44 protein-coding genes and 11 pseudogenes (1 of these 55 cut by a window edge) are annotated in these 57,671 nt (G+C 59.0%); 21 read left to right on the top strand and 34 right to left on the bottom strand.

The window, feature by feature from the left end:
* Positions 1–590, bottom strand: partial view of a MurR/RpiR family transcriptional regulator gene (locus tag BLT09_RS20025; protein WP_164746656.1) — the 5' portion only. 199 nt of this gene lie to the left of the window's left edge; only the first 590 of its 789 coding nucleotides appear in the window; its start codon is at positions 588–590; its stop codon lies beyond the left edge, outside the window.
* Positions 591–1,318: 728 nt separating this feature from the next.
* On the opposite strand from BLT09_RS20025, the gene BLT09_RS20020 reads away from it, so the two are divergent.
* The 3 genes from BLT09_RS20020 (at position 1,319) to BLT09_RS34345 (ending at position 4,117) form a co-directional block, all read left to right on the top strand.
* The gene (locus BLT09_RS20020; RefSeq protein ID WP_126057760.1) at positions 1,319–2,182 is read left to right on the top strand and encodes a sulfotransferase domain-containing protein; all 864 of its coding nucleotides are present in this window, start codon (positions 1,319–1,321) and stop codon (positions 2,180–2,182) included.
* Between the two features lie 699 nt (positions 2,183–2,881).
* Positions 2,882–3,772, top strand: coding sequence for a DsbA family protein (locus BLT09_RS20015; RefSeq protein ID WP_236370657.1), 891 nt, complete (start codon positions 2,882–2,884; stop codon positions 3,770–3,772).
* 204 nt (positions 3,773–3,976) lie between these two features.
* Complete coding sequence (locus BLT09_RS34345; protein WP_164746818.1) at positions 3,977–4,117, top strand: hypothetical protein; 141 nt, start codon at positions 3,977–3,979, stop codon at positions 4,115–4,117.
* Positions 4,118–4,516: 399 nt separating this feature from the next.
* Here BLT09_RS34345 and BLT09_RS20010 read toward each other — a convergent pair whose 3' ends face one another.
* On the bottom strand, positions 4,517–5,710 hold the full coding sequence (locus BLT09_RS20010; RefSeq protein WP_236473684.1) for a TlpA disulfide reductase family protein: 1,194 nt from the start codon (positions 5,708–5,710) through the stop codon (positions 4,517–4,519).
* 785 nt (positions 5,711–6,495) lie between these two features.
* Here BLT09_RS20010 and BLT09_RS20000 point away from each other — a divergent pair.
* Complete coding sequence (locus BLT09_RS20000) at positions 6,496–6,747, top strand: integrase core domain-containing protein (protein ID WP_091595878.1); 252 nt, start codon at positions 6,496–6,498, stop codon at positions 6,745–6,747.
* Here BLT09_RS20000 and BLT09_RS36015 read toward each other — a convergent pair.
* From BLT09_RS36015 to BLT09_RS19965, 7 genes and pseudogenes are all read right to left on the bottom strand, one after another.
* A pseudogene (locus BLT09_RS36015) lies at positions 6,744–8,151 on the bottom strand (NAD-dependent succinate-semialdehyde dehydrogenase). The gene BLT09_RS20000 and the pseudogene BLT09_RS36015 overlap by 4 nt on opposite strands.
* A gap of 758 nt (positions 8,152–8,909) precedes the next feature.
* The gene (locus BLT09_RS19990) at positions 8,910–9,407 is read right to left on the bottom strand and encodes a Fic family protein (RefSeq protein ID WP_236473726.1); all 498 of its coding nucleotides are present in this window, start codon (positions 9,405–9,407) and stop codon (positions 8,910–8,912) included.
* A 277-nt stretch (positions 9,408–9,684) separates the two neighbouring features.
* Entirely contained in the window at positions 9,685–11,523 is a 1,839-nt protein-coding gene (locus BLT09_RS19985) for a type II toxin-antitoxin system HipA family toxin (protein ID WP_091595876.1), read from the bottom strand.
* A 266-nt stretch (positions 11,524–11,789) separates the two neighbouring features.
* Positions 11,790–12,467 (bottom strand): M16 family metallopeptidase, encoded by a 678-nt coding sequence (locus BLT09_RS19980; RefSeq protein ID WP_342028462.1) that lies wholly within the window; start codon positions 12,465–12,467, stop codon positions 11,790–11,792.
* A gap of 199 nt (positions 12,468–12,666) precedes the next feature.
* Positions 12,667–12,998, bottom strand: a pseudogene (locus BLT09_RS19975) (M16 family metallopeptidase); the annotation flags it as partial.
* A 60-nt stretch (positions 12,999–13,058) separates the two neighbouring features.
* Positions 13,059–14,313: pseudogene (locus tag BLT09_RS19970) on the bottom strand (IS256 family transposase).
* 108 nt (positions 14,314–14,421) lie between these two features.
* Positions 14,422–15,154, bottom strand: a pseudogene (locus BLT09_RS19965) (KUP/HAK/KT family potassium transporter); the annotation flags it as partial.
* A 40-nt stretch (positions 15,155–15,194) separates the two neighbouring features.
* Here BLT09_RS19965 and BLT09_RS19960 point away from each other — a divergent pair.
* The 7 genes from BLT09_RS19960 (at position 15,195) to BLT09_RS19940 (ending at position 20,576) form a co-directional block, all read left to right on the top strand.
* Complete coding sequence (locus BLT09_RS19960; RefSeq protein ID WP_091595874.1) at positions 15,195–16,199, top strand: magnesium transporter CorA family protein; 1,005 nt, start codon at positions 15,195–15,197, stop codon at positions 16,197–16,199.
* Positions 16,200–16,278: 79 nt separating this feature from the next.
* Positions 16,279–16,530: a DsbA family protein gene (locus BLT09_RS19955; protein ID WP_236473686.1), complete on the top strand. Its 252-nt coding sequence runs from the start codon at positions 16,279–16,281 to the stop codon at positions 16,528–16,530.
* Positions 16,531–16,666: 136 nt separating this feature from the next.
* Positions 16,667–17,197 (top strand): hypothetical protein, encoded by a 531-nt coding sequence (locus tag BLT09_RS35015; protein WP_236473727.1) that lies wholly within the window; start codon positions 16,667–16,669, stop codon positions 17,195–17,197.
* Positions 17,131–17,283 (top strand): omptin family outer membrane protease, encoded by a 153-nt coding sequence (locus tag BLT09_RS35850; protein WP_425284476.1) that lies wholly within the window; start codon positions 17,131–17,133, stop codon positions 17,281–17,283. Before BLT09_RS35015 ends, BLT09_RS35850 begins: the two co-directional genes overlap by 67 nt.
* Before the next feature lie 126 nt (positions 17,284–17,409).
* A complete protein-coding gene (locus tag BLT09_RS35845; protein WP_425284474.1) occupies positions 17,410–17,628 on the top strand; it encodes an omptin family outer membrane protease in 219 nt (72 codons plus the stop codon).
* A 1,303-nt stretch (positions 17,629–18,931) separates the two neighbouring features.
* Positions 18,932–19,270 carry a helix-turn-helix transcriptional regulator gene (locus BLT09_RS19945; RefSeq protein ID WP_029354813.1) on the top strand — a complete coding sequence of 113 codons (339 nt, stop codon included), beginning with the start codon at positions 18,932–18,934 and terminating at the stop codon, positions 19,268–19,270.
* Positions 19,260–20,576, top strand: a complete 1,317-nt coding sequence (locus tag BLT09_RS19940) for a type II toxin-antitoxin system HipA family toxin (RefSeq protein WP_091595870.1) — start codon at positions 19,260–19,262, stop codon at positions 20,574–20,576. The genes BLT09_RS19945 and BLT09_RS19940 overlap by 11 nt, the downstream gene beginning before the upstream one ends.
* A gap of 355 nt (positions 20,577–20,931) precedes the next feature.
* Here the strand turns inward: BLT09_RS19940 and BLT09_RS33790 are convergent, their stop codons facing one another.
* A complete protein-coding gene (locus BLT09_RS33790; RefSeq protein WP_126057761.1) occupies positions 20,932–21,522 on the bottom strand; it encodes a hypothetical protein in 591 nt (196 codons plus the stop codon).
* A gap of 272 nt (positions 21,523–21,794) precedes the next feature.
* Between BLT09_RS33790 and istA the strand changes: the two are divergent.
* The 3 genes and pseudogenes from istA (at position 21,795) to BLT09_RS35005 (ending at position 24,430) form a co-directional block, all read left to right on the top strand.
* Positions 21,795–23,365: pseudogene (istA, locus tag BLT09_RS19930) on the top strand (IS21 family transposase).
* Positions 23,298–23,613, top strand: a pseudogene (locus BLT09_RS19925) (ATP-binding protein); the annotation flags it as partial. The pseudogenes istA and BLT09_RS19925, both read left to right, overlap by 68 nt.
* 184 nt (positions 23,614–23,797) lie before the next feature.
* Positions 23,798–24,430, top strand: a complete 633-nt coding sequence (locus BLT09_RS35005) for a hypothetical protein (protein ID WP_164747218.1) — start codon at positions 23,798–23,800, stop codon at positions 24,428–24,430.
* Here BLT09_RS35005 and BLT09_RS35000 read toward each other — a convergent pair.
* The 4 genes and pseudogenes from BLT09_RS35000 to BLT09_RS19910 form a co-directional block, all read right to left on the bottom strand.
* Positions 24,393–24,804: pseudogene (locus tag BLT09_RS35000) on the bottom strand (site-specific integrase). The gene BLT09_RS35005 and the pseudogene BLT09_RS35000 overlap by 38 nt on opposite strands.
* A gap of 88 nt (positions 24,805–24,892) precedes the next feature.
* Positions 24,893–25,237, bottom strand: a complete 345-nt coding sequence (locus tag BLT09_RS34995) for a hypothetical protein (protein ID WP_236473687.1) — start codon at positions 25,235–25,237, stop codon at positions 24,893–24,895.
* 44 nt (positions 25,238–25,281) lie between these two features.
* On the bottom strand, positions 25,282–25,503 hold the full coding sequence (locus tag BLT09_RS33785) for a hypothetical protein (protein ID WP_127323343.1): 222 nt from the start codon (positions 25,501–25,503) through the stop codon (positions 25,282–25,284).
* 296 nt (positions 25,504–25,799) lie between these two features.
* A pseudogene (locus tag BLT09_RS19910) lies at positions 25,800–26,165 on the bottom strand (transposase); the annotation flags it as partial.
* Positions 26,166–26,772: 607 nt separating this feature from the next.
* On the opposite strand from BLT09_RS19910, the pseudogene BLT09_RS35840 reads away from it, so the two are divergent.
* Both BLT09_RS35840 and BLT09_RS19905 read left to right on the top strand, forming a co-directional pair.
* Positions 26,773–26,943: pseudogene (locus BLT09_RS35840) on the top strand (transcriptional regulator domain-containing protein); the annotation flags it as partial.
* 115 nt (positions 26,944–27,058) lie between these two features.
* Positions 27,059–27,574, top strand: a complete 516-nt coding sequence (locus BLT09_RS19905; RefSeq protein WP_236473688.1) for a DUF2285 domain-containing protein — start codon at positions 27,059–27,061, stop codon at positions 27,572–27,574.
* Positions 27,575–28,370: 796 nt separating this feature from the next.
* On the opposite strand, the gene BLT09_RS19900 is transcribed toward BLT09_RS19905, so the two are convergent.
* The 3 genes and pseudogenes from BLT09_RS19900 to BLT09_RS19890 form a co-directional block, all read right to left on the bottom strand.
* Positions 28,371–29,828: an NAD-dependent succinate-semialdehyde dehydrogenase gene (locus tag BLT09_RS19900; RefSeq protein ID WP_370463503.1), complete on the bottom strand. Its 1,458-nt coding sequence runs from the start codon at positions 29,826–29,828 to the stop codon at positions 28,371–28,373.
* A 202-nt stretch (positions 29,829–30,030) separates the two neighbouring features.
* Positions 30,031–31,380: pseudogene (locus tag BLT09_RS19895) on the bottom strand (M16 family metallopeptidase); the annotation flags it as partial.
* 138 nt (positions 31,381–31,518) lie between these two features.
* Positions 31,519–32,833 (bottom strand): annotated as a pseudogene (locus BLT09_RS19890) (M16 family metallopeptidase); the annotation flags it as partial.
* A 1,672-nt stretch (positions 32,834–34,505) separates the two neighbouring features.
* On the opposite strand from BLT09_RS19890, the gene BLT09_RS19880 reads away from it, so the two are divergent.
* Positions 34,506–34,718, top strand: coding sequence for a cold-shock protein (locus BLT09_RS19880; protein WP_008874821.1), 213 nt, complete (start codon positions 34,506–34,508; stop codon positions 34,716–34,718).
* 222 nt (positions 34,719–34,940) lie between these two features.
* Here BLT09_RS19880 and BLT09_RS19875 read toward each other — a convergent pair whose 3' ends face one another.
* The 6 genes from BLT09_RS19875 to BLT09_RS34340 form a co-directional block, all read right to left on the bottom strand.
* Positions 34,941–35,411, bottom strand: coding sequence for a Ros/MucR family transcriptional regulator (locus BLT09_RS19875; protein WP_091595855.1), 471 nt, complete (start codon positions 35,409–35,411; stop codon positions 34,941–34,943).
* 466 nt (positions 35,412–35,877) lie between these two features.
* A complete protein-coding gene (locus tag BLT09_RS19870; protein WP_101918715.1) occupies positions 35,878–36,411 on the bottom strand; it encodes a tetratricopeptide repeat protein in 534 nt (177 codons plus the stop codon).
* Positions 36,412–36,464: 53 nt separating this feature from the next.
* Positions 36,465–38,528, bottom strand: a complete 2,064-nt coding sequence (sctV, locus tag BLT09_RS19865; protein ID WP_029354834.1) for a type III secretion system export apparatus subunit SctV — start codon at positions 38,526–38,528, stop codon at positions 36,465–36,467.
* 232 nt (positions 38,529–38,760) lie between these two features.
* Positions 38,761–39,651 (bottom strand): SctD/MshK family protein, encoded by an 891-nt coding sequence (locus BLT09_RS19860; RefSeq protein WP_091595851.1) that lies wholly within the window; start codon positions 39,649–39,651, stop codon positions 38,761–38,763.
* Positions 39,652–39,767: 116 nt separating this feature from the next.
* On the bottom strand, positions 39,768–40,010 hold the full coding sequence (locus tag BLT09_RS34990; protein WP_224570034.1) for a nodulation protein NopA: 243 nt from the start codon (positions 40,008–40,010) through the stop codon (positions 39,768–39,770).
* 72 nt (positions 40,011–40,082) lie between these two features.
* Complete coding sequence (locus BLT09_RS34340) at positions 40,083–40,412, bottom strand: hypothetical protein (RefSeq protein ID WP_091595908.1); 330 nt, start codon at positions 40,410–40,412, stop codon at positions 40,083–40,085.
* Between the two features lie 1,349 nt (positions 40,413–41,761).
* Between BLT09_RS34340 and BLT09_RS19840 the strand changes: the two genes are divergently transcribed.
* Positions 41,762–43,876 (top strand): hypothetical protein, encoded by a 2,115-nt coding sequence (locus BLT09_RS19840; protein WP_029354840.1) that lies wholly within the window; start codon positions 41,762–41,764, stop codon positions 43,874–43,876.
* A 542-nt stretch (positions 43,877–44,418) separates the two neighbouring features.
* Here BLT09_RS19840 and BLT09_RS19835 read toward each other — a convergent pair.
* The 9 genes from BLT09_RS19835 to sctL form a co-directional block, all read right to left on the bottom strand.
* A complete protein-coding gene (locus BLT09_RS19835) occupies positions 44,419–45,219 on the bottom strand; it encodes an Effector protein NopP (protein WP_091595847.1) in 801 nt (266 codons plus the stop codon).
* Positions 45,220–45,575: 356 nt separating this feature from the next.
* Complete coding sequence (locus BLT09_RS19830; protein WP_029354843.1) at positions 45,576–46,613, bottom strand: EscU/YscU/HrcU family type III secretion system export apparatus switch protein; 1,038 nt, start codon at positions 46,611–46,613, stop codon at positions 45,576–45,578.
* The gene (gene sctT / locus BLT09_RS19825) at positions 46,610–47,428 is read right to left on the bottom strand and encodes a type III secretion system export apparatus subunit SctT (RefSeq protein WP_091595845.1); all 819 of its coding nucleotides are present in this window, start codon (positions 47,426–47,428) and stop codon (positions 46,610–46,612) included. Before sctT ends, BLT09_RS19830 begins: the two co-directional genes overlap by 4 nt.
* An 8-nt stretch (positions 47,429–47,436) precedes the next feature.
* A complete protein-coding gene (locus tag BLT09_RS19820) occupies positions 47,437–47,685 on the bottom strand; it encodes an EscS/YscS/HrcS family type III secretion system export apparatus protein (RefSeq protein WP_081714428.1) in 249 nt (82 codons plus the stop codon).
* Between the two features lie 29 nt (positions 47,686–47,714).
* Positions 47,715–48,380: a type III secretion system export apparatus subunit SctR gene (gene sctR / locus BLT09_RS19815; RefSeq protein WP_029354851.1), complete on the bottom strand. Its 666-nt coding sequence runs from the start codon at positions 48,378–48,380 to the stop codon at positions 47,715–47,717.
* Positions 48,373–49,401, bottom strand: coding sequence for a type III secretion system cytoplasmic ring protein SctQ (gene sctQ / locus BLT09_RS19810; RefSeq protein WP_187331393.1), 1,029 nt, complete (start codon positions 49,399–49,401; stop codon positions 48,373–48,375). The genes sctR and sctQ overlap by 8 nt, the downstream gene beginning before the upstream one ends.
* Positions 49,402–49,490: 89 nt before the next feature.
* On the bottom strand, positions 49,491–50,003 hold the full coding sequence (locus tag BLT09_RS19805; RefSeq protein WP_091595843.1) for a hypothetical protein: 513 nt from the start codon (positions 50,001–50,003) through the stop codon (positions 49,491–49,493).
* Positions 49,979–51,337: a type III secretion system ATPase SctN gene (gene sctN / locus BLT09_RS19800; protein WP_024505372.1), complete on the bottom strand. Its 1,359-nt coding sequence runs from the start codon at positions 51,335–51,337 to the stop codon at positions 49,979–49,981. The genes BLT09_RS19805 and sctN overlap by 25 nt, the downstream gene beginning before the upstream one ends.
* Positions 51,334–51,957, bottom strand: coding sequence for a type III secretion system stator protein SctL (gene sctL / locus BLT09_RS19795; RefSeq protein WP_091595841.1), 624 nt, complete (start codon positions 51,955–51,957; stop codon positions 51,334–51,336). Before sctL ends, sctN begins: the two co-directional genes overlap by 4 nt.
* A gap of 170 nt (positions 51,958–52,127) precedes the next feature.
* Here sctL and BLT09_RS35500 point away from each other — a divergent pair, with 170 nt between their 5' ends.
* Entirely contained in the window at positions 52,128–52,349 is a 222-nt protein-coding gene (locus BLT09_RS35500; RefSeq protein WP_029354860.1) for a hypothetical protein, read from the top strand.
* 244 nt (positions 52,350–52,593) lie between these two features.
* Here the strand turns inward: BLT09_RS35500 and sctJ are convergent, their stop codons facing one another.
* Together sctJ and BLT09_RS19780 are read right to left on the bottom strand one after the other, a co-directional pair.
* Positions 52,594–53,457, bottom strand: coding sequence for a type III secretion system inner membrane ring lipoprotein SctJ (gene sctJ, locus BLT09_RS19785; RefSeq protein ID WP_091595839.1), 864 nt, complete (start codon positions 53,455–53,457; stop codon positions 52,594–52,596).
* Positions 53,458–53,466: 9 nt separating this feature from the next.
* Positions 53,467–53,976: a nodulation protein NolB gene (locus BLT09_RS19780; protein ID WP_029354864.1), complete on the bottom strand. Its 510-nt coding sequence runs from the start codon at positions 53,974–53,976 to the stop codon at positions 53,467–53,469.
* Between the two features lie 186 nt (positions 53,977–54,162).
* Here BLT09_RS19780 and BLT09_RS19775 point away from each other — a divergent pair, with 186 nt between their 5' ends.
* Together BLT09_RS19775 and BLT09_RS19770 are read left to right on the top strand one after the other, a co-directional pair.
* Positions 54,163–54,861: a secretin N-terminal domain-containing protein gene (locus BLT09_RS19775; protein ID WP_091595837.1), complete on the top strand. Its 699-nt coding sequence runs from the start codon at positions 54,163–54,165 to the stop codon at positions 54,859–54,861.
* 301 nt (positions 54,862–55,162) lie between these two features.
* Positions 55,163–57,100, top strand: a complete 1,938-nt coding sequence (locus tag BLT09_RS19770; RefSeq protein WP_091595835.1) for an HrpF/NolX family T3SS translocon protein — start codon at positions 55,163–55,165, stop codon at positions 57,098–57,100.
* Positions 57,101–57,671: the final 571 nt, after the last annotated feature.

The following is a 57,671-nucleotide window of genomic DNA, read 5'->3' as shown; positions in this document are numbered from 1 at the left end:
AGAAAATCCTTGGTTTCCACAGTGTGGCCACGCGACGAAATGCCAATGGCGAGGCTCAACGAGCCAAGCCCTCGCGCGAGAGCGTGAGACACGGTGGCGGACCCCGAGCAATGTGCGGGGAAACCTAGGCAGATCAGTCGCATGGCCAGAATATCAGCGCAGACGGATGACGGCCCCGTGCCGAACAGTTCGACGCGTCGGGCCGCTCGGATGCGGTTGGCAAACCCACTAATTTGAAGGTCGTCAAAACCACGAGCGGACGCGGAAATTGAGTTTTGTAAAGCAGAACTGAGGATGGCGATCCGAGGAGCTGTGTCTACAGCTTCTGATGGCGCGCGTTCAGCCAGTTCGCCGCTCAACTTCCGCCGCTCAATTTCGCCGCTGAGCGCAATCTTAAACTCGCGAAATCCCGAGAGTCCCAAGGTTCGGCAAAATCTTACAATTGAAGCAGAACCGGTAGCGGTGTTGCGCGCAAGGTCGGCAATGGACAGCGCCAGAACAGCCTCGGGGTCTTGTGCAACATACAGAGCTATACGTGCGAGCGCATTCGGAGCCGTGTTAATTGCATCATAGATGATGTCTAGCAGCAATTTCTGTGTATGTCGGGGCTTCCGCATGTGTCTTAGTGTTCGTTCCAAGCTGGCAGTCGACCCGCGAAGGCCTAGCAAAGCCCTGCATATTCGAGTCTCGCTGACGGTTCACTGACGCAGATCATAGACAAGGTCGATATCGGATTCCGGCTGCCGCTCCGTTCGCGCCCATGTCTCGGCAGTCGGGGCAATGGACGCGAGGGCATGCGCTCGGCCGCTCGCGAGGCGGTCTTGCGAGTGGCCTCGTTTAACGACGTCTCCTGGCCCGATGCTGTCAATGGAGCTTACTTTACTGGCTGCGCATGCGCCGCGCAAACCGTGGTGTCCTCGTCGTCAGGGCAGTGGGGACGACTGCACGGCAACGCAAGCGGTGCCGTCTGGGAAAATATATTCATTAGTATATTGGCGACATAACCAATCTTACTTGCGTTCTTCTATGATTAGGTTCATCGTCCGATCGAAAACGGGGGCATGACAAGGTGACTACATCTCTAGGGAACGCCGACGTGGCGTTTGGTAAATAGCTCATCTCAGCAAGTTGGCCACGAGCTTGCCGATGCCACCCGTACTAGCGGTTCGTCTCGCGGCTAGCGCATGCGACGGGCTTTACTTCTCTGGTACGGCAACAGAGGGCGCGACTGCTTGGGGTCAAGCTGGTCAGGAACTTGTCCTGTCGCGCATTGGCTCCGGCTGTTTAAAAAAGCCGCTGCAACAGTGAGGAAACCACAATGTTTCACCCGCTTCCAGAAGAGCTGCGCGATATCGCGGGTCAACCCTTTCCACTTTATCCCTGCTCGAATGAATCTTGGTCAATCAAGCCGACGGCCGGCCGCTCAAGCTCGCGGGTTATGATATGTTCCATTCCGAAGGCGGGCACCCACCTATATGCCCGTCTGCTTGGACTGCTCGGGCTTGTACAGTCGGATGTGTTCTTTAATAAAGACTATCTTGGAGACTTCCGCTTTGTGGATGTCGAGCGAGCTCGCTTCACTCATTCCGAAAATATTCTATGGATACCGATCGAGATATCCTCGCGCTTTATTCAGCCCGGTCAGTTTGGCTATGGGCATCTACCGTGCGACATCGGCACTCGCCATTGTTTAGCGGATTTCAAGATCGTCTTTCTTTCGCGCGAAATGCGTGCGGCAATTGTGTCGCAGATGCGATATGTAGGTGACAGCGATTGGTGCCCGCCTGAGAGGGCTGAGATTACGTGGCGCAATGAGCCGGACGGACCTGACAAAATGCTGAAGTACTTCGATGAGATCGCGCCTTTCATTTTCAATGATCGCTGCCATCCAGTGGCACCGTGGGCGGATCAGGAGAATGTTCTTGGATTGAGCTATGAGCAGATCATAGGCGACCAAGGACGCGAAGTTCAGCTCGAGACCATTCGCAGAATTGTAGAGTTTTGCGAGATCGAGCGGCCGCCGCAGCCTGAGCTGATCTTAAACCAGCTAATCGGACAGCAGACCTTCACCCTGTCCAGCGGGCGAACTTCGTGGGAGGCTTGCTGGAATGCCGAGATCGAGGCGCGGTTTACCGCGCTGGGAGGGACGAGACTCAACGAGCGATTCGGATTTGGTTCGTAGATTTCAGGCTGTCGCAGAGCCCGGCGATGGCAGGTACGCTCGGAGCCGCTCGCCGGACGTTTATGCGAGCGATATTCTGGAAAGGCGCGCTGACCACTGCCCACCTGCCGCCCGCGCAATCACTTCCTGAAGTGCCGACATCGCGATTGGCGCGGGGCTTGCAAGGACCCTTGGTGCAACGTTCGACCGGAGCGCAGCGACGGGAGATGCCCGGGAGGGAGGAACCTGCCTCGATCCGGTTAGGAGACAAGAATTGTTGAATATAATCCCGCACACCGCAGCGCGAGTCCCGCGCGCCCTAAGCCCTCTTATCCCAGCTTTACGTGCAGGTGTTTGCTGCAGTCACGCTCAGCCATCGCACTCGGCCGCCTGAAGCCGCTCGGCGAACGGCGACCGCGGGGGCAGTTCGCACGCACACAGCGCCGCTCACGGATGGGTCGGCTGTTGGGCCCAGCCATCCCACCGCATCTCTTCGAATAGCACGAGCCCCTTGACCTCCCGTCATCCGCGAACAGCGGGTGAGGCATTAAAGCGGTGCCCCCTTTGACGTCAAAAGGCCAGCCGTTGCCGCCCTGCCGTTCACTGTTAATTGGAGCCTAACCATGCCTTACGCCAAAAGCCGGCCGTATCGCTCTTTCAGCCCTAGCCCTGCTTTTTTTCGGGCTGGCGACGCAATATGGTCCAGTTGCCAAAGACTACGTGCGCCAGCATGAAAACCATAGCCGGCTCGTCGCGTTTTGGCGGAAGCTCATTCCAGAGCGGCGCGACGCACTCTTAAACGACGCCGCTGCGCCAACTGCTGGCAACCCGAATGGCGACGTCCCTCTCGTCTTATTTTTGGACTACAACTGCCCGCGGTGCCGGGCGGAAGACCGTACAATCCAGCAAGCCCTCAAGCATGATCCCATGCTGAAGGTTGTCTACAAACATTGTCCGGGCAAGAGACCGGGTTCCAAATTTGCCGCACTGGCGGCGCTCGCCTCCAGCAAACAGGGAAAATATGAGGCGTTCCATCACGCCCTTATGGCTGCTCGCGGCCAGCTCAGCCAATTCGACATCTTGACTATCGCACGACACGTTGGCCTCGAGGTTGAGCAGCTCAAGCGGGACATGGAAGACCGCGCCATCGAAAACGTCCTCGAGCGCAATTGCGCGCTCGCCAAGGAGCTGTACATCAACGTCACGCCGGCGTTGGTTCTCGGCGACGAAGTGATTTCAGGTGTGCTCAAGATTCACACGCTGGAACGCTTCATCGCCAAAGAGCGGGAAGAAGCTAAGCGTCGTGCCGGATCACAACTTCGGCATTTTGACAGCGTGGCGGCCGGTGCGATCCCGTTCTTTGGCCACGAGTGCCGCTTCTCGCGCCGGGCCAAATCTCTTATATGGCCCGGCAACGCGGTGCTAGCGTGCAAAGTCCTGCATTCAGCTCGCTTTCCTCAACTTGGCCGAACGCGATCGCACAGCTCGGGATCTATTCAGCCGGTCCTGGTGTTTCCGTTCCGCCATCGGCGTCTTTCACCGAAGCCTCGCCAGAAGATAGGCGGGAGACGCGCCGACGCCTGCTTCAGATCGCGGCCGGCGCGACGATGATCGTCATGGGCTCTCGCCCCCCTGGGGTGATCGTACAAGTCCCGATTGTCAGAAGAATCTGTTGACGTGGACGCCTCGGCGCCAAGCTCGCGCCACCTGTCGACAGCGCGGCCCTTGGCGTGTTGGATAAAGCCGCAAAGCGGTTGCAAGAAATCCCGTTCGGATTGACGAAAATGACGGTGGCCGCACCCATGCACCTCGATCATGCCATTCAAGGCCGAGGCTCTGGTCGAGGTCACCTCATTGAGGATGACGGCGGCCGGAATTGCCTGGATCAAGCAGCCAACCGTGGTGCGCGACACCTCATTTATTGAATTGAGGGTGGCGCCGGTGTTCCGGCATTGAAGTCCTGATATCAATTGTGCGACAGGCTGCCTCATCGAACCGCTGGCGGAGGCAAGCGTGGGCTGCAGCACCAGATCACAGGCATGCCGCCAGCGAGGCCATCCCATGTGCTTAATGGCCATGCCGCCAAGATCGAATTCGCTACCCGCATGAAACCTTGGTGTGGTGGAGGTGTTGAGAGGCACCTGCGCCAGGCTGGCGAACGGTTAGAAGCGGGCAAAACCCGTAGCTCAGCTCATAGCCCGCCTAAACAAAGGCGGGCATCGTAGAAGGCCGCAGTCCTTCGGACTTAGGTCCAAAAGAGCGGCCCAGGTGATTTAGCAAGCCGGGCGGGGGTTTGCGCCGTTCGCATCAAGAGCTGTCCGCCCGGCCAATTCTGTCCCTCACATAAGCTGGCGGTCAGCCGCAAACGGTATACCAGCTGTCGAATCGGCCATTGTTTGGAGCCGCACACAGAGCGCCGTAACAAACCTTCTCACCCTTGAAGTAGGCCAGGAACTGCAGCAAATGCGATATTTCGTCCTGTTCATCTTGGTCCCGGATACGCTCCGGACCGCCCTGCGACTTCAGTGCCAGCTCGATCAACTCGATCGCCCGATCTTTGTTGCCGCTCTCGTGATAGTACAGGGCTGCCAAACGATAAGGCAGGAGCTTACGTTTGTCGCTTTCCGGGGGATTCAGTGCCAGGATGTGTTCGGACAGCTGTTTTCCCATCGCCAAGCGCTCAGCAGACGGAAAGTGCGAATGGTCAAGGTTCGGAAAGAAGAGCTCGTCTAACGCCGCAACCATCCAATTCTCGGAGTTTCTGTTGATCGCGTCGCGAACGAATTGGCGCATGACGGGCAAGCCGACCTGCATGTCCTTCATTTTGTGAAGCAACAGATTCACATGAGAACGGCGGAAACCGAGGTTGTCCGGCATCAAGGCGATGCCTTCTTCGATCGCCGAGAGCGCCGTCTTCCAATCCTTTTTCTCCACCGCCGCCCGATATCTGTCCTTGATCGGCTTCTTCAGCGCTTGTTCGCGCGCTATGGGTTCGCCTTCCGCGATCCGCTCCGCATCGGCGGATTTTGCCTGATCGCTGGTGCGCCAGCTGCCGTTAAGCACCTTCGGCAAGACCTCATCGAGTTCCGTCGGTTCACCAATAAAGGCGATGCAGCCGTCTCGGTCGACCACGAAACTGGTGGGAATCCAGAAAGAAAAGCTGGGCTCCAGCCAAAGCTTGTCCATTTCGCCTGTGGAGTCGAATGCGATCCGATAGTTCAGATTCGGGAACTTTTCCGTCAACCAAGCGTCCAACGTGCTTCGGGCCTCATCGGCCGTTGGAGCGCGTTCACTAGCCGCGACTCCTACGATCTCAACGCCGCTTTCCCTGTATTTCTCCTGCAGCTGCATCAGATGGGGCATCCCGTCCACACACGAACCGCACCAAGTTGCCCAAAATTCGACGATGTACACTTTGCCGGGCTCGAAGCTGGTGAGGGGCTCGCCACGCAGCCAGGTTTCCGCTTGAATCGAAGGAGCCGGGGACTCGATCTGCAACACCACGTTGTTCTCCAAAGCCGTTGTCAAAGGTTGTGAGATTTTCTGCACGAGCTTATTTCCCTCTCAGAGACGGCACACGGTTCAGGGGAGAGAACATCCTCGTCTGCTCCATTGCATACCGTCCTGCTGCAAGCGTTGCAAGGTCCATGCCAGCGGGCTCAGCGCGCAAGTGCATGAATATGCTTTGAAAACCCTCCGCAGTGCCCGGATGGCGGTTGGATTGAACCTGACAAGTTTCTGCCTTTGTCAGGTTTTGAACGCGCATTGCCCGTGTTTCGCGCCGCCAGAAAAGCGTGGCCCATCCGCACGATCCTGAAGCCCAAACCGTCGAACACGTGCGACACCGCCGCAATATGTCGTGCCATGCATCGATGCCAAGCGCCTCGGCGTTGAGCTCGCAGCACGCCAGAACATCATCGACGAGACGTTCAAGCTCGACCCGGGAACGGGAAAACGGCCCGAGGTTTGGCCTTGGTCGGGACGGCCGAACGGCAATATCGCCGAGAGGGAAAGACGCAGAAGAAGATCATCACACCCGGCGAGCCGAAAGTGTCGGCAAGCCATCGCAGAAGGCAGCAAACATGCAGGCCCAGACGTATCGCTGGGCGATCTGAGGGAGTGGCATACGTTGCGCGCCTGGTGCAGAAATTGCTCGCATCATGCCGAAGTAAGGTCGGCCGCGCTAATCCGCCGGTATGGCAAAGGCGCACTATTCAGCACGGTCGAGGGCACTTGGTTGCCCGGGAATTGAACCGGCTCATCACTGGTCAGTGATAATGCCAGCCAGTTCATCTCGAACGCCATCCTCTCCTGCGCGGATCAGAACCGGTCGAATGGCATTCCATGCGCATGGCAAGCATCGCTATCGCCTGTGGCGCGCCGACTGCAACACCGCGCGGCCGCACTCCCAAATCGCCTGGCAGACACCGGCCAAGTTCGCCACCACCTTCAATCCGCGACGGTCGCTCGCGCTGCGCTATGCGAAAGGCTCCGCGCCAGCCCCCGTCGCTTCATCCGCCCAGCAGCGCACAACCCACGCCGGAAACGAACCCAAAACTGGAGAAACTCGGGGCGACGTCATTTAGATTCCACCCATGCAGAGGTACTTCATTTCGAGGTAGTCTTCGAGCCCGTGGCGGGAACCCTCCCGCCCGATGCCGGACTGCTTCATGCCGCCAAAGGGCGCCGCTTCCGAAGACATACGCCCCGTATTGATGCCAATCATGCCATATTCCAATGCCTCGGCCACGCGCCAGACACGCCTCAGGTTCGAGGCATGGAAAGGTGGCGAGCCCGTAAATCGTGTCGTTTGCCTCACAGACAACCTGATCCGCATCGTGGAAGCGGATGATCGGCGCCAACGGCCCGAAAGTCTCCTCTTGCGCAACCGCCATGATGCTGGAGATCTCGGTGAAGGCTGTGGGTTGAAAACGTTCGGCCCCGCATCGAATTATCCCACCCTTAGCAACGGCATCTGCGATGTGGGACTCGATCTTGGCCAAAGCATGCATGTCGATGAGTGGTCAGACGTCCACTCCCGGAGCGAAGCCGTCGCCAACCGATAAGTGCCGGACTTTCTCCACGAACTTCTCGACGAACTCATCGTGAACGCTCGATTGGACGTAAAGCCGGTTCGATGAAAACGCAAGTCTGGCCGGCATTGCGGAACTTCGCCTGGATCGCCCCGTCAACGGCAGCGTCAATATCCGCGTCGTCGAAGACGATGAAGGGCGCATTGCCGCCGAGCTCGAGGCTGACCTTCTTGATCTAGTCCGAGCACTGGCGCATGAGCAGTCGGCCAACCTCGGTGGAGCCTGTAAAGCTGATGTTTCGGACCTTGGCATTGGAGCAGAGTTCGCGGCCCCACGCGATCACCTTCGGACGCATAGACCAGGTTGACAACGCCGTCAGGAAAGCCGGCTTGCTGCGCGAGGGCAAACATTGCACCTGCCACGAGCGGCGTCTGTTCAGCAGGTTTGAGCACGATCGCGCAGCCCGCCGCCAGGGCCGGCGAGATCTTGCGCGCCACCATCGACGCTGGGAAATTCCATGGCGTAATCGTGCCGACGACACCGATCTGCTGATTGATCACCATCATCCGACGGTCTGTAGACGGTGCGGAGATCGTCTCGCCATAGATGCGATTGGCTTCTTCGGCGTACCATTGCAGATACGCGGCCGCATGCGAAACCTCCGACTTGGCTTCGGCAAACGGCTTGCCCATTTCCGCAGTCAGAATCGCGGCGAGATCGCCTGCATGGCGATGATCAGCTGATGCCATCGCCAAAGAAGGTCGCTGCGCTCTCGGGCGGTCAGCGCCGCCCATCCAGGCTGCGCGACATAGGCCTCGTCTACCGCAGCCCGTGTCTCCTCCACGCCCATGTCGGACGTCCTGCCAGCACTTCGCCGCTCGACGGGTTGAGGACCACAAATGACCGCTCGCGAACTGACGTGCCAAGTGCCGGCAGGCGATGGACGGCGCCAAACAGGTCCGGGGATTTCAGTGGCGGATCATCGGCAGGCACAGGGGCAAACCGGGTTCCTCTCAAAGGCAGCTGATATGTATAATCGGCAGAGCCTCGGCGTGTACTCCGCACCTGCGGGTCCTTATAGGGCCTCGGCCATACGGCTGGTAGACCATCCACTCAACTTGAAAGGGAGAATTCTTGAACGCTTCTGGTCGATGGCTTGCGGTTCTCATCAGGTGCAAACTGAACAATGGACATCGGCTTCCCGACCGCGCGTACCGGCCATCGGTCCGAATAGCAGCAGTGCAGCCAAATGCCTTTTTTGAGCATCATCGGATTGAAATTGCTTTCAAAAGTCCTCGATCTTGCCGCCCCCCATCGCGAGCGCCACAAACGGGCGTGGAAAATCAAAAGGGACCACAATCGAGAATCAGCACGGTGATGCCTTCTTTGCGACCGTAGGCACGCAGATCATCTGCCAGCTGGGCTCGGGACCGTGCAGGTCGCGCCCCAAAAAACGAGAAGGGGGGTCGTTGTGGTGGAAGAGGTCGGGGATTTTCGAAAGAGCGTCGTTTACGGCGGGTCGTCCCTGTAGAGCATTCCCCTCGAATGCGACCGCCTTCAAAGGAGGACTTGCCATCGACGCCACGCTGATAACCGCTGCTGGCAAGCTGGAACTCAATACCGGTTAATTGCACTGAGGGCGGCGGCAACCACCCCTCGAAAACTTTTTGCCCGGGGGCTTAAGCTCGGAAAGAGTGTTCCTTATCATATTGTGTTCAAAGTAAATGGACGTGGTGCGTTTCGTGGGTTGAATCACATAAAGTAGTCTGTGTTAACGTCTGCCAAACCACGTTCCCTTGCCGGTTCCATGTTGGGGCTAGATGGTTTATTTCGACCAGGGTTGCCACATGTTTTTTGACGGTGTTCCGGTTTGCACCGGTCAGGTTGACGATCTCGCCAATGGTCATTCGCCCGCGCTCCTTGAGGGCTTCAACTAGTTGAAGGGAGAATTCCGGAAGCGTACCGAGCACGAGACGCTCGCGCTCGATTTTCTTCTCAAGCCGCTGCTTTTGCTGCTGAAGAGCGCGCAGGAAATAAACAGCCCAGCGCTGCCAATTAGGCCTCGGACTGCGGATCGTTTTTTGAGTTTGCCGAAGCGCCAGATAGTAGCCCTCCTTGCTGTTCTCGATCACGCTTTCGAGCGAAGAGTAAGGCACATAAGCATAGCCACTGCGCATCAGCAGAAGCGTCGTCAGAACGCGATAGCCTTCCATTGCCGTCCTGGAATGGATGGATCTCCAAAAAGACCACCGTGAACATTGCCACGACGAGCAGAGATCTCGACCGCATCGACTGCGCCAGCCGACGCCCGGAGGGATTGTGCAGACGATCGAGCGGTTACGTCGCCGGCGCTAGAAAATAGGCCCTCCACTGAGCATCTATCATTAGCCTGAACTTTCGAGCCCTTGCCAAGCTTTGTCGGGGCGGTCTCGCCCATCACGGCTGGGAAGTGCGGTCCATGGAAACCGGCGTATCAGTTAGATCGATCATCTATGCAAACCCTTCGATGCGTTCGTGGACAATCGCGCGCATTTGCTCCGCCATCTTCGCGCCTTGAGAGCCGTCTGATAGAGGCGGCGGCAATTCGAGGTGGTTGAGCGCGCGTGAGAGGGCTGCAACAAGATCGTCGATGCTGGTATCCGCATCGGCTGCCTTGAGGCCAGCCGTGCTCGCGAAAGCCTTGAAGTCGGCGCGCCGCAGACGATCGTCCTTGCCGTTCAGCTTGAGGGCCATCCGGTCTTTTTCGAGGCGTGGAAACACGCGAGTCGTGACCGCGTCGTAGAGCGGAGCCATGCGAACTGAGCTGAATTGCGTGCTGCCGGGCTCTGCGATTTCCAGCAGTGCCATGTTCTTCAGGTGCATGTCGCCATCGGCGATCAGCCAGGCGAATAAGGATCGCTTCAGGACAAGCAGGACGTCTTCTTCGGGAGAGGTCGATAGCGGCCTTAGTGCCCGCGCGATGCGCTCCATCGTGCCGTCGTATTTTGCTTCGGTGGGCACGCCAAGTACCGAGCAGAAGTCCTCAAGCGCGAGCAGGTGTTTGTCCTCGAGGCTCGTTCTGATATCGAACCGCTCCACGAGTAGCGCCGGAGGCATCCCGTCAGGCATCGGGACGAGCGCTGTCGCGGGCGTCTTGAAACCGGCCGCGCTGCCCAAAGCGAGCGACTGCCATTCGATAACTGGCAGGGCCTCAAATCCGCCCGTACCCGCAGGTTTGAGAATGTGGGTAAAAGGCCGGCCGATACTGGGAGAGAGGGTGCCATCCGCACTGAGGAACATAGGCGCTTTGATCTGAACACCCGAAAGGCGAGGCGTATCAGTACGCTCGAATATCTGCGCGAGATTGCGTTCGAAACTCTGCTCCAGGTCGCCGCGACCCGGCCCTGCATACTGGCCAGTGAAGACAGTGTTTCTAGTGAAGCCATTGAGCCGGGTTAACAGGATGTCGGGCGGCAGGGCGGAGAGATCGCTCGCACGCTCGACGATGGTGATGTTGGACATGTAGCGTTTGCCCGAGCGTAGCGTCGCGCGCTCGTCGCGGTCGTTCAACACTGACTCAAGCCAGCCTTCAGGCAGCAGCGACAGAATGAAAGGAGGGAGCTTGCCCGGCGTGGTCTGGCGAACAAGTGGCGGGCCCTGATCGTCTGCATTCCAGCGCCACTCAAAACCATCATGTGTGAGATTTCCGAGCGGAGCGCCGTGCCACGCCACGATCAGATCGAGCGCGGCTCCGTTGCGTGCCGGTTCTGTGGTCAGTGGAGGGCGGAGGAAAAAGCGCTCGGCGTGCTCGCCCTCGCGATACCACTGGTTCGCGCGGGCAAGCGCCCATGTCGCGTCGGCAGCGCCCTGGGCGCTGCCGTATTGTTCTATGAGGCGGTTCGCGATTGCCTCGCGCATCGTCTCGCCGATGGATGCCGCGTGTTCGCTGCGCAGGCGGAAAGCTTCGAGGAAGCGCTGGCGCATCGAGGAGACGTCGATCCGGAATTCTCCCATTCCATCATCGACAATCGCTTGAGCGACTGATGGGTGGTCGGGAGCTGCGTTCTGAATGATTTCCAGCAAGCGCAAGCGCCTGCGCTGTATTCGTCGCCCGCTCAGGAACAGGCGGCCATCCCGGGTCGGGCCGAGAAGCACAGCGCTCGCCGCCGAGAGGTAAGCGTTCGGATACAGGTATTTGGCGATGCGGACGGCGTGCTTGAGTATCGTGGCCTCGATATCCTCCCCGGCATCGACATAGATGCCGCGCATTAGCTGGACGAGCTTGCCCGTTTCAGCCTGATAGTGGCTGCGGGTTTTATCGATGTTTTCCCCAACGAGGTGAAGGGCCATTTTCTAACTTTCCCGTATCTGAGATACGGGAAAGCTAGCATAATCCGCTTCATATTCAAGAGTTTCTAACTTTCCCGTATTTGGCATACGGAATGTTAGAATACTTTCTCGGAACGACGGCGTTCTCGGGTCGGGAATCGAACCACGGGAGAGAACCTGGTCTGCGAGGGCGAGCAGGCAGAACTCAAGGCGTTCATTCTGCCACACCATAGTCGGATCAGCCACACGTAGGTCGGCGAGTCCTTCAGCTATTGTAGAGCGTGGGATTATTCGCTGTCACGGGCCAACGCCCATAATCGCGGGCTCGGCCGAAAGCAGCTTCTTCGCCGCCGCCCTGCCTGCTCGAGGATCACCTGCTCGATGAGGGCCGGGCGGCGCTGGATGTAGTCTATGCCGAGTTTGTCGAGCTGCAACCCGACAAGCGTGGCGGAAATCGGCCTGGAGGAACCCAGATTGTCGATAGCATAGGCGCCGATCAGATACTTCTTGCTCGCTTCGAGTTCGGCCGCTGTTGGGCCTGTGTCCACCAGCTCCTTGATTAGTTGTCTTATCAGGTCGAGCGTCTCGGCCGCCCTGTCGGCGCGCGTCGACGTCGTCACGACAAGCATGTTGGGCTGGTAGTCTTCCAAGCTGGACGAGACACCGTAGGCAAGGCCGCGCTTTTCGCGCACTTCCTGGAACAGACGTGAGGTAAATCGTGAGCCTCCGACTATATCGTTCATCAGCTGTCCCGCGTAGAATTCCGGGTCGTTGCGTCCCATGGCGGGAAAAGCCAGCTGGAGCGAAGTCTGGGGGAGGGCGTTGCGACCTGCGTCCGCTCGCCGCTTCGGGGTGACATCAGGTACGGGGGCGAGCGCCTGTTTCTGAGGCAAATCGCCGAACAGCTGGTCGAGCCTTGCTCTCAGGGCTTTGGCATCTATGTCGCCTACGACCGCCACATGCAGCCCGTCGCGGGCGAAAGCGGCTTTGTGGAAGGCGCTTAGATCGGCGGGCGTTACGCTGGTCAGGCTCCCTTGGGCGGTCTCGAATACGGATGCGTGCCGTAGAGTCCGCGCCGCCAGGCCAGCTCGGGGATCGCGTGAGGTTCGCGCTCATCGGCAATGATTTCGGAGAGAAGCTGGGCGCGTATGCGGTCGAAAACTGCTGGTATAGCCGGCTGCGGGTCCCGCCGCCGAGGATGTCGGCCAGCAGTCGAGCGCCTCGGCCTCGCCGGGTGCGGCCGTATGATAGGACGGCACCATCCATTGCGTGGAAAAGCGCGGCACCGAATTGCGCACGCCGGTCAGCGTCACCGTGCGCTTGGCGTTTTGCTCCGGCTCGACTGGGCGGATGCGGGTTAGACCAGGAGCCGTCGGCACGGTTCCCTACGTCTTATCGGCCAGCGCCTTGACCGTTTCCGGCTCGACATCGCCGGCCACCACCAGGACGGCGTTGCTGGGCGTGTAATATTTGTCATAGAAGGCTCTGGAGTCGGTGCCGTAGCGGATCGTGTTGGAATTTGGCGGAGCAGCCTCCGGCAAATTGAGGTTATCGGTTCATGCGGCGAGGTCAATCTGCTGATCGAGTGGCTTGGCGGGGAGCGTGTGCCATCCGTCGATTTTTCGCATCGAGATTTCGCCGGACGCAATCAACGCCCAGAACAACATTGCCGCGGTTTCGGCCGAAGGCAGCACGGTCTGGGTCTTGATGCGCCGCTTGAACTCTTCATGCAGACGCTCAATCGCGTTTGTAGTTCTGGTGCGCTTTTCCACTGGCTCGGCGGCAGGCGCGTGAAGGCGAAGAGGCGCTCACCGGCCTCCTCCAGGCTGTCGGCCACCGCCCGGCACTTGAGCCGCCATTTGCGCAGGAACGCCTTGCGGCGGCTCTCGATCTCCTCCGGCGTGGCCGCGTAGATCATGTCGGTGTAATCGGCGCTGATCTCCTTGTGCAGGCGCTCGGGAGCGTGGGCGAGCAGGTTGCGGTGCTTGTGAACCGTGCATCTTTGAACCGGCACCCCGTCCCACAGCCCAGCGATCGCCCCGTCCAAGCCGGGTGCGCCGTCGACGATGAGGAACTCAGGGCGGCGGAGGCCGCGTGCGACGAGATCGTCGAGGATCGCCCGCCAGGCCTCGGTCGTCTCGCCGCCCATGTTCTTGACCGCGAGCAGGATCTTGTGGCCGTCCGCGCGCACGCCGATGACAACGAGCAGCGGGATCGAGGTCGCCTTGCGGTCGAGCCTGACACGAACCACCGTCCCGTCGAGGATCAGGCGCACGATCGGGCTCGTCGGCCAGCGAGCGACCCTTCCAGGCGTCCCAGTCCGTCTTCACCTTGCGCCAGGTGCGGCTGACGACGTCCTTGCCGATCGCGCCGCCGAACAAGGCGGCAAGCGCACGACGGACGCGTCGCGTGTTCGTGCCCGCCAGGTAGCTCGACGCGATCAGTGCGTCGGCGGCCTTCGTGCGCCGCTGATAGGCGCGCAGAGCCTTGCTCCTCCATTCCACCGTCTTGTCCTCGTCGACATCGAGGCGCGCCCGCGGAACCGTGATCTCAGTGGTGCCGAAGATCCCCGTCAGCGTGCGCGTCCGGCTGCCGTGGCGGTGGCCGGCGACACCGGTGGTCTCATCACTGGCGCGCCGCCGGCTGCCGGCCATAACGGGGACGGGCAAGCACCGCTTCCAACTCGGTCTCGAGCATCGTCTCGATGAAGCCGCGCACCCGCTCGCGCAGGCCAGCTTCGATCGGATCAAACCAGTTGTCGAAAAGATAGCTCGTCGCCTCATCCCCCGGATGAACGGCTTCGGCTTTCATGGTAGTCCTTGTCATGGCGTAGTCTCCTGTCCGGCACCGCAAGGCCGGATGATTCGAGGTTGACACCCCGGAGACTACGCCAACTCACAATTCCAACCACTCCCGCGACGGCACCTTGGCAGTCATCTGCTCGGCAACCAAATCGAGCGGGACTTCGCTCTTGCGGGACTTCTCGAAGAGGAGGCGGGTTCCGCGAACCCAAGTCATCACGACCACACGCCGGCGACAAGGATTGAGACCCAGCCGCCGTCGAGCACTTTCATGATATTCGCCGAGAAGAAGCCGACATCGACCACCCGAAGACGAGCGCAAGGCCGAGCGCCGGGAGGAGCGTCCACCTCCAGATACGCCTCATCACGACGTGGAGCAGGATTGTCGTCACAACCATTTCGCCCGTGACCGATATGCCATAGGCTGACGGGAGGGCGCTGGACTCACCAAAGCCGATGACCGCAACATGACCGACCATGCGAGCAGCAGGTTGACGCGCGGCAGGTATATCTGCCCGAATTGCATTTCGGATGTATGCCGGATTTCGAAGCGCGGAAGCATGTTGAGTTGGACGGCCTGTCGCACAAGTGAATAAGCGCCGGAATCACGACCTGGCTGGCGATCACAGTTGCCGCCGTAGCCATCACCACCATCGGCACCAACGTCCAGCCGTGGTCATCTCGAAGAATGGATGTCAGATCGTCCCGCCTCGGGAAAGAACGAACGCGCCCTGCCCGAAATAGCTAAGCAGCAGGCACGGAAATGCGATCGCCAGCCAAGCCAGCACAATCGGCCGGCGGCCAAAATGACCGAGATCAGTGTAGAGCGCTTCAGCCCCGGTTACGGAAAGGCTCCGCGGGCGGCATACTGCCTTGCCGAAGGGGCCATAAATGCTGCGCATCTACACGGGCCAGAACGGCCATCTGACAGCAATTGACGGCTTGCCGGAGGCCGAAGCTCTCGGTGCTCTCTGGCTCGACCTCCTCAACCCGACTGTTGAGGAAGTGAAGCTTGTTAAGGCGCATCTGGCCATTGATATCCCGACGCGCGACGAGATGGCGGAAATCGAGTTGTCGGACCGTCTTTATCATGAAGACGGCGCCGAGTTCATGACGATCACCGCGGTCGCGAATATCGAGGGCGAGGACCCTGTCAAAGCGCCGGTTACCTTCGTTATCAAGGGCCAGACGCTCGTCACTGTCCGCCACGCCGAACCGAAGCCGTTCTTGATCTATGCGGCGAAAGCACAGCGTACTAGCGGCCCTCCCTGCACGTCCGGCGAATTGGTGATGCTGGGTCTGATCGAAGCGATCATCGACCGCGCGGCCGACACGCTTGAGCGCATCGGCGACGAGATTGATGCACTCTCACGCGAAATTTTTCGCAACACGTCTCCGAGCGCCTCGAAGAAAACACGCAACCTTCAATCCCTTGTCGAGCGAATCGGCCGGAAGGGTGAGCTGCTGACGAAAATTCAGGAGAGTCTCGTGAGCATCGCGCGGCTCGTCTCCTACCATAGCGCGAGTGACTCGACCAGCTGGGCAGTCGCGTCGTCCGGTCGCAAGTTGCAGAAGGAAATCCGGCAACGTATCAAGCTCGTCCAGCGCGATGCCACGTTCCTCAGCGACCATGCGACCTTCCTGTCCAACAAGATCAACTTCCTGCTGGACGCGACGCTGGGTCTCATCAATCTGGAGCAGAACCAGATCATCAAGATTTTCTCGGTCGCTGCCGTCGTGTTTTTGCCGCCGACGCTGGTTGCCTCGATCTACGGCATGAACTTCGATGCCATGCCCGAGCTAAAATGGCTTCTGGGCTATCCTTTTGCGCTGGGTCTGATGGTGCTCTCCGCCGTGGTTCCGTATCTCTTTTTCAAGCGGCGCGGTTGGCTGTGAAAGGAAATAGGCTGGTTCGGGGCGCTTACTGAAAGTCCCACGTCCCGGAGCGGTCGCGCAGCTCAGCGAATTCGACATCTTGACTATCGCACGACACGTTGGCCTCGAGGTTGAGCAGCTCAAGCGGGACATGGAAGACCGCGCCATCGAAAACGTCCTCGAGCGCAATTGCGCGCTCGCCAAGGAGCTGTACATCAACGTCACGCCGGCGTTGGTTCTCGGCGGCGAAGTGATTTCAGGTGTGCTCAAGATTCACACGCTGGAACGCTTCATCGCCAAAGAGCGGGAAGAAGCTAAGCGTCGTGCCGGATCACCAACTTCGGCATTTTGACAGCGTGGCGGCCGGTGCGATCCCGTTCTCTGGCCACGAGTGCCGCCTCTCGCGTCGGGCCAAATCTCTTATATGGCCCGGCAACGCGGTAGTGGGCGGACCAAGCCGTTCTATGCAGCGCACCAGACAAAGGGCAATGACCAAAGCCGTCCCGGACATCGCATCGGAGTTCAACGTCTTTGCACCAATGCCCAGCAATGGTCGCCGCGACAAACAACGCCTGCGAACGGGCGCTGTGAGCCGCCATCGTTCAACGAAAGATCACCAACGGATGTCCCGAGGAGGCCCCATGAATCGCTGCACATCAGCATTTGCAATTCTTGCTTTCGGCACGTTCTGCACATCGTCGACCATCGCCATGGCGGCGCATTCGACCACCTATTCAGCGCCCGACAAGAGCGTCGTGTTTCTTGGTGGCGTTGGCTACACCTGGCTAAAGGGCAACGAGCTTTTCTACGACGAAGTGGGCAATCGTATCAGCAAATTGATCTGGGAAACCGGCGCGCCGGTTCTGACCACCGGGCTAAAGGCCGAGGTCTGGAAGAACTGGACCATCTCAGCCAACGGCGTATTGCCGGACAGGATTGGTCGGATCAGTCAATCCACCCCGACACCCGCCTTGACCGCTACATCAACCTTGACATGGCAGCAGGCCCAGACTTCGTGATCAACGATGCCACGGTTATCAACCTTCATGGTGGCTTCAAATACACCAACATGAAGTGGAAGGCCTATGGCGGTTCGTACATATAGAGTGGGGACGGCTTCGGCTTTCGCGAGGATCGCGGCAAGTTCCCGGACGGCGAACCGGTCATCGATTACGAACAGCGCTATTTCGGCCTGTTCCTTGGCGCGAAAGCGACCACGACGCTCGGGAACTTGACGCTCTCGGGTCTGCTCCGCAGCGGCTTCACCGTTGATGCAAGCGCTGTTGACCATCACTGGCTGCGCGAGGAGGGGCGCGGCCTGCGATTTGAGGACGACTTCTTCACGGTGCCGTTCATCTCGGCCGGCGCCAAGATCGATTATCAGATGACCGACCGCGCCAGCGTCTTCCTGGCCGGCAATGTCGACAAATATTTTCGCAACAAAGGCTAGAAAACGGCCTACAGCATCGCGACCGGCGAACAAGGAGCCCACAAGGATAGCGCTGGCATGGACTTCTATGCCTTGACCCTGTCGGCCGGCTTCAAGCTGACGTTTTAAGCGCAGTCGTTTCTGACGCTGAGCACGTAAGACCATGCGTGCATTAAGGACGCACAATGCCTCTGCGCGCAATCCATTCAATCGCGGCTATCCAAGCGGCGCCGACGTTGGCCAGGATCTCAGGATTGTCCGGGCGGTCCGCCAGGCCTGGTATGGCCGGCGTGGAGGTGTTGTCCGCCGGTCATCCCGTCGATTTTAAGGTCCCGACGGCCGTCTGGCACCGGTGCGCGAGCCGCCAGAAAAGCGTGGCCTTCCGCGCGATCCCGAAGCCACAAACCGTGAGAACCCGTGCGACACCGCCGCATCACGTCGTGTCGTGCATCGATGCCAAGCGGCTCGGCGTTGAGCTCGCCGCACGCCAGAATAAACTTGGCGCTCCTCAAGATTGCAGAGTCAGGCTAGTGGGTTGCGTCCCGCGGCGTCGTCTCCCAGCGTCAACCGGATCGTCTCGGCAATCTCCTCATCGGGCGCGCCGGGACGCGGTTCATCGTAAAGGCTATCGAGCCGCTGTTCGGCAAAGCGCCGACGCAATGTGCCCACTGTGTTGGGCGTTGCACCAAGGCGTAAGGCAATTTCCTTGTTCTACATCCTCTCGCTGGCCAGCAGCACTATCCGCGCCCGTCGCGGCAGGCCTTGCGCCGTGCCTCGACGCCGGACCAGACTTTCCAGTTCACTCCGCTCTGCTGCGGAGCCAGCGCCTTGAGCAGCGGCCAACCTGGACTCGTCCCGTCCTCGAAAAGCAAATTGTTACGCAGATGCTTGTCCACCCTGACCCGAGCCATCCTCCTGCACGCTTTCGCCGTTGCGCGCGACGAAGACCGCAACGCTTCATCGCGCTTGGCGTAGTGGCACCAGGGACCGCCCATCGAATGACTCATGCGAGGCATCTCAAGGCTGTCCGCGGTCCAGCGCCAGATCTCCGCCTCGCCCGAGGCGCGCAGAGCTGGCCGGTTGTGCAGGAGCCGTAGGCAATATTCGCCGTCCTTGTTCGGATGGGTAACGCTTGCGTCTCCCGTCGCATTCTACCTCGCTTTCCGAACGTAGCCGTGATGCGAACTCTTGCTGCATATAAAGTCGAATCAGGGGGATTTGGATCATACGATACGGAGGCTTGACTTTGGCAGTCGCTCTGCGACGTTACCTATATAGGTCGAAATGAGGTGATATGGCTCATGGATAGGTCACGGAGACCCGAATGACGGCAACGCATAAACGCACCTATTCGCGCTACGCAATGGAAGCGCTTGGCCTTTTCGGTAAGACCATCCGGCTGGGCCGGATGCAGCACCGGTTAACCGCACAGGAGTTAGCCGAGAGAATCGGTGTTTCACGCAGCACCCTGCAGCGCATCGAGAAGGGCGATCCCAAAGTTGAAATCGGACTGATGTTCGAAGCTGCTGCCATTGTCGGTGTGAAGCTGTTCGATGCGGACGGCAAGGGCATCACAGCCCTCACAGGCCGCATGGACGATCGCATCGCGCTGCTGCCGAAGCACGTCTACAAGGCCGGCAAGCAGATCGTCGATGAGTTCTAAGGTCCCCAAGTACGACGAAGCCTATGTCTGGGTCTGGCTGCCGGGCGAGACCGCGCCGGTTGTCGCCGGGCGGCTATATGCCCATGACGGACTCGTCAGCTTCAACTATGGCAGGAGCTTTCGTGAACTGGGCAGCGCGATCCCGCTTTATCTCCCGGAACTGCCCCTGAAGGCAGGCGAATTGCCTTTGCTTCCTGGCCTAACCATGCCGGGATGCATCCGCGATGCTGCCCCCGATGCCTGGGGACGACGGGTTATCCTAAACCGCAAATTCGGTGTGAAGGGCGATGAAATCGCGCGGCTCGATATTTCAGAACTGACGTTCCTGCTGGAATCAGGCTCGGACCGCATCGGCGCGCTCGATTTTCAGTTTTCGCCCACGAATTACGAGCCGCGCGCACTGGCCAATGCCACTCTCGAAGAGCTTGTCCAATCGGCGGAGCGGGTAGAGAAAGGTATTCCGCTCACCTCCGAATTAGATCAGGCGCTGCATCACGGCAGCTCGATCGGCGGCGCAAGGCCAAAGGCGCTGATCGAGGACGACGCCATCAAGCATGTCGCGAAATTTTCCTCGTCTGCCGACCTTTACAGCGTCGTCAAAGGAGAATTCATAGCCATGCGGCTTGCCGCCTTGTGCGGCATCAGAGCGGCATCCGTCTCGCTCGTTCGCGCCGCAGGCAAGGACGTGTTGCTCGTCGAGCGATTCGACCGGATCAAGGTCACGGGCGGCTGGCAACGCAAATCCATGGTCTCAGCGCTGACGATGCTCGCGCTCGATGAGATGATGGCGCGTTACGCCAGCTACCAGGATTTGGCGGAGATCATTCGCCACCGATTCACCGCGCCGTCGGAAACTCTGCGCGAGTTGTTCGGCCGCATTGTCTTCAACATACTTTGCGGCAACACCGACGATCATGCCCGCAACCATGCGGCATTCTGGGACGGGGCTAAGCTCACCCTCACGCCTGCTTACGATATTTGTCCGCAGGCCCGCAGTGGCCAGGAGGCCAGCCAGGCCATGCTCATCAGCGGCAATAACCGCATGAGCCGGATCGCGTCGTGCCTTGAAGCCGCGCATCACTTCCTGCTCAGCGCGCCGGAAGCTCTTGCGATTGTTGAAGGCCAGCTCCGATGCATTGCGGAGAATTGGCCGCGTGTCAGCGAGGAAGCTGCGCTATCCGGCACAGATCGCAATCTGTTCTGGGGCCGACAGTTCCTCAATCCCTACGCTTTTACGGCGCTGGAAGGGAGCGCCGACGTTCTCCGCGCTCTGGCTGACGAACTACGCAACAGTGTTCACGCCTGATCCGGCGCTGGATTTCGGACAAGCTCGGCAAGCGCAAGACGCCCACAATATGGACAATCCTTGCCGTGCCAGCACGAAGTCATGAACAGACGGCTCTTCGACAGCGACAACGTGCACTGCGGAGAGATGTGGAGCTGACAACGCAAGAGCCCACAGACGCGCGACTTCCCACGATACAACTCCACATAACTGAGCGTCTACAAGCGCTGCAGCCAGCGTAACATCCCGCCATCATAGCGATGATTGTCTGATCTTTTGCCGATGACATCACGTCGGGAAAGACTTGTTCGAGCGCTTGCCGCTTCATATCGATACCGGCCCGGGCGTAGCGCACGTTACGTTCAGCCCCGAGTGGCTAGCCATTGACTGATGGTGGCGATGTCAACACCCGCCTTGACAAGGTGGATGGCCGTCGTGTGCCGCAAAGAGCGGTGATGGATGCTTTTTCCGCCAGGGTGGTTCCTTCCCCCGCAGCCATATCAAAATGTTTGCGCAGCAAGTATCGAACACCGAACCGGGTCAGCGGTGTGCCGCGGTCGTTGAGAAAGCCCCTTTGCTCGGCGGGACAGGGCGATACCAGACGAAGGTCAAAATTCGAAGTTTCAGGATTTCCTGAACTCGTGCATCCGTATTGAACATCAGCGAGAACAGCGCGTAATCCCGCTGTCCAGAGGCGTGCGGCGGTCAATACGCGCCAGGACGCTCTTGATTTTCCGGGCCCTTCGAGATATTCGACAGGTGCCACCCGCGCGCCCTCTTGAAGGGAAGTGTCACCACCAGTTGCAGCGTATCCATATATTCGGGGTCCTCCGAGATCAGGGACCGCGCAAAGGTATGCATCGCCGCCAGCCTTGCATTGCGGGTCGCAACTGCCACGCTCGACCTCAAGTGACGTGAGAAAACTGCCGATCCTGTCGGTATTGATGTCGGAGACCGCTTCTTTCAAGAATATCTTCCCGCTCTCCGCGGCATGAGCCCGTGGCATGCTTCGGCCCAATGCGGTGGATTGATGTTTCTTCATGCCACAACCTCGCTGACGAGACCGCCGAAAGCCCCTTCAAAGCGGTCGGTGGCGATCTCTCTCAGCTTTGGAAGGTAGTGCATTGATTTTTCGTGGATGAGGACCCTGTTTAAGGGGTGATTTTCGTCCAAACGGGACCCCTTAACGATGGGGTCATCAAGATGCCTCCGGTTTGATCGGAGGCGTTTGTGTTTTGGATGTTGGTTTTGGAGACGATTGCAAAGATACGTCGGCTGTCGCTGGTCCAGGGGAAGTCGATCAAAGCGATCTGCCGTGAGCTGAAGATCTCGCGCAAGGTGGTGCGCAAGGTCCTGCGTTCTGAGGAGACGGAGTTCCGCTACGAGCGCAAGCACCAGCCCTATCCCCGCATGGGAGCTTGGCGTGAGACGCTGGACCGGCTGCTGTCGGCGAATGCGGCCAAGCCGCAGCGGGAGCGGCTGACGCTGATCCGTATTTTCGAGGAGCTTCGCGGCCTCGGCTATGACGGCAGCTACAGTTCGGGGTGGCGGCATGCTCAGAGCTGGGCGGCGGAACGCGGCAGCGCCGTGGCCGAGGCCTACATTCCGCTGAGTTTTGCACCTGGCGAGGCCTACCAGTTCGACTGGAGTCACGAGATCGTCCTGCTCGACGGCATGACGGTGACAGTGAAGGTCGCGCACATGCGGCTCTGCCACAGCCGCATGTTCTTCGTGAGGGCCTATCCGCGCGAGACGCAGGAGATGGTGTTCGACGCGCATGACCGGGCGTTCGCCTTCTTCCGTGGCGCCTGCACGCGCGGCATCTACGACAACATGAAGACGGCGGTGGACGCGATCTTCATCGGCAGGGATCGCCGCTACAACCGCCGCTTTGCGCAGATGTGCGGGGCATTACCTTGTCGAGCCGGAGGCCTGCACACCGGCGGCGGGCTGGGAGAAGGGGCAAGTCGAGAACCAGGTCGGGCTGGTGCGCGAGCGCTTCTTCACACCGAGGCTGCGCTTCAAGACGTTGGAGGATCTCAACGGCTGGCTGGCCGACAAATGCGTTGCCCAATGCCAAGGCGCGTCGGCATCCCGAACAGGGTGAGCGCACGATCTGGGACGTATTCGAAGAAGAACGCGCCAGCTTCATTCCCTATGCCGGTCGCTTCGACGGCTACCATTGCATTCCCGCGTCGGTGTCGAAGACCTGCACGCTGCGCTTCGACAACAACAAATACTCGGTGCTGTCGAGCGCCGTCGGTCGGCCGGTCGAGATCCATGCTTATGCCGACCGCATCGTCATCCGCCAGGATGGCGCGGTCGTCGGCGAGCACGCACGCTCTTTCGGCCGCAACGAGGTCGTCTACGATCCCTGGCACTACGTGCCGGTGCTGGCCCGCAAACCGAACGGCCTGCGCAACGGCGCGCCTTTCCGGGAATGGGTTCTGCCATCAGCCATGGAGAAGGTGCGCCGCAAGCTAGGGGCGGCCGATGACGGCGACCGGCAGATGGTGTCGATCCTCACCTGCGTTCTGACCGACGGATTGAGCGCGGTCGAGAGCGCCTGCCAGGAAGCGCTCGAGCATGGCGTCTGTTCGGCGGCGGTGATCCTCAACATCCTGGCCCGCAGCCGCGATCCGGCGGCGGGCACGATCCTTTCCATTCCCCAGGCCCTGACGCTGGCTCACGAGCCGGTCGCCGACTGCGCCCGCTATGACAGTCTCAGGAGGACAAACAGCCATGGAACGCACCGAGGTACTGGAACTGATGGGAGCGCTGAAGCTCTACGGAATGCGCAGCGCCTATGACGAGATCATGGGCGTCGCCATCAAGCGACAGCACGAGCCGCCCAGGATTGTCGGTGATCTCTTGCAGGCCGAGATATCGGAGAAGCAGGCCCGCTCCATCAAATACCAGTTCGCCGTCGCAAGTTGCCGCTGGCCAAGGACATCGACGACTTCGACTTCGCCGACACGCCGGTCACCGAACCCCTGATGCGCGATCTCGCCCCGGCGGCGCCTTCGTCGCCGATCAGCGCAACATCGTCCTGGTCGGCCGCCTTCACGGGTCACCCAACTCGCGCGGAAGGTCGACCGCATTGCGACGGGCGCGTGTCGACTTCCCAACCATGTCAGACAGGAGACACAACGCTATCGGAGCGATCGCATTGTCCGAAACGATTTTCCCAGTTGGCACGACGGTTGCGGTCCTATGCAAACTAGACCTGAGAGCCGCACCGCATGAATGTAGCCTCCCAACCTCTCGCGCCTGTGGCGCACCACGAAGCCGGGCACGCGGTGGCCGCCATCGTTTTGATGCGTCAGGTGTTCGACGACGACCGTGAATTCCCTGCTTTCTCAAGTGTTAGTATTTACCCCGACCCCGGTGACGGAGATTACCTTGGTGTTGTCATGAGCAAGTGTTTTTATTCAGCGCAAGGATTCACCTCGAAGCGAAAGCCGATTTTCCAGGACGATTTTGATCGATATTTCGAACGCGATGGTGCGATCCGGCAGATAGTTGCGTATCTGGCAGGTCCTTTTGCAGAATCCGCATTCAAAGGCTATCTGGACCCGTTCGATATGGCGATGAATGCGTCCGACGAGAATGAGGGGAGCGGCGACTACGCGAATGCCGAGCGAATCTATCGTGAGTTGCGGTTCCTGATGCCGCGCCGCCCCGATTGGGGGCGGATCGAAGATCGCACGGCCCGGCTAGTACTCGATCACTGGTCGGCCATCGAAGCATTGGCCGCACATTTGCTGGTCAAGCATGATCTCCAATTCGATGAGGCGCTGACGATTGTTGCGCCGCATCTTCCGCCCATGCCAGCAGCTACGCCGCCAGAGCGTCCATTTCCGCAGCCTGCTTGATCAGCCATTCGATGTGATTTGACCACATCTGCAACGCCTCGCGCTTTTGCTTGACGTAGGTATAGAGATTGTAGATTTCGCTTATGTCTGTCAGGGACGCTGCCTTGTGATTCAGTATGTGCTCGATGACGTGTGGCAATACCTGCCGCCTGCCGAGATTTGTCGCGAGCGTCCTGCGCAGATCGTGAAGGGTCCAGTTCTCCAAAGCCGTTGCCCCTCGCAGGGAAAAGAAACGTGTCATTGGTCTTCGGTACCGACTGGGGGACCGACACCGCCAGTGTGGACAGCGGAATAAGCGTAGGCTCTTCGTTCTTCGTGCGGTCCGCCGATAGGTCCCATGTTCCGGCTTCAAGGTTGAGTTCAGACCAACGCATCGCGGCAACTTCCGTACGCCTCTGTCCGGTCAGCATGAGCAGCTTGACGATGGAGCCGAACGAATAGCCGATATCGCCCGGTTCGGGCTCACAGCCCGTCCATATAGCCGCCAGTTCGGCATCGTTCACCACTCGCTTGCGCTTGACGATCAGGGCCGGATTTTCCAATCCCTCGCGGGGAAACCGCGACGAGCCGTTGCGGCGGTTTGCGACACCGGATAGCCGCCAGTTCGGCATCGTTCATCACTCGCTTGCGCTTGACGATCGGGGCCGGATTTTCCAATTCCTCGCGGGGAAACCGCGATGAGCCGTTGCGGCGGTTTGCGACACCAGTTGAAAATGCCCGCATATACCAGAAGGCCGTGTTAGCCGCTTGCGGGTGACCCCCGGCGACGATCTTCTTGGTGATGTTAGCAATGTCGGTGTCGGTCACATGGGGGATAGAGCGACTCCCGAGGGCAGGCACAAGATACCGGTTCAGGCTGGCCTCGACCAGTTCCCAGAAATCCCATTCTGCCTTGCCGGTCTTTGCAAAGCCCGCTCCCTTGCATTCGCGCCGATCGGCCGACCCCGTTCGAGGAAGGGCGTGATCTGGTCGGCGGCATGCAGAATCCGGGTGGCGCGGCTGGTCCGGTCGGACGCGGTCTGATCGAGGAAGCCAGCCGGAATGCCGGCGGCTCGTGCGGGAAGGGCGTTCATGAGAAGGTCCTGTCGGGCAAGCTGTTTGGGGGCACGATCACCATAGTTGATCAGGCTCCCGAGTGGGGCATTCTCGTAAATGTCGCTTGCGGACGTATGTTTGCTCTTTGTCCAGAAACAGAAAAGGCCCGATGGGACGGCCGGGCCCAGGGCGGTGTTTTGAGGGTCGTTACTCGGCGGCCTGGAGGTGATCGCCGTCGCCGTCCTCGGTATCGTCAGCGCTGATCTGCGCCTGATTGGCAAGGAAGGCTGGCAGTTCCGATGGAGCTATGCTGGAATTTGGGTGACGAGGCTGATCAAGCGGCGCTCTGCGGCTTCGTTTCGATGACCTCGATTCCGTCCAGGAACCTGGCACCTGCGATGAGTTTCGGCAACTGATTTTGTCCTTTCAATCGTCGCCACGTCCTGGCCGCGGCCATGACCAGCTTGAAGACCATCAGCTGGGCGGTTTTCGAGGATAGCGAGCCCTTGGTACGCACCGTGCGGTGGCGAACGGTCGCAAAGACGCTTTCGATGGGATTGGACCTTCGCAGATGATCCCAGTGTTCGGCGGGGAAATCGTAAAACGCCAGGAACGCATTCTGATCCTTCGTCAGGCAGTCGACCGCCTTAGCATACGCCTCGGCTTCCATCTCGATCGCCTGCGCAAGCAATTTGCGCGCGCCGCTGCGAAGTACATCCGTCAGGTATCACCGATTTCGTCGGGCTGACGAAGGCGAACAATGTTGATAGTCTCGTTCATGGCGTATCGCTCTCCTTGAGAGGTACTGGCAGGCTTCATCACCCGCCTCGATACGCCGCTCTCCTCAAACCGTCATCACCCAGTTTCCGCCATAGCTCCCCCCTGATTGGTCCGCTTCACCTGTGCAACTGCACAGGCTGCCATAGCGGGGAGATTGGCCTCCAATGGCGAAAACTTGCCGCAGGAGACCCTCCGATGACCGTGCCTATGGCGCCGCCGCTACGAAAACTTGCCGACAGGCAGCTCCATCCACTGCCGCGCTTCTGCGCCTTCAAGGGACGTCTGGATGGGACGCAGGAGCCGATGACGGTGACGGAATCAATTCCCTCGGCGTGCTCAGGTCGCGCTGGCCGTCACTGTGCGGGTTCAACGGTCTGGTGGCAATTTGCGCACATCTTCTGTCGCCGACAGTGGCGATGGCTGACGCTTCAACAAAAAGGTGCCTTCGACGTCTGCTGCCTTCGCCGGTGCTTTGCGAAGTGGCATAATGTTTCTACGCACGCAGGCGCGGGCAGGGGGTGTCAGTCATGAATCTCCTGACTGGCGCGGATCAGGCCGATTGGCGGGATGAAAGATCATACGACTACACCGCTGGCCTGACGCTGCGGGAGTGGGCTTGGGAGTTCTTACGCCGCAACCCGGCGTTCCAGCGCGATCTGACCGCTGCGCGCCAGCATTGCAAGACTTGGTCTCTCCGACCCTTTCTCGATATGGTCGCGTCGGCCGGCGACCTGTCACGCTGGGGTGTTCTGTTTCGCGGAGTCTTGTGGCCGCGCTTCGGTCGTATTCTGGTGTCCGCTCTGGTGCGTCCATGTGCTGCCGCTCATTGCGGAACGGTTGCCTGCCTCGTCGCCGACACCGCCGTTCGAACTCTCGGCATTGCCCTGTCGTGCAACCGTCCTGCAGGCGCCCGACAAGAGCCAGCATGTTCTTCTTCGCAATGCGGACCACGCGCTGCAGCTCGCCGTCTCGGGCGCGAATATCCTCCACCCTGTTTGCCTGCATACGCAAGCCATCTGGCCCGCGGTGCTTTTAAAGCATCGACTGAGGGGACTGGAGTGCCTCAATGCTCTCAGTCTAGGGCAACATTTGCCCCCCCGCTTGTTTGCGCCGGAAAAGCGCGGCGTCCGTTTGTCCTTCGTTCTTCGTGCGCTCGACGGTTCGCTCGCCGGAGCACCACATCGCGAGCTCGCCGAAGTTCTCATCGGTCAACGGCGCGTCCATGCCGACTGGGCGGATCCTCGCGATCATCTGCGCGACCGCATCCGTCGGGCCGTCTCGCGTGGCCGCGCGCTCATGAATGGTGGCTACAGAGATTTCCTAGTTTGAAATGCGACAGTCCGCGCTGTGCGTCAGTGGATGAACGTTCGCTCGCAGCTGACCCGTCACCAACAGTTCGCCCGCCGACAGATCTGCATGGCGCCTTGCGGGTACGCTCTGGTCAGGCGTCGGCCGACGCCACAATGACATCGGTGAAGTTGCCAAGGCGGTGGTTCATTAGGGCCGGCCTCGACCTGAACCCACATCAGTGGTCGGAAAGCGGCGTGCACCGCAATGTCGCCATAGCAGCCAAGATCCTTTGAGTCCGGACCTGCAGTCCTGTTGGACCGGCGGGTGCAACAATATGGAGGGATTTGAGACCTCACACTGTCCCCTGGACCGACAGCTCGGTCAGACATCGCACTCACCGCTTGATTATGGAAATGGTGTGCCTGTAGTACAGCGGGTAGCGCTTGCTGCGCACTGTCCTAAGAATAGCAATCATGACCCGTCTGGGGGTCTGCAACACGACGATCCAACCGCTTGGGCATTGTCGCATATCCCACAATGTAGAGTGCGCAACAGGGCAAAAGCTGATCCATCGGCGGTTTATCAATGCTTTTTGGCTTGGCACGGCACATGCAACGCAATCGGCAAAAGGCGCACGAACTGAGTGGCCCCATCGGCCCTAGGAGCGCTGACTTATGCCCTCCCAAGGCATGTCCGGCCCGGCAGCGAGCTCAGTCTCCTGCCGGGCATCCGTGTTTCAGGTCAACGGCGTTAGGAACTTCAAATTAGGTGGCGGCATTGACCGCAGGCCGCCCCCGGTGGGCGGCCGGTGGGCGGAGAGACAGTGCAGCAGGTTTCAAATCCCGCCCATGCAGAGATATTTCATTTCCAGATAGTCCTCGAGGCCATGGCGGGAACCCTCCCGCCCGATGCCGGATTGCTTCATGCCGCCAAACGGTGCCGCCTCCGAGGACATGCGTCCCGTGTTTATGCCAACCATGCCATATTCCAGAGCCTCTGCCACACGCCAGACCCGCTTCATGTTGGAGGCATAGAAGTATGCGGCGAGGCCGTAAATCGTGTCATTGGCCTCGCGCACGACCTGATCCGCATCGTTGAAGCGAATGATCGGCGCCAGCGGCCCGAATGTCTCCTCTTGCGCGACTGCCATGACGCTGGAAATCTCGGTGAGGACCGTGGGTTTGAAAAACGTGCCATTCTTGCCGATACGTTGGCCCCCGCATCGTATTGTGCCGCCTTTCGCAATGGCATCTGCGATGTGAGACTCTATCTTGGCCAGAGCATGCCTGTCGATGAGCGGTCCGATGTCCACTCCGGCATCGAATCCGTCGCCAACCGACAAGTGCCGGACTTTCTCCACGAATTTCTTGACGAACTCATCGTGAACGCTCGATTGGACGTAAATACGGTTCGCCGAAACGCAGGTCTGGCCGGCATTGCGAAACTTCGCCTGGATCGCACCGTCAACAGCAGCGTCGATGTCGGCATCATCGAAGATGATGAAAGGTGCGTTGCCGCCGAGCTCAAGGCTAACCTTCTTGATCTGGTCAGAGCACTGACGCATCAGCAGCCGCCCGACCTCGGTCGAACCGGTGAAGCTGATCTTGCGGATCTTGGAATTGGTGCAGAGTTCACGGCCGACGCGATCACCTTCGGACGCATAGATCAGGTTGACCACGCCATCGGGAAAGCCGGCCTGATGGGCAAGGGCGAACATTGCGCCAGCCACGAGCGGCGTCTGTTCAGCGGGCTTGAGCACGATCGTGCAGCCCGCAGCCAAGGCCGGCGAGATTTTGCGCGCCACCATGGAGGCCGGGAAATTCCATGGCGTGATCGTGCCAACAACGCCGATGGGCTGCTTGATCACTAGCATTCGGCGGTCTGTCGAGGGTGCCGAGATCGTCTCGCCATAGACGCGATTGGCCTCCTCGGCATACCATTGCAGATACGCCGCCGCATGCGATACCTCTGACATGGCTTCGGCAAGCGGCTTGCCCATTTCCGCAGTCAGAATCGCGGCGAGATCGCCTGCATGGTCGATGATCAGCTGATGCCATCGCCAAAGAACGTCGCTACGCTCTCGGGCAGTCAACGCGGCCCATCCCGACTGCGCAACATAGGCCTTGTCTACCGCAGCACGTGTCTCCTCCACGCCCATATCGGGAAGCTCTGCCAAAACTTCGCCGGTCGACGGATTGACGACCTCGAACGTCTTATTGCCAACCGGTCTGCCGAGTGCCGGCAGGCGGTCGATGGCTCCAAACAGGTGCGGGGATTTCAGACGGCGGATCATCGGCAGGCACAGGGGCAATACCGGATTCCTCCTCAACGCAGCGAACATCCAGGTCGACAGGCCGTCGGTGTGTATTCTGCACCAGCGGGTTCGTCCTAGGGCCTCGGCAAAGCAGCTGGTAGACCAAACATACGACAACAGTTCCGTTAGTTTGAGTGCCCGCGGTTCATCAGTTGATGGATTGAGCAGCCGGATGTTTGCTTCATCCACCCGCTGCCTGCTGGTGGCGTGCGAGTGTATTCTGCAAAAGGCGGCATACATGCTGAGGAGCGCCGTTTCGGCGAGAGGCCCGCCTGGACCGCCAATGCCGCGCAAGGCCCGCGAAACGACTCCGCGGGTCTGCATGATCTGCTTGGCCCACCGGCCTCCATATTCGCTCTTCCCACGAGAAGCCCCAAGGAAGAAGGAAGGCGAGATGAGTTTCTTTACTCATCCTTGCCGCCCAGCGGCGGCCGACCACCAAAATGGCGGGCTCGGCCGAAAGCAGCTTCTTGGCCGCCGCCTTGACCTGTTTGAGCGTCACCCGACCGATGCTGCGGGCGCGACGCTGGTTGTAGTCGACGTCGGCCTTGTGAATCTGCAAATCCAGGAGCCGGTCTGCAATCGAGCTGGTCGAGCCCAGACGGTCAATGGCATAGGTGCCGATCAGGTGCTTCTTCGCCGCCTTGAGCTCGGCCCCGGTCGGTCCTTGCTGCGCCATCTGCTTTACCACATCTCGCACGATGCTCAGCGTTTGGGCGGCGCAGTCCGAGCGTGTCTCTGTCGTAACCAGAAGCTTGTCAAGGGTCAGTTCAGAGCTGACGTGATAGGCAAGGCCGCGTTTTTCGCGCACCTCCTCGAAAAGGCGGGAAGTCATGCCCGAGCCGCCGAGGATGTCATTCATCAGCACGGTGGCGAAGTGATCCGGCGCGCTACGCTTCACGCCAGGCCAGGCCAATCGCAGCGAAGTCTGCGGCAGGTCGCAGTTCTCCTCCACCAGTTGGCCGAGCTTCGGTACGACATCGGCGACGGGGGCGAGGGTTTGTTGCTCAGGCAAGTCACCAAACAGCTGGTCGAGCCTTTCCCTCAGCGTGTTTGCATCAATGTCACCGACCACGGCAATATGGAGCCCGTCGCGAGCGAAAATCGCCTTGTGGAAGGCGAGGAGGTCGGACGGCGTGATGCCGGCCAGGCTCTCTTTTGTGCCTTCTCCCGGCCTCGAAAAAGGATGCGTGCCATAGATCGCGCGCAGCCATTTGCGCTGAGCGATTGCGTCAGGGTCGCGCTCGCTGCCGACGATGTCGGAGACAATCTCGGCGCGGACGCGATCGATCGGCCCCTGGTCGAAGCGCGGCGCGTTGAGTGCGAGCCGAAGCAGGCCGAACGCGGCGTCCTGCTGTTTGGGAAGCATGCACACCGATCCGCAGATGTAGTGTCTTTGCGCCTCCAAACCCATCTCGGCGCCGGCATCGTCGAGCTTCATCTGGAAGGCATCGCTGTCGTAATTACCGGCGCCTTCGATGAACAGGCCGGCCATCAGATTGGCCATCCCCTCCTTCCCGACCGGGTCCTGCGTGATGCCGCCGTTGAAGGCAAAGCCGATGTTGACGATTTCCACTGTGTGGTCCTCCACCAGCCAGGCGATCATGCCCTTTTCGGACTTCACCTCCTGGATGTTCATCGCAGCATGGGGCTGAGCGCCGAGCGTCATCTCTTCATTCTCCGTCTTGGGCAAGAGATAGCCCGTGGTCGAACGGTCGAACGCGAGATAGCGGGCGGCAACTGCTTTGATTTGCGCGGCGGTAACCCTGCGGATGCGAGACGGCCGTTCCTCGACATCTTTCACGGTGCCGCCGGTGGCCAGCGTCGAGCCGTATATGCAGGCGAGGTCGTCCTGGTCGTCTTCGGCAAAGATCATATCGCGCACAAAGCGCTCCTTGGCCTTGCCCAGTTCCTCGCTGCTGACACCATCCTTGGCAATGCGAGCGACTTCGGCAGCGGCCGCCGCTTCGAGATCGGCCAGCTTGGCATCGCCGCGCGGCGCGCCATAGATGGCGAACCTGGTGTCGTCGAGCATGGTGCCCTGGAAATAGGCGCAGGCGCTGGAAGCGATACCTTGCTGGACAGCGAGCGCCTGGTAGAGCCGGCTGCGGTTACCGCCGCCGAGGATTTCGGACAGCAGGTCGAGCGCTTCGGCCTCGCCCGGCTTGGCGGTATGGTAAGACGGCACCACCCACTGCGTCGAAAAACTGGGCACGCTGACGCGGGCGTCGGAGAGCGTGACGGTGCGCCTGGTGTTCTGCTCGGGCTCAACCGGCCGGATGCGCGGCGGCAGGTCGGGCCCGCGCGCCACCTTGCCATAGGTCTTCTCGGCCAGCACCTTCACCGTCTCCGGCTCGACATCGCCGGCCACGATCAGCACGGAGTTGTTGGGCCAGTAGTATTTTTCATAGAAGGCGGTGGCGTCGACGCGGTTCAGCTGCTCGATCTCCTGCATCCAGCCGATGATCGGGATGCGATAGGGCTGGTTCTGCCACAGCGTCGCGTCGATCTCCTCATGGAGCACGTCCTGCGGGTTGGTGTCGGTGCTTGAGCGGCGCTCCTCGATGACCACGTCGCGCTCGGTCTTGACGACATCGTCGGTGAGGATGAGGTTTCGCATTCGGTCGGCCTCGAAGCTCATCATCAGCTCGAGCGCCGACGGCGCCACTGTCTGATAGAAGGCGGTGTAGTCGGAGGAGGTGAAGGCATTTTGCGAGCCGCCGATCTCGAACACTGCGCGGTCGAATTCGCCGGCCGCATGGTTGGTCGTCGCCTTGAACATCAGATGCTCGAAAAAAATGGGCAATGCCGGATTTGCCCGGCGGCTCGTCGGCGCTGCCGATCTTGTACCACACCATGTGGCTGACGATCGGCGCCCGGTGGTTGGGAATGACGACCACCTCCATGCCGTTGTCGAGCACGAAATCCGTCGCCTTGCCGTCCTCCCATGCGACGGGGACCGGAGCCGTCCTCGCGCCGCCCAACTCGGTCGCAACGGACGTCCTGCGAAGCCCGTGAGTGCGGGGCTTGCTTGGTAGTTCTGATAGGGAGAGTGGGATTATGGGCTGGGTTCCTGGCAAAGTGATTTGTTCCTCATTTTGAAGGCTCTATGTCTCCCGACGCTTATTGGGAGAAAGTGGATCGGCACGCGACGCCGAGCCAGATGAGCCGTCAGCGTGTTGCCGGGCCTGACGCGGGCCTCATCTTTGGATGCGTCCGGGGAACGTTCGGCAGTATTTTGGTGGGGCCATGGGAAGTCTGCTCGTTATCCATTGGGTGTTTGCGGATACCTGAGCATGCGCCGTGCCAAGTAAGAAAGCCCCGATTTGCAAGGTTTGATCCAACCTTGATACTTGCGATATCCGACATTGTCGGGCATCCGACAGAAAGCGCCTTTCGCCGGCGCGCCGGCTACGGCGCTCGCCTCCTCCGGCGTGACGACGATCCTTTGGCGGGCGCCGCGCACACCGATCTGCCCGCCTATCAGCACCGCGACATCGAAGGACAACGCGATCGTGACTGATGGGTCTTACGCAAACATGCAGCAGTGCCACCGCCATCAGGACTTCATCCGCCCCTCAAAGCCCCGAGCGCGAGGGGACGACGTGTAAGGCAACATGTCATCCTCGACAATGATGCCGCGCATAAAGAGGTAAGGTCCCTCGTCGTACCGGCGAGCCCCTTCGCTGGGTTCGCCGAGGGTCTGGTTTGCGAACGTCGACCGACAGCATCACGCATGGGCGGCCGGATCGATAGACAAGCATTGACCGTGCCACCAGCGCATTGAGGGCAGCGCAGAGTCCAATTGGCCTGTGCCAGCCGGTATGCTGGAGCTTCAAGTGTGGCCAGCCAAGCGGGCTGGGATATCCTGGACCGTCCAGATTGCAACGCACGACGCCTGGTCATCGCCCGAACGTTCATTGACGCTCAGCGAAGCTTGCGTCATCCGGACGATCTGGGAAAAGCTTGGCCGGGCCGGCGCCTTCCCAGGCGCACGGGACGCGCGACGACCCATGTGGACCTTGGATTTCACTCCGCACCTACGCTGCTTTGGCCTTGTCAGCAGCCTGGGCGGCATAGCTGAGTCCCGCCCTTGCTCAATCTGCCAAACCATCTCGCTCACAAGCGATCGGGTGGTTTGTGCCGTCTGAACGCGCATTGTCAACTTGCCGACAGTCTGGGGTTCCGAACCCGACAGTTGATTCAAACCGACAATGGCCCGCCTCAGAAGCAGGCAACCGCGCTTCGTAGCAGGCCGAAGCTAATCGAGGTTCGCGGGTCTCGGTTTGAGTGTGCAGTGTCGCTGCGCGCCTGATCTTTCGGTCTGATGACAAAAACATCGTCATTTTGGCCGACGATATCGGTCAGGAGCGGGTATTGCGGTCGAGCAGCGACCCAAGCACGTCCACAAGATGTGCCGAGTTTGCAGGGTTGGGTCATTGTTTCTGTCGACGTTTGAGCGACAGCGCACGACGAAACGTCTGGCATACGCCTCGTCTGGCACGCGCCTCGCATGTGTGGCAGGTGCTGCTGGAGATCAGGCGGTCGAGTGGGCCTTGCAATTTTCCGATTTTGCTGCGCCTAAAGTCTCGTGTACAAATCAGGCTGGCGTGAATGGCCTGCCTAAGTTGCGACTTGTTACAAAGGAATGGATATATGGCGACTGGAACGGTGAAGTGGTTCAACAGCACCAAGGGTTTTGGTTTTATTCAGCCCGACAACGGCGGTCAGGATGTCTTTGTCCACATTTCCGCTGTTGAACGAGCGGGCCTGTCGACCCTTAATGAGGGCCAGAAGATAAACTACGAGGTCGAACAGGATCGCCGCACCGGCAAGTCCTCTGCAGGCAGCCTCAGCAAGGCTGGCTAACGCGTGCGGCAAGGATGCGGCATACTCCGAACGCATTGACCGGCTCGAAACCCGGCCGGAGCATGCAACCAGGTAATGCCGCGGCAGCGATTGCTGGAGCCGTCGCGAATTCCTCTGGAATGAGGCTCTTGGACGGGAAAGGCGGGGCTCGTCCCCGCCTTTTGATTCCGCGCAGATTGGGCCTACGGCTGCCGCGCGTCCCGAACGACTGTTGATACGGATTTAGGCTGCGACCTTTTTGCGGGTCCGTTTCGCCGGCGCCGGCACCGGGGCTTCCGGCTCTTTCGGTTTGCGGCCGAGTCCGATGGTCTTGGCCAAGGCGGAGCGCGTAGCGGCGTAATTCGGCGCCACCATCGGATAATCCGACGGCAGACCCCATTTGGCGCGATATTCGTCCGGGGTCAGACCATAGTGCGTCGACAGATGGCGCTTTAGCGATTTGAATTTCTTGCCGTCTTCAAGGCTAATGATGTAGTCCGGTTCGATCGACTTTTTGATCGGGACAGCAGGTTTTTTCACAGGCACAGGCTCTTCTGCCGGTATTAGTCCGGCCGTGCCTTTTAGAGCCCCGTGCACTTGGGCGATCAGGGCAGGAAGCTCCCCCGCCGGGACGGGGTTGTTGGAGACGTAGGCTGATACAACCTCGGCAGTGAGCTCGATGAGGATGTCGGTGTTGTGGGCTTCTTCTGTCATAAACTTCTCCGGGCAGCTTGAAACACAGTCGGGCGAAGTGTCGCTACATAGTGGCGGTTGACGCTGAAAGCAAATGGATCGACGGGTGCGCTGCTCCCCACCATTGAAGTCTCGGGGAAGTATCCCGTCATCGTCCATCGGCCTAGAGGCAGCGTATTGCATTATGGGAGCGGTCGCGCCTGCCCCAAGTTAGAGGCAGGCATTCGCGCGTGAATTAATCAAATCCATCCTGAGCGTATCTCGCGTGGCAACCACGAAGGCGCTCTGGCAACGAAGCGAGGCGGATGGCCTTGCGGGTGGCCGAGAGATGTCATCCGGCTCTCCTGCCGACCTCTGCCGGCCAGATCTGGAGCAACAGCTTTGCGCAGATATGGCTCTCTTCAGAGGCCATCTATGATGGGAGCCGAGCGCGTCTCGAGCCGGGGAATAGGCTGCACATGCGCTGTGCCCACCTATTGCGATCGTGCTAACCTTGGCTGTTCGGACTTGCCGTTAAGGCAAGCGACAGATTGAAGTTATGCTGCACCATCTGATTCCCTGGCTCGGTTTCGAGAGCTCGCCGATACAGGGCCTGTGCCGCGTCATGCCGCCCCTCAATGTCCAAGATCACGCCCTTCGCATTCAATGCACGTACGTTTGCTGGGGCTGCAACCAAGACGCTGTCGAGCACCTCAACCGCTTCGTGCGGGCGCTTCTGGGCCACCAAGGCTTTTGTAAGCCGTATCGCCGCATCAACATTGTCCGGGTGCTGCTTCACCTCATCCCGCAAAGCCCGCTCTTGAACATCCTGACCAACTTCGCGCAAAATGCGTTCGCGCATAGCCGGATCGATTTGATCGGCGCTGAGCAACTCTGGGGAAGATGTCTCCTGCACGGAAAGAGCGGGCTTTTGCCAGCTGGCGCAACCGCCCAAAGGCAGAATGGCGAGTACGGCAAAAAGAAGTGAGCTCCGGCGCAGAAACATAGGCGATGGAGAAACTGTATTTCTAACAAATTTCATATTATCTCTCGGTTATCAGGGAGGCGGGTCGCGTTCAGTTAGGAAAGGTGGAACTACTCTAACAATCCGCTGTTCGATCCGTGCGGGAGTTTGACGGATCCTGCCGGGCGAATTGTAAAGTCGGAGGCGAGGTCTTGATAAGACAGCACGGCGAGATCGATCCCGTTTCGCGTCAGAAAGCCGCGGACGAAACGTCGGACATCCATTGACGTCAACAGAATAGGGCGGGTTTGACCCGGTTCTGTGTTCGAAAGGACCTGACGTATCTGTGATAGCATCGCTTCGCTTTGCCGATCCTCCAGTGCGAGATAGGGGCCTGCATCCGAATCTCGAACCGCGCCACGCATCACATCCTCGCTCTCGCGTTCGACGACCAGGGCGGACACGATGCCCTCGGTGTTGGCATAGCGGTGGCAGATCTGTCGCTTCAAACCAGAACGGACATATTCCGTCAGCAGGGCAACGTTTTGCTCACGCTCGCTCCATTCGGCCAATGCCTCCAACACGAGACGGGTGTGGCGGATTGGGATACCTTCCTCCAGGAGGCGGCGCAGAACATCGGCAATCCGAGGAATCGGCGTCGTGCGCAGCACCTCTTTCACAAGATCAGAATATTCCTGCTCCATTCGGCCCAGGAAATGTCGGGTCTCTTGGATGCCCACCAATCGCGGTGCGTAGCGGGTCAACGTTGCATGGACGCGCAAGGCGAGGAGTTCGCCGGGAGCCCAATGCTCCGTGCCGGCGCCCGTAAGGGCCTGTGCAGGGGTATGTTCGACCGGGAGTCTGTCCGTTTTCGGCTCACGCCTAAGGGGGATACCGCTCGAGTCGACGTGCGCTACATCGGCTCGGAGCGTCATCTGGCTTGGATCTATCGCGTCCTGTTCGACTGGCACGCCCTCGACATCTATCCGGAATTGCGATGTAGGCAGCTGCTCGTCAACCAAGACAGGGATGCGGGGAACGATAATGCCCAGATCGGCTGTGACCAGGAGCGAAACGCGCCCAATATGTTTTTGCAATTCGGCTTGATCGATCGCCTGCATAAGATTTGGCGCTAAAAAAAATGCGATCGGGAATTCCTTCGCAGGCGCGGCTTGCTTAGGCTCCGCTGCAGTTCCATCTTTCGCATCGGCAGTGCCGGCGCCCAGCACATCAGCCTTGACAATGCTTACCGCAGCGAACACTGCGGCCAGCATCAGAAAGACGGGGAGGGGAAACCCAGGAACGAACCCCATCACGACCAGGACGCCGGCCGCCAGCCGCAAGGCTCGAGTACTGGCCGTGAGCTGACTGACCATTTCGGTACCGAGGTTGATCCTCGCCGTCCCAGTCACACGGGTGACGATGGTCGCCGCAGTAATGGAGAGCAGAAGGGCCGGAATCTGCGATATCAATGCATCGCCTATCGTCAGCAGAGTATAGTGATGCAGCACCTCGCCGAAGGACATGCCCTTGGAGAGCAGACCGATCGAAATTCCACCCAGCATGTTGATGCAGATAACCACCAGCCCGGCGATGGAATCGCCCTTCACAAATTTCATCGCGCCGTCCATCGCGCCATATAGTTGGCTTTCCTTCTCCAATTCGGCGCGCCGCCGGCGGGATTCGTTGGCATCGATGTGGCCGTTGCGTAGCTCTGCGTCGACCGCCATTTGCTTGCCCGGCAGAGCATCCAGCGTGAAACGCGCCGCCACTTCTGCCACCCGTTCGGCACCCTTCGCGAGGACCATGAATTGCACCATGGTGACGACCAGAAATATGACGAAACCCACCACGATATTGCCTGAGATGACGAAATCGCCAAAGGTATGAATAATGCTGCCGGCCTCCCCCTCGGCCAGGATCAGTCGCGTCGTTGCGACCGTCAGCGCGAGACGGAATACAGTGGAAATCAAAATAACGCCGGGCAAAGAGGAAAAATCAAGTGGAGTACTGACATACAGGGCAACCATCATCAGCAGTATGGCCAACCCCATATTGAATCCTATCAGTGCGTCGACCACCACGACCGGGATAGGCATGACCATCATCGCGACAGCCAGAAGCAGCATCAACGCAACCATTAAATCCGGGCTGGCCGGCGCACGCTTGATGAAGTCACGCAGGACGTTGGCCATCGAGACACCTTTGCAATCGGTTGAGACTTACTCTGCTGTTACGCCCTGAAACGTAGCTTTCGAACTCCGAAGGCGCCTCGGCCTTGGCCAGCGCGTGACCCTGCATGAGAGCCACAAACAGGCGCGAAATGGCTGGGCAGCAAATGTTTCCAACGCAGCCAGCTTGTCAGCACCGAGCGCCACAGGATGTTTGGCTGGCCATAGAGTGCTGCTTGATGGGGCCTGCGAGCTTTCAATATGGGAGAGCAGCAATGCGGCCATTCCTGCTCAGCAGCACACGGCTGTCCTCAATACGATCGACTACCCATCCATCAGCTAAAATGGCCCCGACAAAATACTTCTCGCTGTCGATGACAAGATACGGTTGGGCCCCATGCCACACAGCTTCGACCGCGATTGCGGATGGCGCCTTCTCCTCTTTGATGAGCACTCCGTTCACCAGTGTTAGAGTACCCTTGGTGCGACGATCGAACGATTGCTGAAGCTTCTGCCAGCTGATGACCGATTCAGACGTGACGGTGCCCTCGGCGGTCACAACACCCTTTGCGGAGCCAATCTTGACGTCGAGAAGACCCGCTCGATCGACTTCCTCCTGCAGCTCTTTGGCCGCTGCCCCCGTAAGTTCATTGTCAGCGCGTTGACTGATCGTTCTGGACGCGACTTCAGCCCGAAGTGAATTGGGGCTCGATCCACTTGCATTGCCAAGATAGGAGAACATGCCCGAAAGCGCGCCGATCCCGAGTGAGCTGATTATGACCATGGCGAGCACACCGATCGGTAGGCGCGGTATGCCGGTCGAACCAGGCGGCTCTGCATCCTGCACGGACCAAGCAATGGACATCTCGCCTACGAGCAGGACGGCAGGAAGGGGCACAACAACGGACTGGCCTGCGGCGATATTCCGGTTGCCCTCGATACTGAGTCCGGGTGCAAGCGCCTCGAGTTCGATCGACTTGCCAAGAAGAGTTACACGAAGATGATGCGGTGCCAGTCCTTGCTCGACAAAGACCAAATCGGCATCGAAGCCGCTGCCGATTAAACACGTTTGAAGATCCGTCTTGCCGGTCAGTCCGCAATAGAGCCCCGAAAGCACTTCGAAACGGAGGGAAACGGCGTCATCCACAGAGCATCTCTCAAACAGGATAGAAGCCGCACGGCAATTGCCATGCGGCTCATTTCGGGACTACGTCGCGTCAATAAGGAGACGCGCTAGGGGCAGTCTAAAAGCCGCTTCCGACATTACGAAACGCGTTCGTCGGCGGCCTTCTTGATGGTCTGGAGATTGGTCGTTAGAGTGCGCAACTGGACACTCCTTTTCGTCGCCTCCAAGCTAACATTGGTTAGTTCTTGCACTTGCGCCTGAAAAGCAGTAGCATCAGCTCCGCTTGTATTGCCGGGAGTGCCACTGTTAGTTTTATCGGTATTGCCGGCGCTACTGGTATTGGTATTGCCTGATTTCTTATTATTATCAACTGCAGCCATGATCATTCCTTTTTCTGTTGGAGTTGTGCCGTCAATAACGGCCTGTATGACCTCACGCCGGATTTTCCCGCGTCAGGCATCTTCTGTGTCATCCAAAGCTTCATCGGCCTCAGCCATCGCATCGTTCGCGAATTGGAACGCGAACGATCGCAGGATACTTTGGAAGGCTTCACTTTGTGCTGCAGACTGTGAGTTGTCTTGAAGTTGATCATTTGAAACGGTCCGGTTATCCGCCCGATCGTTCCCGCCAGCTGGCTTGCCATCATTCCCACCAGCTGGCTTGCCATCATTGCCACCAGCCGGCTTGCCATCACCAGAATGCTCGGATTTCGAATCCCCATGGCCCTTTCGGATCAAGGAAGTCCCGAGGTTGCCAACTCCACTCCCAATTGCTGCTATCATCAGGTACTCCGGCATTTGCCATTGGCGGCGACGTGTTAAAGGTTAACCTCGATCAAGCTAAGGGCGGGAGCTTTCGAGAACCTGACGGCTTTTGACAAAAACCGGCCAGCGCAAAAACGTATGCTCTGCAGGATGTTGCTCTCGCATCGAACAGTCGACCACGATCTCGGCTGTTCGGCCAATCCCGCCGTCCACGCATGCCGCGACCGAATGGCAGCCGCAGCAGCTCGTTTGCATCCTCGATGCTGTGGTGTCGAACAGGAGACACGGTCCACGTGCTGCATGACCGCAATGACCGTATTCTTGCTGGCTCCACGGGCGCACGCAACGAGCAGGAACTCGGTCTTTGCATCACCATTCTCTCGCCTGCACATCACGGCCCGGCGCGGTGAGCTCATTGGCTTCGAGAAGGTCGGCGAGTACGAACATGGGATGGTCTGCCGGCTTTGGGAGGCCGGTGCGGATCCTCTTCTCACCATATCGAAAGCTTGAAGCGGTCGGATTTTCTTGCCCTGTTCGTGAGAACTCCCATCGTCAGCTAATCGTCAGCCAAGCGGTCTATCTAGGCCGGCCGTGCCTGACCTTCGGATCCAAAGGTCCCGTCTCGACACTTTTTGTAACTATAGATCGAAATGGTTTCCCGCGCGATACGCAACGCACACGCTTCTCTGAAGCAAATGTGTGACTTTGTCGGTGGCGAACGAGAGGAGTGACGCCTCAATAAAATCGTCAGGCACGTGTCTAGGAAGGGGAGCTAGCCGAGTTGGTCTGATTTCATTCGCTGTTCCTGGAAATCGGCGGACTGAAGCGCTGATAATCTCAGGACATCGATGGCAACGTTGCGAAAGTCCTGTGAGCTCGGGCCAATCTTGGCCTGCTACTGAGAAGCACTTTGGCGGGAACATTACGCCGTCGCGGGTCTGGCTGACCGTGACGTTAACCGAAAGATGCCGCTGGTCTCGTCAGCCGCCAGCACAATAGCAGCACATTCTCGCCTACTACGGAGACGCAATATGAAGGGCATTGGCCGACCACGGAAATCGCAGGCTGAAACTGGAGCCAGCCGCGCGGGGCGGGCGAGCAGTTCCCTTTCGCAATCAAGTCTTGCTGCGGGAGAAGGTGGACAGTCATTCGATTCCGTTGTGGAGCAGATGCGCTCTGGGGACGCCGATAGGAGGCCCTCCTCCCTTCCAGTTGCGCGCGGTCCAGGCGATGCCCGCGAAAGTCTGCCAGGCGCCTCGATTGGCGAAGATCAAATCCTGAACGCACCGCCACGTGGAGCCGCTGCGCCACCACGCGGAACCGTAGCGCCACGTGGCGCAGCCGCAAGGCGGCGCGGTTCTCCCTCCATGTCTGAGGGCGAAGCCATGGCGCCGGTCGGTAGCCAACTATCAACCGCGCAGGTGGAAGGCACCAGCTCATCGTCAAATGAAGATATCAGTCCGACACAGCTCAGAATGAACAGTCTTGTTCAACAACTGACTGATTGCGAGGCTGCGGCCAGGAAAACCGACGTCCCCGAGGAGGCGGTGGAGCTGATCAGTCGGGTCGTCGATGCAGCCTCAGCAATTCTGGAGTACCGCGCTAGCCTGCCTGCGGCTGAGGCGCAGACAATTATGCCAGACGACAAGGTGCGTAGATGTTGCCAGATCGTGTGCGACGCCGCGAATGAAGTAGACAAACTTGGCCTGTCGACGATCACGAAATTGGACAAAAAGACCAAGAAAGCGGCAGGTATGGTCGATAAACTCTACTCCTACTCCCAGGCGGACCGGCAGGAGCTGTTGATTTTAAATGTGGAGAACCACCATACGGCGGCAATTAAGTGGTGGGAAAAAAAGGCATGGCGCTCCGAACGGCAGCGATCCGCCTGCGCTGCCACCGCTAGCCTATCCAGTGGAACGCCCGTGATGCGGGAAGCCGAGCGGTGCGCACTGCGGCTGCGTGCCGGCTCGGTACTGAGTGTCAGGATCTGGCTGGTCCGTGAGCGGATCGGTCTTGCGCGGGCCAAGATTGAACTGCGGGCGAGCAGGTTCGAGCCAGATTTGAAGGAACTCCTCGTCGGTCGAAATGGAGTGGTGCAGCTGATGGCAAGCGCCGTTCAAGAAGCTCTTCGCGCCCTCTCTTTGGCGAAGGGCATAATGGATGATGGCAAAGCACTCAACGCTCATGATTGCGCGGTTGTAGAAAAAATCATGGAGCGGCTTTCGGATTTTGGATTGGCGTTGCACGAGGTGCATACCAAGCTAAGCCATACCTACCCAGATGCCGGCCTCCCATTGAAACTGTTCGAACGGATCGTGGACGATGCATGGATCACTGCGCACGATGCCATGCACTTGTTGAACCTGCAGTCTCCGCCGTCAGCCATCATGGCGCCACAGGCCCAGGCGGGCGCTGCGATGCCGGCCAGGGCAGGCGCTGCGATACCGGCTGACACTGCTGGTACGGCTGCAGTGTCAGAAGGCACTACAGCGCGAAGGAAAGGGAAGTCAAAGCATAAGTCGGCAGCTCGCGCCGGGACTTCTGCCGCCGGGCAGCCATCAACACCAGTCGCTGCGAACGCCGGCACAGTGCCAGCAGCCAAGGTTCTCGCGCGCTCGGATCAAGTTGCGAGTACACAGGTGAGAGCGCAAGAGGTGGCTGCGAGTTCGTCGGGGGCAGGCTCGACAATCGGGGGCGCCGCGTTGTCAATGGAGGTATTGACGGAGCGGCTCAAACGATTGGACGAACTTTTGCAGTTCGATCTGGCCGGTCAGCAAAGCGTCGTCTCCCAAGTGCGCCAGATGAAGCCTGAGGAGGCCGGTAAGGTCGTGGACGATGTGGCCCAGTACCTGCGAGCCCAGGCCATTGAGATGCAAACCTGTCTCGCCGGGTTGCAGGGGCGTAATGTACGCCTGCTACTCACCTCCACCCAGCTACCCAAAGTGCACGAACGCACAGACCAGCTCAAAGGGTTGCTGAACATGGTGCTGGGACAGGCCAACGCATTGAATGAAGGAAAAGCCGGCATTACGACTGATTGCATGAAGACCTACGCATTTCCGGCGCAAAAATACCTGGAACATTTGTGCAATGCCGACGAATTGATGCCGCCGGAGGCACCGGTCGCGCTGCGTGGCGAGCCAGGAAAGCTGTTTGAGATGAAGCTGCAGCCCAAGATGCTGGTCAATGGTGCGATGCCGAGCCCGATGTGGGTGCACATCCACACGAGTCGCCCCGTCATGGCCAGAAACTTGGAAGGGCTGGCTGATTCCGAATTCACCGCTTGCCACGTTAAATCCAACGAACAGCGCGGCTACAATCGAGAGCGAGAGGAAGCCGATGCTAGGTCCGGTCGCGAGAAGGTCATAATTCATCGCGGCAAACTCACCCCCGCTTTCTGTAAGTCCTTGTTGACCTCGGGGCTTGGCCGCCAACCACGCCATTCGCGTGCCGAGCTCCCGTCGGCGCAGGCTGCATGACAGGGCACGTACTTTGGGGTCTAGGGCAGAATGCGGCCGGCCACGCTGTGAGTCAGCGAGCATTTCTCCTGGCCAAACCGCGAATGCCGCTGCGCGAGTTGCGGTCCGGCGATTGGAGTCGATCGGCTACCGTCAGGGCCGATTTGCGATGTCGCGTTACCTGCTGTTGACGTGGCGGCGTATCTTGCCTCCCATCCAACTTATCGCCGAGATCGCGCCGCCAAGATCGAGGCGGAAGGTCTTCCTGCGAGCGCGGAGCAGGCATAGCCGATCCGATCGGGATCGGCGCATCGCAACGACCCAACGGTGTGGTGGAGAAAATTGGATTCGGGAGAGCTCGTATCCAAGAGGCGGAGTTCCGGCCCGAATACAATCCGCTCGCAAGCACCCACGATGCGCATCCGCAGTTTATTGTCTGGGAGATGGGCTGGATCGCTCGGCGGCGCTGGCGCTAAGGCGGGGCTGTCGCCGGACAATTAGCATTCACTGCCAACAGCCTTGCAACCGTCACCAGTTGCAAGGCTCGGCGGCGGGTCGACAAATCACATGAAATCGTCGTCAGACCCGCTATCGCTGCTGTCGCTGTCCTCGGTTTTGTGGAGATAGAGTGGAGGTTTGCCTGCACGCTGCCACTCACCGGCACTGTTCTTCGTCCATTTGTCGGGATGCTGCGTAGGGTCAAGCACCAGGTCGCCATGATCCACTTCAACAAACCCCATCGTCTGCGCGCGCGCTTGTGCTTCCGGATTAGCCGCACGCCAATTCAGCAACGGTCGGTCGCCGTCTATCCGAAGTTGATGCTCCAGCAGAATATCGCCCGCATTTTCGACGAGCGGATGGGCGACTTGAAGATCCACTATGGAAGTGACCTCAGTTCGACCAGGAAATTGTTCCCGCCAACTTTCCGATTCGAACTCGTTCATGCTGAATCCGCCTTCCATTCTCAGCAGTCCGGCACTCCGGTCTCCCAATTGGTAACTGAAATATCGCGCGTGCTCCGTATCTCGACGGATGCCATATTGCTGAGCAACGTCCGCGGTGCGCCTGGCTCGTGACGATACGAACTCCGAATACTCTTGAGGATTGTCGGCGATGTGCGTGATTTCATCACCATGAAATTGCCTCACCTGTCTCCTGAAGGAAGTCCTGTTGATCTCCACCACAGGAGGTCGGGAATTGAGGGAGTATGCTTGGGGAGCCGCCGATGATGAGGCGCCGCTACCTTCCGATCCGGATAAGTGCATTCGGGCAAATGTGTCCGCGAACCCTTCGCTTCCTGCATCCGATTGCTCGCCGGCATTATGCGCGCGGTAACTATCGGATGAGCCAATTCGACCATACATGACGATTCGTACTCCTATGTTTCGCAACCGAGCTCAAGTTAGCACGGCTGTTCAACATAGGGCGCTTAGTTGACGACTAGCTGACGAGGGCATTCCAACGGCTGCACCAATCAAATCCGCACTGCCGGCCTCAAAACCTCGGACTGCGCCACGCACCGGCCAGCAGAGGCTGAAAGGTCATGCCCGGAGGACTTGCCGTAGTTGCTGGGTGGCAGATCCGAGGGGAGTGATTGCCCCAGGCCCGCGGTTGCGCGGTTGGCCTGACAGAGACACTGGGGCACGGATGGCCAGCCGACATTTGCCACTAGCATGGAACCAGGTCAGTTTTGAACTGGGCAGTCGTGGACTTCCAATGACTAGGCCAAGCCTGCGGCAAAGAATGCTTTCGCGACAGGCTGGAAATATTGCATAGGAACCGCGTGGCCGAGTTTTGTAGTGCTTATCAGCTGACGCGCTAAGACATGGTCATGGACGATCGTCAGGCGTAGTGCCCGCGCCTCACTCAACACATGTGAAACGCGCTCACCTTCGGCACGGCAAACTAAGAACGGCACCCCGGTTTCACCGCGAACGTAACGCAGACCGATCAGGACCGCCCTTCCTGTTAAGACCAGCGTGGCGCGATGCACGCCAAGCGCAGGCTCGTCGGCCGCCTCCTCGCGGATGCGACGCTGTTCACCTTTCAACTCTGGCGCTCCTTGCTGATCCTTCGACTCGCGCGTCACTTCGGTATTGGTCATGCGCATTTCGCGCAGATACAACGCGCGCTGGAGCAGGAGATCGATCAGTCCGCCGACCAGCAGTGCGCCGGCGCCAATTCCCATCAGCAATTTTGTCTCCATAAAGATGAGGCCAACACAGCCCATGCCGCAGATCGGCAGAGGGACCATTGTCTTCCACATCCCGAGAAGGACAATGGAAAAGGTTGCGCTGAGAACCAATACCTTGAACATGGTCTTGCAGACTTCGACCATGGAACGAGCAGACCCCAAGCGCTTCAGCCCTTCAAAGGGGTCAATTTTCTTAAAGCTGAGCTTCATCGGCTCCAGAGAGAAGACAAATCCACCATTGGCTAGCAGGCTGGCCAAAATCACCGCGGCGACGAGGGTTCCAAGCAGCGGGCCAACAGCCGCGACGGTGAGTTGGACGAGCACAACCAATGCCTGCGGCACCGCGGTATCGAAAGGTAGGCTCTGCAACTTGGTGGCTAATAGGAGCGCTTCCCGGCATTTGTCCTCGATCACGCTGCCTCTTAGCCAAAGGTAGCCGAGCCCAGCGCAAGTCCCGACCGCGCGGACGAAATCGGAGCTACGTGGCAGCTGTCCTTTTTTGCGCGCTTCACTTAACTTCTTCGGGCTGGCGGCGTGTGTCTTCTCTTCACTTGTGTCGCTCATGGCAGCAATTTGTCGAACCACTCCAGCGCGCCGTTGGCTTGTGTGACCTCCAGTTTCATGCTCTCCACCAGATAGGCAGCGTAGGTGACCATGAGAACTGGAAAGACAATGTTCTTGATTGCCGGAGACAGTTGGCTCGCCTTAAATTGCGGGGCAAAGCGACGCAGCAGCATCATCGATATATCAATCAGTATCAGGAAGAACACGACAGGCCCCGATACCAATAATGCCGTGCGCATTATGCGGTCGAGAAGCCCCAACAACTCCATTGCTCCTGGCCCGCTCAGTGTCGGGTGAAACTGATACACCGGCCAGATCAAGTAGCTGCGGTACAGGACACTGATCAAAGTTTCCAGGCCTCCTGATCCGACGAATATGGCAATCGCAGTGATCCCCAGAAAAACGCCCATCGCGGAAGCCTGACTGTTCGTCGCGGGATCGGCCGAAGCGGTCGGGCTGCTGATGCCGCGTTGGTTGTCGATAAGCTCCCCGGCAGCCTGAAGGCCCCAAAGCGGAATGCCAAGAAAAGTGCCAAGGAGTACACCGACAAAAACTTCCTTGAATCCGAGCAGGGTTAGCTGGATCAGGCGTGTATCAGAATCCAGCGCCGGCAATCCGCCGCTGACGTGTGCCAGGCATGGTAGTGCGAAGCCAACAGCCAAACAGCCCCGGATCAGCCCACTGATCTGCGAGCGTGTGAATACGGGAAAGATCAGCATGATGCCCATCGCGCGGGCTGCCCCAAGACCTGCCGCAACGACGAGTTCGAGAGCCGTCTGGATCAGAATTTGAATATCGGCCGATGGCGCGTCCATGGGGCGGACTAGTAGCTAAGTGTCATTGCGGGAAACTCGGTGAAGATCTGATCGGCTAGCTCTATGAGCGGGGCGCTTAGCACAGGAGCAAACAGCCCAATCACCGCGACAACGACCAGAAGCTTCACGGTGAGCGGCAAGCTTTCATCCTGGATCTGCGTCGCCGCCTGGAGGATGCCGATGACGAGGCCGACAACCACTGATGCAATGAGCGGCGGTAGAATCCAGATCATGAAAACCACCAGTGATTGGCTCATAAGAGTAATGATGCTGGATTCAGTGATGATCAGCCTCCCGGTAACGTATAACTCAGCACAAGCCCATGCATCAATTTTGACCAACCATCAATGGCAACAAACAAAAAGATCTTGAACGGGACAGATATAACAGTTGGTGAGACCATCGACATACCCATTGCCATCAAGATAGTTGTCACTATCAGATCTATAACAATAAAAGGCAGATAAAGTAGAAATCCTATCTCAAATCCGCGCTTCAATTCTGATAGCAAGAAAGACGGTACAAGTATTGCAAAGTCATCAGGCGTGGCTGCAGCGTGCATTTCCTCTGGCCAGACCTTTTCTGTCGAAGATAGGAAAAATCGCCGCTGCTCTTCATTTGTGAATTTCTTGAGATGCTCGCGCAAGGGCTCACTTCCGGCTTTAGCGGCGCTTACCCAGTCGTCGAATGTCTGATAGTGGAGCTTGGGATCCGACATGCGGTCATAGGTCTGCTCAGCAACGGGCGCACTAACGAACATAGTGAGGATCATCGCCGCGGCGTACAGCACCACATTGGGTGGTATGGTCTGGGTCCCGAGCGCATTGCGGACGAGGAAAAGAACAATTGATACCTTTACAAAGGCCGTTGTCGTGGCAACTGCTAAAACCAGCAGACCGAGTCCGGCGGTAACCGCAAGAAGCGCCAGGATTGTCGGCTGAGCTTCACTCATTGCATGCAAACCCGCCACGGAGCCTGATGCCCAGCTCTTCTCCGATGCGGACAATGTCGCCACGCCCGATACGCTGACCATTGGCCACTATGTCGACCGGGCCGTCGATCGGCCATCCAAGTTCAAAAATATGCCCTTCGCCGGCACTTCTTAATTCCCCAAGAGAAATAGGCCAGCGGCCGCATTCAAAGACAAGCACGATCTCGACATCGTCGAGATCCTTAGTAAGCTCCAGTTGCGATCCGGGTTGTGTCATATGCGCATTCTCCAAAGGACACGGTCGCGGGCGGAAAGGCCCCCGCAAGATTAATTCATCGCCGTCAAGATCCGCCCCGGCGCACAACTGGCCGACAGCTAGGGTGATCTGGCCGCGGCCGAACGGCGCAATATCGGGCAACAATGCATCACCGACACATGCGCTTCGAAGAAGCGCCGCAGGAAGGCGAAGCGTGCCGACCTCTCCTGCAACAATGAGCGGGAGCTCTGGAGGCAGCCCGCCCAGCTGCCGCGGCAACTGGGCAAGCAGTTCGCCTAGCGCGCGAAACGCAGGCGGTACTAAGCCGTCAAGAGGCGTGAACAGGAATAGACGGCCCTTGCCCTTGACCGCGCCGAAAATGATGTCGAGTTCAAGATGAGGAGCCAGCATCGTGGCTTCGCATACGCGCACGAGTTGCACGTTCAGACGCGTCGTCTCCTCCAGTCGAGTGACAAGCGGCTCAAGAGCGAGTTCGAGAATAAGCGAAGCAGTTGGCTCGGAAGGGAAGGCCAAGCCGTTCTGCACTGTCGTGATGAACTCCTCTACGAGCGGGCGCGACAGCGACAAGATGACCGTTTCGGCTCCCACTCTCCAGACGCAGTCAAGCATCGGAATGGCAGCAGGTTCCTGCTGCCAGACAAGCCCTGCCGTTCGCACCGATAGCGGCACCTCGTTGATCCGGCTTTGAAACGGCGTACGGGGCGCTGCTGTATCATTGAGCCACGAGACAACCGTGCGGGACAGTTTCAGAACTGGTTCGAACATGGCGGGTGTGACCGCAGCGGCTATCAAAGACTGCACGGTCGTGTCATTCGGACGACCTCTTGCGACTGTCGGATCCGGTTGCGCGGCATTTAGGCAAGCGACCCCCTCGCATATTTCAGCAGTATCTCGTCGTCGGCCTCGATCTCGGCTGCGGCCTCCGAATGAGTCTCGACGGCGCGCCGCACGTCGTCCTCGATTTGTTGCCATTTGTCCCTTGCCGCCGAACATATGACCCATAGCTCCCTCGTCCTGGACGCCGCCATCTCAGCCTCCTCTTGAGCGATTTGGGCATCATCAAGCATCTGCCGTCTGGAAGTGATCTCAGCGGCAAGCTGTTCAGTGTGAAGGCGGTGACGGTCGAGCGCTGCGCTAGACAAGTTGTCGAGTGACATCAGATGCTGATAGAGCGCTGCTTCTGTTCTTGAACAATGTTGCTGTATCATTGCAAGCTCCCTAGCGGCATTTTGTACGGCTGAGGCGGCCACATCGCGCTGGGCTTCCTTCTTGGACAGCTCGCCAAGGGCACGACGCTCTTGCATTTCCTTCAGAAGCCGTAACCTCGAAGACTGAACCCAGTTCACGCGGTCAGACGCGACATCCATGCGACCGTCTCCTCGAAATCTGACGCGTCATCTTCGCTCTGGCGCAGAAACTCCCTCAGTTCGTCGATTGACGCGACGGCCCGGTCAGTCAGGGGATCTCCACCTGGCTTGTATTCGCCAACATTGATCAAGAACTCGGTCTCGGCATAGCGCGATAGGAGCTCGCGGAAAATGGATGCTGCCTTGCGATGTGTCCCCGAAACGACTGCATCCATGACGCGGCTGCGACTCTGCAGCACATCAATAGCGGGGAAATGCGATCGCGCCGCAATAGCGCGTGAGAGGATGACATGGCCATCGAGAATACCACGCGATTCCTCGGCGATTGGATCACCCGTGCCATCACCCTCTACAAGCACCGTATAGAAGGCCGTGATTGAGCCCCGCTCACCCATGCCGGCGCGCTCGAGCAGGCCTGGCAGCATGCCAAAAACGGAAGGAGGAAAGCCCCGTCGCGTCGGCGGCTCACCCGCAGCAAGGCCTATTTCGCGCATAGCGCGGCAGAAGCGCGTCAGCGAATCCAGCATGAGAGCAACGCGTAGGCCCTGATCGCGAAAATATTCCGCGAGCGCAGTCGCCATTGGAGCGCATTGCGCACGCTCCACCGCCGAGCGGTCGGAGGTTTCAACCACGACGACCGTACGGAGAAGGCCCTCTTCACCAAGATTCCTTTCGATGAATTCACGAACTTCCCGTCCACGTTCGCCTATGAGCGCCACTATGACGACGTCAGCGGCGGCACCCTTTACGATCTGTGACAACAGCGTCGACTTGCCACCACCTGGCTCGCCATAAATCCCGATCCGCTGGCCCTCGCCGCACGTCAGCAGACCATCGAGGACACGGACCCCAAGCGGGAATGGCCGCTCAATCATGCGCCTCGTCATCGGATTGGGGGCTCTGCCATGCAGGGGCCGAGTTTCGACGGTCTTGATTTCGCCTTTGCCGTCCAATGGGCGGCAACGACTGTCGATCACGCGACCGAGCAAATCGCCGCCGACGGGCACCTCACGCATTCGGCCAGTGGCCACGACCTCTGCGCGGCTGGATAGGCCCACCAAGTCCCCGATCGGTGTCAGCAATACACCATCACCCGACAGGCCGATCACCTCGGCCTCGAGCGACAGCCCGGTTCGCGGGTCCTCTAGGAGGCAAAGTTCCCCAATACGAGTATCTGGCAAGACGGCATGAACCAGTGTGCCGATAGCCCGCGTGATCCGACCGCGCACCGCACGCGTGTCAATTCGCTTGGCCGCAGCCCTCAAAGACGAGATTGCTGGAACGAGAGCTCGAGTGTCGGCGTCAGCGTTATGTTCTGGGACGGGCTTTCTCATAGCTCGCCTTTTTCACATAGCGTCCCGAAACCAAGGCGCAGCGCGCGCATCTGGGCGTCAAGTCCCAGGTCGACATTGCCGTACTCGCTCCACAGCACGCACCGTTGCGGCGACAACGTCGGGTCGGGCTCGATCCGCACCCTTGGTCGACCATCCTGGCCGTCGCATCGAGCAAACTCTCGTGCAAGCATGTCGACTTGCATGGGAGAAACATGAAGGCAAACTTCGGCGCCGCTGTATTGACACTCTATGGCGTGACGAACAGCCCTCACCAGTAGCTCGCCCGGATCGAAAGCGCCGATAAGATCGCTCAATATTTCCATCACGAGCTGCGGCAATTCCTGCTCCAGAGCCGCCTTTCGTCGCGCGATTTCGGAGATTGTCTCCGCAATCAGCCCTGCCATCTCCTCGGTGCCTGCATTCGAGCCCTCCATGTGGCCGCGCACCCACGCCCGCTGGTAAACGGCGCGTGCCCAGTTTCGAACGCGCTGCCGATGCCGTTCTGCCGCGGCAAGCGCTTGCGCGGCGCTGTGCCAGGTTTCGAGCTCGCTCGCGGGTATCAGTGGTCCGATTGGACGCATCTGCGGCGCTATTGGCCCCTCGGAAAGTTCGGCTGTCATTTCACCGGGGTCTCTGTCTCAAAATGAGCTAGTACAAGTGAAAGCAATTGGCCGGCGGCGGTCCAATGCTCAGGTGCTGGAGTCTCCGCGGCAGTCCCCTCGGGCAACCGAAGAAGCACGCGGTTACGCTCGGTCGCTGAACTGTCCTGGAGCCAAGCCCCAAGACATGCATGTCCATCGTATTCGATTTGCTGAGCGAGTTTTTCTGGGTCCGCGATCAGTCTGTTCTCAACGGCATGCAGCAGGTGTCGGATTCCGAATGCGTGTGCATCCACGCCGATGCGTTTAACAAGGATGGCAAGCTCAGGCTGAGAGACAAACGCGACCAGCGAACGGGCATGCCAGATACTACCAGCAAGAAGGGCAGCTCGATATGGATCGTGCCCGCGTAGAAGGTCCGGCCTGCAGCCGATGTGGTTCAGATCCACGTCATAGTTGCCCAGCAATTCTGCCAGCCTTGGATGCAGTCTGGAACACTTCTGCAACTTCACTAACGTTTCTGCCGATAACGCTGGATCAAGACGCGCCGCTAGACGGGTCGGATGGGCCGAAGCCGCAAGCTCGCTCGCGCCCGGAAAACGCAATTGGTGCGGACCATCAGGTCGGGCGGTCTGTATAGGCATTGGCAATGAGATGTCACCCACGTCCAATTGCAGGCATTCTTTTGCGAATGGCCTCGACAGCAGAAGCATCCCGGCGCCCCTCGACCTTGGAAACGCCGGTTGATTGCTTGCGCCGACGCGTAGCAACGCTGACCAAGAGATAACAGGCCACTGCGAATACGGCTGCGGCAAAACCTGTCACGGTCGCCAGAATTGGCGCAGGAAGAGGTGTTGATGCTTGTGGCAAAACAGCAGTCGGATCGGGCCGTTGCTCGTGTGCGGACCGTTCTACCGGCACCAAAACCACTTCCACCTTATCGTAGGACAAGCCTTCGATGCTGTCGGCTACCAGCATCTTTATCTTTGGCAGCAGAGCCGCGACATTTGTTTTGGCGTCGTGCCTGATAAACACCGCGGCCGAGGATGGCGTGGCGCCGGCTCGCACAAGGTCGTTATGCGGCAGCACGACGTGAACACGTACAGAAAAAACGCCATCGATATCGCTGATCGTCCGCGACAACTCTTCGCTCAGGGCATACACGTAACGGGCACGCTCCTCGGTCGGCGAGGCAATCAGGCCTGATCCTTGGAATATCTCACCGAGGTTCTTGAAGGATTGGCGCGGCAACCCCTTGGCGTTCAGAAGGTTGATTGAGAAGGCGAGCAGCTTTTCGTCAACCTGGATCGTGCTGGTCCCATCCTTGGCGACCACCCGGATCGCGGCGACCCCGTTGTCTTCAAGAAGTGCGAGCATTTCATTTGCCTCACGCTCTTGCAATTGCGTGTAGAGGTCGGTTTTGCAAGCACTGAGGGCGACGAGAACTAGCAGCATGACAAGTCTAACCGACCGCCACCCTGACAGGCCACGCATGATTTCGCCCTCGGCCAAGCCAATCATGCGCGCGGTTCAGCCTTCCTTCAAAAGTTTATTCACGGATGATGTGACGCCGCTGACGCCTTTGGAGATAAGCGCCACCTGGGTGACGCCGTTGTAAACATCCCGAAGACCAGCCATCATCGTTTCGAAGTCTTGCCCTTGTTGAGGAATGCCCGAGATTCCGGTTCCCGCCTCACCTGCGACGGGAAGCTTCTGCGCCGGTCCCGGTAGAGCGCCCTTCGAAAGGGCTATGTCATGGTCGAGCGCGGGGAAGGAAACAGTGTTGTGTGGATATAGGGAGGAAATCGTCTGCAACACGCGATCGCCCATGCCGCTCGTCGGCGCAGCCGCGCGCTGAACATCCATCGCCGCAGCAACTGGCGCCGCACTCGCTGGCTCCGCGGCGGCATTGTTTTTCAGCGAGTCGGCTGCATGCCCTAAGGCGCGCTCAAACTGGGCCTGCTCGACAATCGACGGTGATCCGACCCTGGGGAGGCCAGCCGTTAGAGTGGCAGAGATCGACGTGACAGGCATCATCATGTAAGGACTCGGTTGCTCTCTCTGACCGGGCGGGCCCCGCCCATTCATCACCCGGTGTCGGCGCAACACTCCTAGGGGGGCAAGCTGACAACAAGCTGACTAACGGCGGCGTCATTTCGACATCTAAAATCTCTTCGGCAATTTAGTCACTTGTGATGATTTCAGCGTTTGGTTTATCAGTGCGACATGCCGAGAACGCTTATCCAACCCGTCACCCTGCATGTTTTGAGACTTCTCTGTGCCGGGTTTTTTCTGTCCACCGGGATTCACCCGGCGCACGCAGTCCCGCTGTCCCTTCCGGCGACACCCTATAGATACACGGTTCTGGATCAGGAACTCGCTGCAGCGTTGCAGGAATTCGGCAACAACCTGAATATCAGGGTCAACATCAGTCCTGCGGTGAAGGGGCGAATTCGCGGACGTATGCCTGATTTGCCACCGCGCGCGTTCCTCGACCGCTTGACGAACCTTTACGGTCTCCAATGGTACTATGACGGCCTTGTGCTCTATGTGTCTGCTGCACAAGAATCGCAAACTCGAATGCTTTTGATGACGTCGATTCGCTTCGATGCGTTCAAGGGGGCTCTCGACAAGCTTGATATCTCCGACGAGCGCTATGTGGTCAAACCCGTGCCAGGCAATGGCCTCGTCTTCGTTTCCGGTCCACCGCGCTTCGTCGCACTCGTGGAGCAGACCTTTAACGGCTTGGTGGCGGAGGCGCAGGCGCAGACTCACATAGCGGCCACGCCAAAGGAATCAGTGCTGATCTTGTTTCGCGGCTCCTCCACTACGGTCGTTCGCGACGGACGACCGGATGCTTCTTATTCTTCTGACATCCCACAACAGGATAGCGTTGGCGGGAAGCCTGAGCTGGGCAAGAAATGAACATTGAGGATTTGCCGCAGCTCTGAAGAACATGACTGCGGCTACCCCTTTGTGAACTCTTCGCAAACTCGTCAGTTTCTCGAAAGCTAATCCGCTCATGATGAGTCCCGGCAGCTCTCGCGGTGACTCCGGCCATTGTGTTGGACCGAACCTTGGAGCCGGCCCGGAACACAGCAATTGAAGGCAGGGCAGGCGCATTCGTGACCTGCCGACGCTTGGAATTGTCGAATTTTGTGAAACGCAAGGGATCTTCTGTCGGGGTCTCTTGTGGGGATTTCAACGTCACGTCTGAGGATGCACAATGTCGGCCAGCAATCTTTCAACTTTCTACCGCTCAAATTCGCTACAGTCCGCAAGGGGTTGGCCGGGCCTGAAAGTTTCCCATTTTGCGACCCAGCATCAGCAAAGTGCATCGTGCTTCGAAGCGATGCTGTCCACTTGTGTGCTGGCAAACAAGCCCGGCTCTTTCGCGCAAGGGGATCTGCCAACGTCGAATCTTGATTCGACAATGGATAAATTGCGGCAGGACCCTTTGGGCCATCTGGCACCGGATGTCGAATCGACATTGAAGGGCTTGGAGCAACACCCACTGGATCTGCTGCCGCCACATATGAGGGCGGCTCTCAAGGAGGACCAATCGCAACGCTCCAAGGCGACTGAAGCCCAACATCTGCTCCGCGTCACCCCGAAGATCGAGCCGGCTCCCAGGCCGAGCCCCGGAATCACGTGGAACGGTGGGTCGCTGACCACGGCTGAGTTGCAGATTGTTGCGGTACTCAACCGTCACAAGGACCAATGCCCGCTTAGTTGGAAGTCGTTGACCGAGAAAGCCAATGATCCCTCTACGCCACCGGATCTGAAAGCGGCGATCAAGGGACTGCAGCAGGATTCGGGACTTTTTTATGCGATTGGCTCGCAGGGCGACGGCCGCTGTGGAGGCAAGATCAACGCCAAGGACTTGGCCGGATTTTCAAACCACCACCCACAAGTTGCTGCATTTCAGGAAGCCCAAGCGCAAAGCTACGAGCAGAACTACATACCATCCGACGGCAGCGGAGGTTTGCAGCCTTCGGTCATGACCTTGAGCGATGCCTTGCGGGAGTTTTACCGGTACTCCGAAAATCTGTCCAAGGACCTGAGTCTGGATGAGTTCAAGAAAATGGTCGGCGGCGAATCGAAAAACGGCAAATTTCCGCCCCAGGTCATTGCGGCGGCGCAATATTTCCTCGATCACCCCGATGCTTGGAACCAGTTGTGCGGTGGCTCGAAAGGGAAGATGCACAAAGAGGATTTCCTGCAAGTCGCCTCATCGTCGATGAGCCTCACGCAAACTGAGCTGAATACGGTCGAGATGATCAAGGACCATCAGGACACGTTCTTTGGAAGCGGTGTTCTGACTCGCGACAAACTGGCGAAAATGAAAGACGACAAGAGCCTTGATCCGAAAGTGCGGGAAGCAGCCTCTCAGCTCCTTTCAGATCCTCTTTTGTTTGGCCTCCTGAACAATTCGATCACGGGCTATAAGACCCATCATAAATTCTTCGACTTTGGCGGCGGGCATACGGTTGATTCCGGCAATATCAGCAAAAAAGACTTTGCCCATTTTTGCACAAACATGTCGTCTGCGAACCGCAACGTTCAGCAGCCAATCACCCACGGCGCCCAAACCGCAGAAGAGCAGAATGCCGTCGCGGACATGAAGATGGGCCTGATGGACCAGCCTGACATTAAGTCAGCCAAAAAGAACGGCGGGGCCGTCATGCACGTCGTCGACTCCGTGCTCAAAATCGAGACGAAAGTGCTCGACTTGGCGGCAACGGCGGTGGGACTGCTCAGCTTCATTCCGGGCCTCGGACAAGTAGCCGATCTTGCCTCGATGGTTCTCGAGGCTGAGTCGCAAGCAGCCAATCTCCTGCGTACGGCCATTAACGGAGGCGATATGAAGCGAGCGCTGGAGGAAGCTGGCCTCAATATGGCCGCGCAGGCGATCGGCCTTATCGCAGGCCCCGAGGTCAAGCTGGCCATTCGAAATGGGCTCGTAAAGCACCTGATGGAAGAGGCCTTGGCGGCAGGCATTGATCTTTCGGTCTCGACGGCGCAGGACTACGCAGAAGGCTATGTGAATAACCTCCAAGCGCGCCTTGCAGGCGGCCCTGAGCAAAACCTAGGCCTTCCGAGCATGCCATCATTCCAGAGTGTGGCAAGCAATGTGCCCTTCGTCGGCATTGCCTTATCCTAGCCGTCGCCTTGCGCGGAAGCTTTGGCTCGCGCGCTGAGATAAGGGTCATTGTGGCACAAGCAGGGGTTCATCCGCATCAACGCAAGCGGTGTTCCTGACGCCATCTTGATCGGACTGTGAGGGAGATGTCCGAAGTCTGTGAAGGCTTCGGTATATGACGACTTCAGAGTTACGCTGAGCCCAGCCATCTCGAGCCGGTGCGCCGGGTCGAGGTTTTCACGGGCGCCGGCCGGCAGCGGGAATGGTCTCCGGAAGGCACGGCGCGGATGGTGGCGGAGCTGGCGCAGCCGAAGGAACGGCTGTCGCGCGCCCAGGGCGGCCTCCCGAACAGCCAGACGATGATCTCCTGCGGCCTATATCCTTGTGCCCACGCTCAAGGCAGTCGGCTGAAAACAGCGCTGATTTAAAACAGCATTATCCTGCACTGCACCCTCGATCCTTGCGCTCACCGATCGCTCGTCGACACGCACGCGGTCAAGTCGTTATCGGCGCTATGCCGATGGGCTTCGAGAGCAAGGTGGACGCTGAGCGGTGCGTCAGCCTCAGGGCGCGGCTGGCCAGCTTTGGGTCT

Origin of the sequence: Mesorhizobium muleiense, from assembly GCF_900099905.1 — a bacterium.
GTDB lineage: Bacteria > Pseudomonadota > Alphaproteobacteria > Rhizobiales > Rhizobiaceae > Mesorhizobium > Mesorhizobium muleiense.
This window is presented reverse-complemented; position numbering and strand designations above follow the sequence as displayed.

Coding starts and splice junctions, on each gene's coding strand:
- BLT09_RS20020 (WP_126057760.1), top strand. CDS start 1,319: ATGTTTCACCCGCTTCCAGAAGAGCTGCGCGATATCGCGGGTCAACCC.
- BLT09_RS34345 (WP_164746818.1), top strand. CDS start 3,977: ATGCCATTCAAGGCCGAGGCTCTGGTCGAGGTCACCTCATTGAGGATG.
- BLT09_RS20000 (WP_091595878.1), top strand. CDS start 6,496: ATGGCATTCCATGCGCATGGCAAGCATCGCTATCGCCTGTGGCGCGCC.
- BLT09_RS19990 (WP_236473726.1), bottom strand. CDS start 9,407: ATGGAAGGCTATCGCGTTCTGACGACGCTTCTGCTGATGCGCAGTGGC.
- BLT09_RS19985 (WP_091595876.1), bottom strand. CDS start 11,523: ATGGCCCTTCACCTCGTTGGGGAAAACATCGATAAAACCCGCAGCCAC.
- BLT09_RS19960 (WP_091595874.1), top strand. CDS start 15,195: ATGCTGCGCATCTACACGGGCCAGAACGGCCATCTGACAGCAATTGAC.
- BLT09_RS35015 (WP_236473727.1), top strand. CDS start 16,667: ATGACCAAAGCCGTCCCGGACATCGCATCGGAGTTCAACGTCTTTGCA.
- BLT09_RS19945 (WP_029354813.1), top strand. CDS start 18,932: ATGACGGCAACGCATAAACGCACCTATTCGCGCTACGCAATGGAAGCG.
- BLT09_RS19940 (WP_091595870.1), top strand. CDS start 19,260: ATGAGTTCTAAGGTCCCCAAGTACGACGAAGCCTATGTCTGGGTCTGG.
- BLT09_RS35005 (WP_164747218.1), top strand. CDS start 23,798: ATGAATGTAGCCTCCCAACCTCTCGCGCCTGTGGCGCACCACGAAGCC.
- BLT09_RS33785 (WP_127323343.1), bottom strand. CDS start 25,503: ATGAACGCCCTTCCCGCACGAGCCGCCGGCATTCCGGCTGGCTTCCTC.
- BLT09_RS19900 (WP_370463503.1), bottom strand. CDS start 29,828: ATGATCCGCCGTCTGAAATCCCCGCACCTGTTTGGAGCCATCGACCGC.
- BLT09_RS19880 (WP_008874821.1), top strand. CDS start 34,506: ATGGCGACTGGAACGGTGAAGTGGTTCAACAGCACCAAGGGTTTTGGT.
- BLT09_RS19875 (WP_091595855.1), bottom strand. CDS start 35,411: ATGACAGAAGAAGCCCACAACACCGACATCCTCATCGAGCTCACTGCC.
- BLT09_RS19870 (WP_101918715.1), bottom strand. CDS start 36,411: ATGAAATTTGTTAGAAATACAGTTTCTCCATCGCCTATGTTTCTGCGC.
- sctV (WP_029354834.1), bottom strand. CDS start 38,528: ATGGCCAACGTCCTGCGTGACTTCATCAAGCGTGCGCCGGCCAGCCCG.
- BLT09_RS34990 (WP_224570034.1), bottom strand. CDS start 40,010: ATGGCTGCAGTTGATAATAATAAGAAATCAGGCAATACCAATACCAGT.
- BLT09_RS34340 (WP_091595908.1), bottom strand. CDS start 40,412: ATGATAGCAGCAATTGGGAGTGGAGTTGGCAACCTCGGGACTTCCTTG.
- BLT09_RS19840 (WP_029354840.1), top strand. CDS start 41,762: ATGTCTGAGGGCGAAGCCATGGCGCCGGTCGGTAGCCAACTATCAACC.
- BLT09_RS19835 (WP_091595847.1), bottom strand. CDS start 45,219: ATGTATGGTCGAATTGGCTCATCCGATAGTTACCGCGCGCATAATGCC.
- BLT09_RS19830 (WP_029354843.1), bottom strand. CDS start 46,613: ATGAGCGACACAAGTGAAGAGAAGACACACGCCGCCAGCCCGAAGAAG.
- sctT (WP_091595845.1), bottom strand. CDS start 47,428: ATGGACGCGCCATCGGCCGATATTCAAATTCTGATCCAGACGGCTCTC.
- BLT09_RS19820 (WP_081714428.1), bottom strand. CDS start 47,685: ATGAGCCAATCACTGGTGGTTTTCATGATCTGGATTCTACCGCCGCTC.
- sctR (WP_029354851.1), bottom strand. CDS start 48,380: ATGAGTGAAGCTCAGCCGACAATCCTGGCGCTTCTTGCGGTTACCGCC.
- sctQ (WP_187331393.1), bottom strand. CDS start 49,401: ATGTTCGAACCAGTTCTGAAACTGTCCCGCACGGTTGTCTCGTGGCTC.
- BLT09_RS19805 (WP_091595843.1), bottom strand. CDS start 50,003: ATGGATGTCGCGTCTGACCGCGTGAACTGGGTTCAGTCTTCGAGGTTA.
- sctN (WP_024505372.1), bottom strand. CDS start 51,337: ATGAGAAAGCCCGTCCCAGAACATAACGCTGACGCCGACACTCGAGCT.
- sctL (WP_091595841.1), bottom strand. CDS start 51,957: ATGACAGCCGAACTTTCCGAGGGGCCAATAGCGCCGCAGATGCGTCCA.
- BLT09_RS35500 (WP_029354860.1), top strand. CDS start 52,128: ATGTCCATCGTATTCGATTTGCTGAGCGAGTTTTTCTGGGTCCGCGAT.
- sctJ (WP_091595839.1), bottom strand. CDS start 53,457: ATGATTGGCTTGGCCGAGGGCGAAATCATGCGTGGCCTGTCAGGGTGG.
- BLT09_RS19780 (WP_029354864.1), bottom strand. CDS start 53,976: ATGATGATGCCTGTCACGTCGATCTCTGCCACTCTAACGGCTGGCCTC.
- BLT09_RS19775 (WP_091595837.1), top strand. CDS start 54,163: ATGCCGAGAACGCTTATCCAACCCGTCACCCTGCATGTTTTGAGACTT.
- BLT09_RS19770 (WP_091595835.1), top strand. CDS start 55,163: ATGTCGGCCAGCAATCTTTCAACTTTCTACCGCTCAAATTCGCTACAG.